General features: G+C 38.7%; 45 protein-coding genes (2 of these 45 running past the window's edge). 26 read left to right on the top strand and 19 right to left on the bottom strand.

Translation table 11 applies throughout. From position 1 onward, the window contains the following. The 4 genes from CH377_RS02750 to rsx all read left to right on the top strand — a co-directional run. Window positions 1–280: the 3' portion of a hypothetical protein gene (locus CH377_RS02750; protein WP_100722292.1), read on the top strand. The gene continues 122 nt to the left of window position 1, outside the view; only the last 280 of its 402 coding nucleotides appear in the window; its start codon lies beyond the left edge, outside the window; it ends in the stop codon at window positions 278–280. Window positions 281–599: 319 nt separating this feature from the next. Then, complete coding sequence (locus tag CH377_RS02745; RefSeq protein ID WP_100722794.1) at window positions 600–2,288, top strand: RICIN domain-containing protein; 1,689 nt, start codon at window positions 600–602, stop codon at window positions 2,286–2,288. A 142-nt stretch (window positions 2,289–2,430) separates the two neighbouring features. Further along, window positions 2,431–2,961, top strand: a complete 531-nt coding sequence (locus CH377_RS02740; RefSeq protein ID WP_100722793.1) for an RNA polymerase sigma factor — start codon at window positions 2,431–2,433, stop codon at window positions 2,959–2,961. Window position 2,962: 1 nt separating this feature from the next. Then, window positions 2,963–4,324: an LIMLP_03685 family anti-sigma factor gene (rsx, locus tag CH377_RS02735; protein ID WP_100722291.1), complete on the top strand. Its 1,362-nt coding sequence runs from the start codon at window positions 2,963–2,965 to the stop codon at window positions 4,322–4,324. On the opposite strand, the gene CH377_RS02730 is transcribed toward rsx, so the two are convergent. Both CH377_RS02730 and CH377_RS02725 read right to left on the bottom strand, forming a co-directional pair. Then, on the bottom strand, window positions 4,325–5,008 hold the full coding sequence (locus CH377_RS02730) for a YwaF family protein (protein ID WP_100722290.1): 684 nt from the start codon (window positions 5,006–5,008) through the stop codon (window positions 4,325–4,327). Between the two features lie 45 nt (window positions 5,009–5,053). Beyond that, window positions 5,054–5,878: an acyl-CoA thioesterase gene (locus CH377_RS02725; RefSeq protein WP_100722289.1), complete on the bottom strand. Its 825-nt coding sequence runs from the start codon at window positions 5,876–5,878 to the stop codon at window positions 5,054–5,056. A gap of 99 nt (window positions 5,879–5,977) precedes the next feature. Here CH377_RS02725 and CH377_RS02720 point away from each other — a divergent pair, with 99 nt between their 5' ends. Beyond that, the gene (locus CH377_RS02720) at window positions 5,978–6,574 is read left to right on the top strand and encodes a TetR/AcrR family transcriptional regulator (protein ID WP_100722288.1); all 597 of its coding nucleotides are present in this window, start codon (window positions 5,978–5,980) and stop codon (window positions 6,572–6,574) included. A gap of 16 nt (window positions 6,575–6,590) precedes the next feature. On the opposite strand, the gene CH377_RS02715 is transcribed toward CH377_RS02720, so the two are convergent. From CH377_RS02715 to CH377_RS02695, 5 genes are all read right to left on the bottom strand, one after another. Next, a complete protein-coding gene (locus CH377_RS02715) occupies window positions 6,591–7,187 on the bottom strand; it encodes a hypothetical protein (RefSeq protein WP_100722792.1) in 597 nt (198 codons plus the stop codon). A gap of 76 nt (window positions 7,188–7,263) precedes the next feature. After that, complete coding sequence (locus CH377_RS02710) at window positions 7,264–7,920, bottom strand: SAP domain-containing protein (RefSeq protein WP_100722287.1); 657 nt, start codon at window positions 7,918–7,920, stop codon at window positions 7,264–7,266. 14 nt (window positions 7,921–7,934) lie between these two features. Further along, on the bottom strand, window positions 7,935–8,504 hold the full coding sequence (locus CH377_RS02705; RefSeq protein WP_100722286.1) for a DNA-3-methyladenine glycosylase I: 570 nt from the start codon (window positions 8,502–8,504) through the stop codon (window positions 7,935–7,937). Window positions 8,505–8,617: 113 nt separating this feature from the next. Beyond that, window positions 8,618–9,367: a glucose 1-dehydrogenase gene (locus tag CH377_RS02700; RefSeq protein ID WP_100722285.1), complete on the bottom strand. Its 750-nt coding sequence runs from the start codon at window positions 9,365–9,367 to the stop codon at window positions 8,618–8,620. A 53-nt stretch (window positions 9,368–9,420) separates the two neighbouring features. Next, the gene (locus CH377_RS02695; protein ID WP_100722284.1) at window positions 9,421–9,849 is read right to left on the bottom strand and encodes a MarR family winged helix-turn-helix transcriptional regulator; all 429 of its coding nucleotides are present in this window, start codon (window positions 9,847–9,849) and stop codon (window positions 9,421–9,423) included. Between the two features lie 239 nt (window positions 9,850–10,088). Between CH377_RS02695 and CH377_RS02690 the strand changes: the two genes are divergently transcribed. Then, complete coding sequence (locus CH377_RS02690; protein WP_100722283.1) at window positions 10,089–10,592, top strand: hypothetical protein; 504 nt, start codon at window positions 10,089–10,091, stop codon at window positions 10,590–10,592. Here the strand turns inward: CH377_RS02690 and lsa26 are convergent. Continuing rightward, the gene (gene lsa26 / locus CH377_RS02685) at window positions 10,582–11,373 is read right to left on the bottom strand and encodes a surface adhesion protein Lsa26 (protein WP_100722282.1); all 792 of its coding nucleotides are present in this window, start codon (window positions 11,371–11,373) and stop codon (window positions 10,582–10,584) included. The genes CH377_RS02690 and lsa26 overlap by 11 nt on opposite strands. 530 nt (window positions 11,374–11,903) lie before the next feature. On the opposite strand from lsa26, the gene CH377_RS02680 reads away from it, so the two are divergent. From CH377_RS02680 to CH377_RS02660, 5 genes are all read left to right on the top strand, one after another. Next, the gene (locus CH377_RS02680) at window positions 11,904–14,792 is read left to right on the top strand and encodes a choice-of-anchor D domain-containing protein (RefSeq protein ID WP_100722281.1); all 2,889 of its coding nucleotides are present in this window, start codon (window positions 11,904–11,906) and stop codon (window positions 14,790–14,792) included. Window positions 14,793–14,803: 11 nt separating this feature from the next. Next, window positions 14,804–15,346: a hypothetical protein gene (locus CH377_RS02675; RefSeq protein WP_100722280.1), complete on the top strand. Its 543-nt coding sequence runs from the start codon at window positions 14,804–14,806 to the stop codon at window positions 15,344–15,346. Window positions 15,347–15,717: 371 nt separating this feature from the next. Next, entirely contained in the window at window positions 15,718–17,142 is a 1,425-nt protein-coding gene (locus CH377_RS02670) for a choice-of-anchor D domain-containing protein (protein ID WP_243401938.1), read from the top strand. A gap of 9 nt (window positions 17,143–17,151) precedes the next feature. Next, a complete protein-coding gene (locus CH377_RS02665; protein ID WP_100722278.1) occupies window positions 17,152–19,077 on the top strand; it encodes a S8 family serine peptidase in 1,926 nt (641 codons plus the stop codon). Continuing rightward, window positions 19,067–19,423, top strand: a complete 357-nt coding sequence (locus CH377_RS02660) for a hypothetical protein (RefSeq protein ID WP_100722277.1) — start codon at window positions 19,067–19,069, stop codon at window positions 19,421–19,423. The genes CH377_RS02665 and CH377_RS02660 overlap by 11 nt, the downstream gene beginning before the upstream one ends. Before the next feature lie 34 nt (window positions 19,424–19,457). Here the strand turns inward: CH377_RS02660 and CH377_RS02655 are convergent, their stop codons facing one another. Together CH377_RS02655 and CH377_RS02650 are read right to left on the bottom strand one after the other, a co-directional pair. Beyond that, window positions 19,458–20,489 (bottom strand): alpha/beta hydrolase, encoded by a 1,032-nt coding sequence (locus tag CH377_RS02655; protein WP_100722276.1) that lies wholly within the window; start codon window positions 20,487–20,489, stop codon window positions 19,458–19,460. Continuing rightward, on the bottom strand, window positions 20,470–21,906 hold the full coding sequence (locus CH377_RS02650) for a flavin-containing monooxygenase (RefSeq protein WP_100722275.1): 1,437 nt from the start codon (window positions 21,904–21,906) through the stop codon (window positions 20,470–20,472). Before CH377_RS02650 ends, CH377_RS02655 begins: the two co-directional genes overlap by 20 nt. 119 nt (window positions 21,907–22,025) lie before the next feature. Here CH377_RS02650 and CH377_RS02645 point away from each other — a divergent pair, with 119 nt between their 5' ends. Then, on the top strand, window positions 22,026–23,729 hold the full coding sequence (locus tag CH377_RS02645; protein WP_100722274.1) for a GMC family oxidoreductase: 1,704 nt from the start codon (window positions 22,026–22,028) through the stop codon (window positions 23,727–23,729). A 75-nt stretch (window positions 23,730–23,804) separates the two neighbouring features. Next, window positions 23,805–24,743: a CPBP family intramembrane glutamic endopeptidase gene (locus tag CH377_RS02640; protein ID WP_100722273.1), complete on the top strand. Its 939-nt coding sequence runs from the start codon at window positions 23,805–23,807 to the stop codon at window positions 24,741–24,743. A 38-nt stretch (window positions 24,744–24,781) separates the two neighbouring features. Here the strand turns inward: CH377_RS02640 and CH377_RS02635 are convergent, their stop codons facing one another. Further along, window positions 24,782–26,086, bottom strand: coding sequence for a hypothetical protein (locus tag CH377_RS02635; protein ID WP_100722791.1), 1,305 nt, complete (start codon window positions 26,084–26,086; stop codon window positions 24,782–24,784). A 247-nt stretch (window positions 26,087–26,333) separates the two neighbouring features. Between CH377_RS02635 and CH377_RS02630 the strand changes: the two genes are divergently transcribed. The 7 genes from CH377_RS02630 to CH377_RS02600 all read left to right on the top strand — a co-directional run bounded on the left by CH377_RS02630 (window position 26,334) and on the right by CH377_RS02600 (window position 40,434). Then, window positions 26,334–27,785: an NAD-dependent succinate-semialdehyde dehydrogenase gene (locus tag CH377_RS02630; protein ID WP_207797581.1), complete on the top strand. Its 1,452-nt coding sequence runs from the start codon at window positions 26,334–26,336 to the stop codon at window positions 27,783–27,785. Between the two features lie 126 nt (window positions 27,786–27,911). Beyond that, the gene (locus CH377_RS02625) at window positions 27,912–31,058 is read left to right on the top strand and encodes a SpoIIE family protein phosphatase (RefSeq protein ID WP_100722271.1); all 3,147 of its coding nucleotides are present in this window, start codon (window positions 27,912–27,914) and stop codon (window positions 31,056–31,058) included. A 165-nt stretch (window positions 31,059–31,223) separates the two neighbouring features. Next, a complete protein-coding gene (locus CH377_RS02620; protein ID WP_100722270.1) occupies window positions 31,224–32,792 on the top strand; it encodes a methyl-accepting chemotaxis protein in 1,569 nt (522 codons plus the stop codon). 174 nt (window positions 32,793–32,966) lie between these two features. After that, entirely contained in the window at window positions 32,967–34,535 is a 1,569-nt protein-coding gene (locus CH377_RS02615; RefSeq protein ID WP_100722269.1) for a methyl-accepting chemotaxis protein, read from the top strand. Window positions 34,536–34,617: 82 nt separating this feature from the next. After that, on the top strand, window positions 34,618–37,389 hold the full coding sequence (locus CH377_RS02610; protein WP_100722268.1) for a SpoIIE family protein phosphatase: 2,772 nt from the start codon (window positions 34,618–34,620) through the stop codon (window positions 37,387–37,389). Between the two features lie 92 nt (window positions 37,390–37,481). After that, window positions 37,482–38,483 (top strand): ketol-acid reductoisomerase, encoded by a 1,002-nt coding sequence (gene ilvC, locus CH377_RS02605; RefSeq protein ID WP_100704979.1) that lies wholly within the window; start codon window positions 37,482–37,484, stop codon window positions 38,481–38,483. A gap of 328 nt (window positions 38,484–38,811) precedes the next feature. Then, complete coding sequence (locus tag CH377_RS02600; RefSeq protein WP_100722267.1) at window positions 38,812–40,434, top strand: caspase family protein; 1,623 nt, start codon at window positions 38,812–38,814, stop codon at window positions 40,432–40,434. Between the two features lie 71 nt (window positions 40,435–40,505). Here CH377_RS02600 and CH377_RS02595 read toward each other — a convergent pair whose 3' ends face one another. Next, entirely contained in the window at window positions 40,506–40,712 is a 207-nt protein-coding gene (locus CH377_RS02595; protein ID WP_100722266.1) for a hypothetical protein, read from the bottom strand. Window positions 40,713–40,876: 164 nt separating this feature from the next. On the opposite strand from CH377_RS02595, the gene CH377_RS02590 reads away from it, so the two are divergent. The 3 genes from CH377_RS02590 (at window position 40,877) to CH377_RS02580 (ending at window position 45,070) form a co-directional block, all read left to right on the top strand. Next, complete coding sequence (locus CH377_RS02590; RefSeq protein ID WP_100722790.1) at window positions 40,877–41,110, top strand: hypothetical protein; 234 nt, start codon at window positions 40,877–40,879, stop codon at window positions 41,108–41,110. Next, window positions 41,107–43,017 carry a MutS family DNA mismatch repair protein gene (locus CH377_RS02585; RefSeq protein WP_100722265.1) on the top strand — a complete coding sequence of 637 codons (1,911 nt, stop codon included), beginning with the start codon at window positions 41,107–41,109 and terminating at the stop codon, window positions 43,015–43,017. Before CH377_RS02590 ends, CH377_RS02585 begins: the two co-directional genes overlap by 4 nt. Before the next feature lie 82 nt (window positions 43,018–43,099). Beyond that, entirely contained in the window at window positions 43,100–45,070 is a 1,971-nt protein-coding gene (locus CH377_RS02580) for an LTA synthase family protein (protein ID WP_100722264.1), read from the top strand. Here the strand turns inward: CH377_RS02580 and CH377_RS02575 are convergent, their stop codons facing one another. From CH377_RS02575 to CH377_RS02550, 6 genes are all read right to left on the bottom strand, one after another. Then, on the bottom strand, window positions 45,071–47,131 hold the full coding sequence (locus CH377_RS02575; protein ID WP_100722263.1) for an AsmA family protein: 2,061 nt from the start codon (window positions 47,129–47,131) through the stop codon (window positions 45,071–45,073). A 1-nt stretch (window position 47,132) separates the two neighbouring features. Next, complete coding sequence (locus CH377_RS02570) at window positions 47,133–48,095, bottom strand: ABC transporter ATP-binding protein (protein WP_100722262.1); 963 nt, start codon at window positions 48,093–48,095, stop codon at window positions 47,133–47,135. Next, window positions 48,092–49,084, bottom strand: a complete 993-nt coding sequence (locus tag CH377_RS02565) for an ABC transporter ATP-binding protein (RefSeq protein ID WP_100722261.1) — start codon at window positions 49,082–49,084, stop codon at window positions 48,092–48,094. The genes CH377_RS02570 and CH377_RS02565 overlap by 4 nt, the downstream gene beginning before the upstream one ends. Then, window positions 49,081–50,121, bottom strand: coding sequence for an ABC transporter permease subunit (locus CH377_RS02560; RefSeq protein WP_100722260.1), 1,041 nt, complete (start codon window positions 50,119–50,121; stop codon window positions 49,081–49,083). Before CH377_RS02560 ends, CH377_RS02565 begins: the two co-directional genes overlap by 4 nt. Then, window positions 50,118–51,131, bottom strand: coding sequence for an ABC transporter permease subunit (locus tag CH377_RS02555; RefSeq protein WP_100722259.1), 1,014 nt, complete (start codon window positions 51,129–51,131; stop codon window positions 50,118–50,120). Before CH377_RS02555 ends, CH377_RS02560 begins: the two co-directional genes overlap by 4 nt. A 103-nt stretch (window positions 51,132–51,234) precedes the next feature. Continuing rightward, complete coding sequence (locus CH377_RS02550; protein ID WP_100722258.1) at window positions 51,235–52,344, bottom strand: lipocalin-like domain-containing protein; 1,110 nt, start codon at window positions 52,342–52,344, stop codon at window positions 51,235–51,237. Window positions 52,345–52,523: 179 nt separating this feature from the next. Here CH377_RS02550 and CH377_RS02545 point away from each other — a divergent pair, with 179 nt between their 5' ends. Continuing rightward, complete coding sequence (locus CH377_RS02545; protein ID WP_100722257.1) at window positions 52,524–53,507, top strand: lysophospholipid acyltransferase family protein; 984 nt, start codon at window positions 52,524–52,526, stop codon at window positions 53,505–53,507. Here CH377_RS02545 and CH377_RS02540 read toward each other — a convergent pair whose 3' ends face one another. Next, a complete protein-coding gene (locus CH377_RS02540; RefSeq protein WP_100722256.1) occupies window positions 53,508–55,475 on the bottom strand; it encodes a phosphoethanolamine transferase in 1,968 nt (655 codons plus the stop codon). A gap of 602 nt (window positions 55,476–56,077) precedes the next feature. Between CH377_RS02540 and CH377_RS02535 the strand changes: the two genes are divergently transcribed. Both CH377_RS02535 and cysD read left to right on the top strand, forming a co-directional pair. Continuing rightward, window positions 56,078–56,809 (top strand): phosphoadenylyl-sulfate reductase, encoded by a 732-nt coding sequence (locus CH377_RS02535; protein ID WP_100722255.1) that lies wholly within the window; start codon window positions 56,078–56,080, stop codon window positions 56,807–56,809. Beyond that, window positions 56,806–57,671: the 5' portion of a sulfate adenylyltransferase subunit CysD gene (gene cysD / locus CH377_RS02530; RefSeq protein WP_100704992.1), read on the top strand. Its footprint extends 43 nt past the window's final position; only the first 866 of its 909 coding nucleotides appear in the window; its start codon is at window positions 56,806–56,808; its stop codon lies off the right edge, out of view. Before CH377_RS02535 ends, cysD begins: the two co-directional genes overlap by 4 nt.

The following is a 57,671-nucleotide window of genomic DNA, read 5'->3' as shown; positions in this document are numbered from 1 at the left end:
TTTTATCAATCTTTGTTTATTCTTTCGTTTGGAACTAAAAGCATTTCTCGACAAAGATAAGAAGAATATTCATGAAACTGCACTTGGTGATCTAACGGAAGATCCTGCAATTCGTAGGATATTGATATTCTTAAGCGAGAACAGAGGTTCTAAAGGATTCGTTACCTTCTTAGAAGAATTCCTAAAATTTATGGGACCTCAATTGATCCGGATGAGCAAAGAAACGGATCCTAAAAATTTAAAAGCTGCTTCTCCAAAAAAGAAGGGCCGCAAGCCTTAATCATCCCTTTAGTAATCTCTTCTTTCTTTTCCATAAAATATAGAACAAACTTTACTCGTTGAATTCGAACGAACCTTATAAATAAAAATTTTATTTATTTCAGAAATTATATTATCTCGTTTCGAAAATAAGTGAGAATTAAGACGCTTATATTACCTTGTCGTTTAAATACATAAAACCTCCACATTAAAACTAAAGAGGGATCATAATGAAGAGAATCATCATCCGGGGTGTATATACTCTGGTTATCATAGGACTTCTCGGCGGGTCATTCATGGCTTGTAACGATAAGTCTTCGTCGAACGGAGCAGAGTTAGGAGTGCTATCTAGCCTTCTTCCTTCTAAAAGCGGAAATGGATCTAAGTTATTTGCAGCCAGCACTTATTTTCATAACGAGATTTTTCCACCACATTGGTTGAATTGGACCACTGATGGTGCAAACCCAATTGAAACAGGACCTACTTTCTTAACTCGCGGTTTGAAATGTAGCGGTCGTTATTGCGATGATGTAAACCTTCTCGCAAGCGAATCCGGATACACTCAAACCAATAGCTGGTGGACAGATTGGTTTTCTGAAGAAGGTACCAACTACCGTGTTTGCGATAATAATGCATTCGTAACTGGTATTAAATGTTCAGGAAGTTATTGTGATAACGTTTCCTTAAAATGTTCTCAATTGAACAATAATGGTGTAAGAACAGGATGTTATTGGACTTCCGGTATTTCTGAAGAAGACGGTGGAAAATTCGTAGCTCCTGAATCTATGTATATCGCTGGTGCAAGCTGTAATGGTCGCTATTGCGATAACATGAGCTTATATCTTTGCCAAGCTGATAACGGTGGACCAAACGTTGATCAAGATGCTCTTGCACAACAATTCGCACCTCGTTTGAGATTCGATCAAGAGACTACTACAGGTTCCGGAGATTCTGGAAAATGTTTCACTAGCGATCCTCAAACTTATTATACTCAAAGAGCTGCAGGAGTTGCTCCTCAAGATCTTTGTAATAAAGATTATTCTACGATTTCAAATAACCAAGTTCCTATTTTCTATGAAACTTCCCTTGTTGGAACGAATGCAGTTCTTATTAGATACTGGTTCTTCTACGCTTGGCAAAGTACTTGTTTCTTAAGCTTTGGAAGCCACGCTGCTGACTGGGAAGGAATGAGCGTCCTAGTAGTAAACGGACAAATGAAACGAGTTGCTTGGTCTCAACACTCTGGATGGTATTCCAAAGAACCTGGTAGCTTTGAAGTAGCTAACGGAACTCACCCGGTTGCATATGTTGGAAAAAATGCGCATGGATCATTCCATGATAGCGGTGGATCCGGCGGATGTTTATATTTCGAAGATTTCAGAAATCCTGGTGGCAATGATTATCACCAAGACACTTGGAACAATCTAGTTCGATTGAGAAGAGGTGGAGACGCTCCTAGCTGGATGAATTGCCAAGGAAGCGGATGTTTTGACGGAATCGGTCACCCAATGGAAAGAGGGGACTGGCGTTCCAACGCAGGTTGCGGATCTGACGGTTGTGGAAAATCTTCTGTAGGAGGAAACATTCCTTTCGTGAACGATCCTACAGGTTTGGAGTATTCAGCGATCTCGGCGAAACATAGTGGAAAGGTACTAGATGTTTCCGGTGTGAGCACTAGCGACAATGTCAATATCTGGCAATGGACGAATGTAGGCCAAGACAACCAAAAATGGGCACTAGAGTCTACAGGTGATGGATATTTCAGATTTATTGCAAAACATAGTGGCAAATGTATGAATGTGAAGGGTGGATCTACTGCAGCAGGAATGAATGTAATCCAATATTCTTGCGGCGGAGGAAACAATGAAAGATTCCAATTACTCTCCTATGGAGACGGATTCTTTGCTCTTCAAGCAAAACATAGCAGCCAGTGTTTGGATATTGCAGGCGGTGCGACCGGAGACGGTGGTCTCTTGATCCAATGGCCTTGTGCTTGGACTGATAACGAAAAGTTCCAGTTTTTGCGCTAAAATTTACGGGGCGGGAAAACCGCCGCGTTATCTAGAAGGTAAGGCTCTCGATTTCCGGGGGCCTTATTTTTTCTGCTTCCGCAGAATCGGAATATCCCAAAAATTAGCAGAAATCCTTTTTTTCGGTCCAATTGAACTAAAAATGCAAGGTCTTTCTCAACCGGAATTTATCAATCTATACGAATCTTGCAAGAATACAGTGTATCATTTCCTGCTCAAACTCTCAGGAAATCCCGAAATTGCCGAAGATTTGACCCAAGAGACATTTTTAAAAGCCTTTGAAGTCATGGATCGTTTTGATCCAGAGAGGGGAAGTTTCTCCTCTTGGTCTTGTACGATCGCTAAAAATCTTTATTTTAAACATTTCAATCGTACAAAGAAGGAAACGGGGAACGTCTCAATTAATGTAGAGAACTTTCCTGAACTTTCAGGCGGGAATCACGAAGATCCTCTGGAACTAGAAAAAAATTCTCTCAATTTAGCTTTAAAAGATGGGGTTTCCCGTCTTCCTGAGCCTGAAAAGAGTATAATACTACTGAAGGAAATCCAAAAGAAAACTCTCAAAGAGACTGCGGACGCTCTCGGGATATCTGAGAGAACCGTTAGTCGTCGCTTGCTTAGCGCGTTCAGAATATTGAGAACGCATCTTGAAGCGGAAGGGATCGGACTATAAGATGGCATTACATATCCAACAGTCAAATAGTTTCGAAGACCTACTAGAGTCATATCTTTCTGGCAAACTTGATGGCGCCGGGAAGAAACAACTTTTAGAGATCGTATTAAACGACTCTGAAAAAGCAGCCGAATACCGAAAGATCACTCAAATCCAATCTCAACTAAGAACTCCTAGTGCATCCCAAGAGTTAGGGGAGCTTTCTCCACAGGCTTCTTCTAAAAAAATCCTACCTTTTCCTAAACCTGTGATCTATTTCGCAGCTGCAGCTTTGGTATTTGTATCCTTTGGAATATACTTCTATCAAAATTCTTCGATTAAAAAAGGAGAAGCCACTTTAGATAAGTTCACTTATTCTTATGGTGATTGTTCTATCGAAGGTAAAACTTCCCAAGCGGGAGAAGATGTTGCAGGTAAAAGGATCGTTTCCGGAAAATCTTCTATATGTGATGTTCAGTTAGAAGGAGAAAAGAGTGTAGCTGTTAGAGCTCTCCCTGACACAGACTTCACTGCTGAACGTAAAGAAAATGCGATCCATGTTTCGCTTGGATACGGAACAATTCTTTTGGATAGCCAAGGCCCTAAAGATGCGGAGAATATCTCTATTGGATCAAATGATTTCAGATTGATCTTAGAAGGTACTAAGGTTTCGGTCAACAAAGGACGTACAGATTCTTCTCTTTCCGTAAAAGTATTAGAAGGAAAAGTCAGATTAGAATCTGGAGATACTATCTTCTTGGAATCGGTATCAAGTTGGTTAACCAAAGAAGAAATTGCACTACTTGCAAAAGAATACCCTATCTTATTCGATAAACAGGAACTAACGATAGAATCGGGACAACAGCTTGCATGGAAAGGATTGTCTCCTGCAAGAATGAAAGGTCTTAAAAAGATCGAAGATTCGATCAAAGCTAGTAAAAAATCCCAATCTAGCGCTCAATTGGACGAGACTTTGATTAAGAGTTTAAAACCTCATGTGGATTCTCTACCTAAAGATCCATTCCTGATCTCTCCAAAAGAGCTTAAGAACTCCCTTAAAAAAATACTTCCGGACGAAAAAGCGGACCTGGAAAGAAAGTTTGCGAGTATGGTCCGTTTCCCTCCAAAAGATCTGAAAGAAAGGGAACGATTAATGGAGATGGTCAAGAAAGTGGACAAGGCATCCATTACGGATATCTTAAATAGCAAAGTTCCAGGGACTCCACCTCAGGCAATCTCTCAAGAAGTTCGCATTATTTATCTGAAAGACGGATCTACGGAAAGAGGGATTGTTTACCAACAAGATAGCTTCTATGTGGTATTAAGACCTGACGGAAACTTGATTATCCCGGTAGACGCCGTAGAAAAAATTGAATCCGAATAATCAGCGATTTAAATTCTTCTTCCAAAATGGAAGATATAATATAGTAAATAGGATCATTCCGAGCGCTTGCATCCAAAAAATGTAAATCGGCCAAGGACCTAAATAATCCATCAAAGAACCTGCAGCGGATTTTTCTCTCATATATCCGTAGTTTGCATCTAGAGCAAAATCTATAACCAAAGCAACAACGACGTAAATTTGACTATAAAGAACGGATCGGATCACAGCTCCCTTTCTAGGAGTCAATTCCAGACCGAATACAACGTAAAGAGCAGAAATCACTAGACCTGAATGTGCAATAAAGAATATGAAAAAGTAAATATGAGGGAATGTAACAGATAGATCAGGAGTGATCACTCCTTGCATAGAACCTGCAATCACCCAAAAATAAGACAGTTCGGCAAGAGTTCTGTTTCGAGTAAATAGGGCCAGAGAAGTTACGATTGCTGACCAATTACAAAACTCCATAGGTAGATCATAACGTATTTGCCAATAACCTGAATCAATTCTGTATATTACATAAACTAAATAGTTTAAAAGAAGAATTACTCCAAGAGTATATCCGATCGTATTTTTGACTCTGGTAGAAGCGAATTTTTTGGCAAAATAAGGTAGGCCGAATCCAAGCAGCGCAGTAAGAGAAAGTATAATAAAATGGAGAGGGCTCCAATGTTCGAATCTCATCGAGAATACCCTCTCCTTACGTTAGTGAAATTTCAAATCATAAATTCAATCAAAGAGTGGCTTATTTTTTACACTAAAGATCATTTTCATTTCTTCTTCAGTGAACTGATGAGGTCTTTTCCTTTTTAGATCCATAAATAAACCGTGCACTGTGGAAGTCAGGATTAACTTTTTGGTCTTTTTAGAGAATACATCATGTCGGAAAGCTAATCTATTCTTCTCCGCTTTTTGATAAACCGTAACGATCACAAAATCATCCGGAAAACCCATAGAGCCGAAATATTTCAACTCAGCCTTGTAAACCACCGGGCCGATCCCTTTTGCCTGCAATGAATGCAAATCCAGTCCACACTGGTAAGAAGAGCGGATCCTCGCATCATCCAAATAGTATTGGATTGTTTCTAGATTTACTTTACCTTCCGGATCCATCTCGGCCCAGCCTACGCTGATTGGATGATAGAATGCATAGGGATAATCATCTTCGGAGTAAAAGACTTCTTCCGTATCATCAAAAAGACTTAATACAAATCTTGCTTTACATACTAATACAGAATCGGAGGCACGAAAAATTTCCTGCATGATCTCAGTCGATTCCGGATCGGAGTGAAGGATGTCCGTAGTAATGACAGCATCTTCCGGATATTTTAGCTCTGCTTTGTATTCTATTTCGCATTGGCGGACTACTAAGCGGTCTGAACTTAGGATTGTTTCCCCTTCTTCTTTTAAAAGTTGAAAGGTTTTGATCCTTGCTTCTTCAAAATAACTTTGGTAGGTCCCGTTGTTTACATGTCCGTTTACATCTATATCCGATTTACGGACAGGAACAGCGAAGGATGTAATAATCTTATCCGTTTTTTCCATGAGCCTCATAAAAGCCTCCGGTAGACAAAGTGTTCTACTTGATAAAGTCCAGAATAAATTGTGGTAGACAGATCAGTCTACCACAATTATAATCAAAGTTGAAAAAAGATGAGAATCCAAAAGGACTTAATTCGGGCGGAAGACGCTGCAAAGGACAGGATCTTAAAGGCAGCTTTCAAATTGTTCTATTCCAAGGGTTATCCCAATACAGGAATAAATGAAATTTTGGAAGAAGCGGGAGCCTTTAAGAAGAGCTTGTATATCCATTTTCCTTCAAAAAAGGATCTGGGTAAGGCTTATCTTTTGGAACAAGAAGAAGCAATATTAGGTTTTGTTAAAAGGATTGCTAAAAAGGAAAAAAAATATTCCGACTTCATTAAATCTTGGATGAGGATGTTGAGAAGGGGACTGAAAAATACTTATATTTATGGTTGTCCTTACGCGAATTTGTCCAACCAAACTCATGATGAACCCGAGATATCGGATTTTGTAAAAGTTGCATTAAACCGTTGGGTCCAAGATTTCGAAATTTGTTTAAATGATATTACTTGGAGTTCTAAAAAGACTAAAACCGAATCTGAGCTAAAAGAAATCTCGGAAAGTATTCTTTTTTATTACCAAGGTGCTTTACAGTTATATGGGATGTCCGGAGATTTCAAACATATACATCGATTGGAAAAAGCACTTTTGTCTTTAGATAAATAATTTTTTTTAGAATATACTAATCCCAAATAGAGTTAGCGCATTCAACCAGATCACCCGCGAAATAATGAGGGAAAGAATATGCTAATTTTCCCGTGATCGGACTCAAATCTTTATAAGAAACGGAATCTATTCTTAAGGTGTCTGATTCGTCCCTGTAAATTTTGAATTTCAAATGAAGTTTGAATTTATCCTTTCCAAATTTGAAACTTGTATTGTCTCTACACGATTTAAAACAACTATCGTAAACTTCTTCAGTGTTTCGGTTTGAACGGAGACTGAGTGATTGTTCTTTACAATTGAAAGAGCATTCGTCCGGATCGGAAGGTTCATATGGAAATTCGACAAGTACTTCTTTATTTCCTTCTGTTTTGTAAGATCCATGTATGATCGGCACTAATTCTCCTGGCCTTCTGCTTCTCATTATAGCAGTTGAAGGAGGACTAAGGATCAATTCTAAGCCGCTGATTTCTAAATATAGTTTGGAATCAATTTTGGGAAAATTTTTTTCCCAGTTTAAACATATTTTCTTACTTTCCGGCTGAGCTCCCAGGAAAAAAGGAAAACTGATAGCGAAACAAAGTAAAATGGAGAATGAGAACAACTTAACTTTCATTTGTCTGAAAGATATTTTATAATGGGTTAGGATAGTCTGCCAGCAGAAAAACCTGCCTTTCATTACGGATTTAGCATTACTTATTGCTCTTTGTTTCCAATTTTTGGATGTCTTTTGCAAATTCTTTCAAAAGAGAAGGGTTGAATTTTTTACTACCTGCTCTATCTCGAACCTTCCCCCATAGGAATGCAGCTATATTCAGTTTATTTTTGAGCGGAGAAGTTTTCGGATCAGAATGAAAATCTTTTACGAAACGATTCCATCTTAGAACGCGATCGTCTGGCCTTTCTTCCTTAGGTGGATTTTCATATACTTTCAAAAGATCTTGGACGGAGAGTTTTAGATTCCCGATTTTCTCCGCATCTCGAACTGCTTCCGCCATAGCTTTGGTAAAACTGAATTTTTTGAGATCATAATACTCTCTACAAAATTCTCTAAATTTGGAATCAAATCGAATTCCTTCGGGAATAATTTTGGATTTGAGAGTGATCTCTTTTTCACTTTTAGTTTTTCTAGGAACGGATACAGGACCTTTAGTGGAGTTTTCCTTTTTGAGAAACTTCTCTCTGCCTAATGTAATAAAGGATTTTAATCTTTCTTCGAGTTCTGCTTTAGCACCTTTAGAAGAGATCTTTAAGTTCACACAAATATCTTGTAATTCTTCTCTATACCAATAATGAGATTCGAATTCGGATGCAGTTTTGATTTTTTCGAAAGAAGGGCGAGATTTCATTTTTATATAAAGTTCTATTTTTTCTTTTTAGAATTCCAAGCAGGTTTGGACTTTAACGCTTTTTTATAAATTGGACAACCAGGTCCGTGAGCACCTTCTAAATAACCTGTGCTCATCAAAAATTCATTCACTATCTCTCCGCCTACGAATACAAAAGTTTTTTTGAATAGTTTGGTCCATTCTTCCAATGATTTGGGATGATGAAAATGTAGCCAATCTTGGAAACTTCCGAATTCTTTTTGAAGACTGGTAATCACATTCGCATTATGAATGGCAGCATTTATCTTAAGTCTGTTACGAATAATCCCAGCATCGTTCATAAGCCGATCAAAATCTTTTTCAGAAAATTTTGAGATCTTTTTGATAGAGAAATCTTTGTAAGCTTTGCGGAAGTTTTCCTTTTTTCTTAAGATCGTGGTCCAGGAAAGGCCGGCTTGGTTGATCTCTAAGATAAGCCTGCCGAATAGTTCATCGTCCGATTTTAAGGTGAAACCATACTCAGTGTCATGATAGATTTTATTTTCAGGATCTTGGTCCTTCTCTAAAGAAAGAACGTAATGACAATATTTTGTAAGTGAATTCATATGATAAGAAGAAGGTAATCTTAAGAATTAAGTGCTTCTTACAAAAGAACAGGCAAGAAATTTTTGGGATTCTTCTCTTACCTGTTCGTAAAACTTATAATTAAGTATTCGGTCTAAAAACCGATCAGCATTCCCCCATCCACTCTAAGAGTTGCTCCTGTTATCCAATCTGCTTCCTCGGAAGAAAGAAAAGTAACGGCAGAAGCAACTGCTTCTTCCGGATTTCTTTTAATCTTTAATGGAATAGAATCCAAGATAGAATTTCTGATTTCTTCCGGAACATGCTCGGCAAATCGATTATTTATAAAACCGGAAGCAACACAGTTCACTGTGATATTTCTGGATGCAAGTTCCCTAGCCGCAGATTTAGTAAGAGCAAATAGTCCTGCCTTTGCAGAAGAATAGTTTGCCTGTCCTGCATTGCCATAAAATCCGGAAACTGATCCAATGTTAACGATTCTGCCTGAACTTTTCTTTAGCATGAACTTTGCGGCGGTCTGGATACCGAAGAAGGCAGCTTTCAAATTTACAGAGTGTACCTTCTCCCATTTTTCCTCGGACATTCTTAATAGAAGATCGTCTTGGACTACTCCAGCATTATTGATCCAAATATCCAAGGTTCCAGTCTTCTCAATTGCAAACTCTGCTAATTCCTTATTCTGATTTTTGAAAGTTACATCGCAAGTTTTCCAAAAAACTCCTTCCGGATTGTATTTTGCTAACTCTTCGGCTGTTTCCTTACAATTGGAATTTTCTAGATCAGAAAGGATAACTTTTGAACCTCTTTCTAAAAACATTTTTGCGATCTCTTTACCGATTCCCCTTGCTGATCCTGTGATTACCGCGGTTTTACCTTCTAACATAGATGTTCTCCTATTTATTTCGATATCGAAATATTAATGCAAAAAAATTTACGTTATATATCGAAATTCGAATGGATTTTAGTTAAAATTCGCATGAACTCTTCTTTTTCTCCCTGTTCTAAATTCTGACTGAGTTTTGTAAGTGTAGCCTTGGAAGCTCTTTGCACTTTCTCTAAGGTTTGTTTTCCCTTATCCGTTAATTCTGCGGAAGTTACTCTTTCGTCTTCGTAAGGTTTGGATCTTTTAACATAACCGAATTCTTCCATTTTGTCCAGAAGAGCGGTCACAGTAGAGTTGGTCCTATCTAATAACTTTGCTAATTCACTCATTATAAGCGGGCCTTCTTTACCTAGTATAAAAAGTACACCTCCGTGAGCTGGAACCAAATCTTGAATACCTTGCTTCAGGAATTCTTCGGACAAATGTTTTTGGATCCGATCTCTGGTTCTGGACAATAAATGAATTACATACTCTGGCTTCATTTATTTAGACATCGAAATAGTTTGGAAGTTTTGTCAAGTCGAAAAATAGGCAGGGGGTTTTAATACTTATGCTGTATTATTTTTGTGCAGGAGAAAAAAATTTCCAAATAGCTAAACGAGTGTATATAAATCTTTATTATTAGCCGGCGTATTTATTTGTCAGAAATTTCTTTCCAAAATGAGTTTTCTTCGAAAATTCTGAAAAAAACTTCGTCCTTTCATGTTAAGATTATTTAGATATGGGACTTTCGTTTAGACATTTCTTTTACGCCCTATTGTTCGTGCTCTCTTTTATAGTGAGTTCGAATTGTGAGGGCGATCTATACGAAGTTCTAGATCCTTCCTTAGGAATGGTGAAAGACGCCGCCTATTATGTAGAATCTCACAAGTTGGAAGATACTCGGAATTTGAGAATTTTTGCCGAGCCTTCAGATCAAAATGTATATGTTCATTTTAATTTGAAAGTTTCTCCGGAACTTTTTTTGAAAGAAGGTTGGAAGAAGGGCAATTCAGTCGACGAAAGTTTTTGGAAAGAAGAATTGGTATGGGACATTCTTCATTTCGGATTGGAAGCTCCGATAGAACTTGGGGATGCTCAAGTTTATATTAGAGAAGATTTGTCCGGAAATTTTTCAGGTAATCTAGAAGTGCTTGTTCTAACTGGAAACGGAAGTGAAGGTTATTTAGTTTGCAGACAATTTACTTCGGATTCTAAATCTTATTTAAGCAATTTTAGTTTTTAGGTCTTTCTTGAGCGCCCGCAGGTTCTCTAAAATTAATCTCGAATATATCGTAATGCGATTCTCTGACGCCGGTTACGTAAGCCACTGAGACACCTAGATAATATCGACCGGTATACTTCATAGCCTTCCAGGCAAATTCCGCCATTTCTTCTGAGGTAATGGAGAATGGATGTATCCTTCCCCTAGACTCATCCATATAAAGACCTTCATAAGTTCCTAGAATCGTACCTTTGTATTCTAAACTTACGATCCTTCCCGTTACGGAGAAGTTCCTTTTTCCACCTGTCTTGCTAGTTGCCATCTTTTCGATTGGGTGAGAAGTATCATGGGCCTGGACCCATACGGTAATCCTTCCGCTTGGATCTTTTACGGGAGTACTATGAGGTATTACATTTTCTTGATATTGTGCATTGATGACCTCTATACTGCTAGAAAGTGCAATAGGTTGGATCCTGTGGATATTGAATTGGATCAATATCGTTTGATTCAGATTTTTCATCAGGAAATTCACTACATCTGCATTTTCCGGACGAACGCTCACGTTCGCTTTTTTACGCACAGGGGTATAACATTCGTCCCTGGTTTCCTCACATTCTTCTGCCGGATCGAAAGTTAGGACTTCTATCACACCTTCATAGGATTCGTATACGATCCCTCGGCTCTCAAATTGGGTCAATTTAGCGACCGTCCACCCCTCAGAATAGGTTCCCAAGGCAAACATGGGGGTCTGGGAGAATAAAACCGAAATATAGAAGAAGACCGAGTACTTTCTAAGGATCATAAATCTCTATTGGACGAGGTTTTTAGGCTCTTACTACCTATCGGCATTCTCAATCCTGGGGTATAAGTATTTTCAAGTTATAAGCCGATTCAAAGCAAAATATTGAAATTTTTTCTTTCCAAATTATCACAATCTGGTTTCAAAATTCCTTCCATTTGTGGTTTTCGGGGAGAAGTTTCCTCGGTTGAAAATGGACTTTCGCTATCTCAAAAATCCGAAGGTGTTTAATTCGTTTCCTGGGTGACTACTATTCTGGCAGTAACGTTATCCGACACGCAACAAGTTCGTATCCAATTTGAGGTATGGCCGCTTGAAAAAGATCACTCAATTATAGGATAACTTTTCGTATACTGTGCGGTTTTTAGAAAAAAAACAGGTTAAACAAGTGCATAGACACATTTTTGATAATTTTTTGGGAACCTTTGTCTGAGTTGTATACAATTTTGGCTAACGTAGGAAGAAGGCATTCCAACCCATTTGGGAGTTGGTGCTTAATAAAATTGGAAACAGAGAGGTCGAAAAGTTCCGATATGAAACGGTCTACGACATTTTTTTTCAAGAGTGTTTTAGCTCTTGTTATTCTTTTCTCCTTCGTAAATTGCCCGAAGGGTGGAGGAAAGGGGCCTTTACTTTTACCGCCTGGTGAAACTGCAGAAACTCCTAATCCTGATCCTACCATTCGAGTTTATAGAGGAAGTGGTATAGTAACTTCTGTACCAGATAGTTCTACGGAAAATTTGGGAAGTGTAAAAATTACTCAAAGCAGCACTGCTAGAGTTTTCACGATCCAAAATAATGGTGAGCAAACTTTAAATCTGACTAGCACTCCTATCATTGCAAAAACAGGAGCGGAGGCAGCACAATTTACTGTGGATCAATCAGGTACCGATAATGTTTTGGATCCCGGAGAAACTACTGAGTTCACAGTGACTTTCTCTCCATCTGGATCAACCGGTACTAAATCGGCTCAGTTGCAAATAGCATCCAATGATCCGAACACTCCTTCATTCATTTTGAATTTGAGTGGAACTGCAAATCCAGCTCCTGCTCCAGATATTCAAGTAAAAAGAGGATCTACTACTTTCACTAGCGGATCTAGCGTTCATACTTTTACAAGTGTTCAGGAGAATACGAGTGGAACTGCAGTATCTTTTACGATCAATAATATCGGAGATGCTACTTTAAATTTAAGTACAATCACTCTGACTGGAACGAATGCGAACCAATATACTTTGGATACAACTGGGACAAGCAACACCGTTGCGGTTTCCGGTTCTACAACATTCTCAGTTACATTCTCTCCTACTTCTACCGGGGTTAAGACCGCTACGATTACTATCCCAAGTGATGATGCAGGAACTCCGAATTATACTTTCGGTCTTTCCGGGACTGGAAATCCAACACCTGTTCCTGAGATAAATGTACAAAAAGTTTCAGGTTCCGTAAATATCGCGGATGGAAGTGGTTCTTCTGATTTCGGAAGCCAAGTGGAGAACGTAGCGGGTTCTGCTGTCCAATTTAGGATCCAGAACTTAGGAACTGCTTCGCTAAGTTTAACCGGAACTCCGATTGTTGATATTACTGGAACGAATGCGAATCAATTCGAAGTTACCGTTCAACCTAGCACCACGAGCGTAGCTAGTGCTGGAAATACAACTTTCTCAGTTCGATTTGTTCCTACTTCTACAGGTGCAAAAACAGCATCTATCTCAATCGCAAATAACGACTCGGACGAGAATCCTTATGATTTCACGATCACAGGCACTGGAACTCCAACACCTGCTCCTGAAATTAATTTGAAACAAGCTTCTACAAGTATCGCAAGTTCCGGAACATATTCAGGTATTGCGGATACGAGAATCGGTACTACTAGTGCAACTACAACATTTACTGTAGAAAACACTGGAACCGCAACTCTGAACTTAAGTGGAACCCCTCGTGTGGTTGTGGGAGGAACTGATTCGTCACTGTTTACTGTTGCTTCTCAACCTTCCGCTACTGTGTCAGCGAGTGGAACATCTACTTTCACGGTTACATTCTCTCCTACTTCTACAGGGACTAAGACTGCGACCTTAACCATCGCAAATAATGACTCGGATGAAAGTAGTTATGTGATCAACTTGTCAGCCAATGGTGTTGAACCAAGTGCTCCTTGTTTCGATATTAGCACCCAATCGGTTACGTCAAACCTTGGTACTATTGCGAATTACGGAGGTAGCGGGCAGACACTGTATTATTCAAGCACGAAGCCGATAACCATCGGACCGTCTTTCCCTGCGGCGATTTATTATATTAATCAACCGCATAGCTTGACTTCTACATTGTTCGGAATGTTCAGCGGTATCTACAATTCAACTCAATCTGCTCTTTATGAGACGAGAGATGGAGTGGGACTCACGAATTTCTCCGGGTTGTTACCTTATGGAACAACTTCTTCACAATTCTTAAATCTGCTGGGAGGCTCTGGCGCGATCACAATCACTCCGAATGTATCTCAAACGATTTATTTCGACATGAACTCTCCTGTTAGCTTTAGCGCGACTAATGCAAGCTACTCTATCATCAGAGGATGTAATGCAAGATTGAATGAAGAAAGAACATTTACTACTACATCTGGTACTACCAACACCAGTGGTTTGTCTAAGGTTTGGACTTACAGAAAGAAACTGAATATTCGGTTTATATTCGTCCAAGACTCTTACCCGACTTATACTGTTGCAGGTTTACAAGATGCGGTTGATAGAATTACTAGCATCTATGCTCAGGATTCTGTGAAAATAGATGTCCAATTCTCTGCCACAAGCGTATCTGCTTCCGAATTTTTAGATCTGACTGATTTCGAAGATGAGACCGGAACTCTTGCAAGTTCATTAACTAAGTTGTACACTACAACTGGTTCTGCGCAAAATGCAAATTCCTTGAATATCTTCCTAACATCGGATACATCCAATTCGAATTATGCAGGATTACTTGGAATGGCTGCCGGTATCCCGGGAGTTCCTGGAATAGTAGCAACGAAGAAGGCGGGAATGATCGTGTTGATCGAACCTCATAGGACTTCTGGATCTGCTGCAACTGCTCTGAGTGCAGGTGATCAACAGTTCTTGGGAGATACTATCGCTCACGAAGCAGGCCACTTCTTAGGGCTTTTCCATACGAACGAAAGAGGGGGAGCAAGCTCTACATTGAGTATGTTCGGTCTAAATGCAAGAGACGCATTGATTGAAACTCCTTACTGCTTGAGTTCTCAGGATACTAATACAGACGGATTTGTATCTATCTCAGAATGTTCCGGAAGCTTATTCACCAATTCAGGCGCATTAAACCTGATGTTCTGGGCCGGAGATGGTGTAACATCTCAGACTCAACTTACTGGAGAACAAGGTTGGATTCTGAGAAGCAACCCGTTAGCATATTAATGGAGTCGAAAATGTATATTAAGAAAATATTACTTATTCTTTTACTGGCAGCGTTTGCGCTGCCGGTAACTGCTCAATCGATTGATCCTTCTGTTTACTCTAAGGTAAAATCGGATCTAACGATTAGCAGGCATAAATCTAAGGCGGAGTTTAAAACTTCTTTGGATAGGATTGTTTCTGATCCGGTTCCTTACTTGAAAGCGATTACAGAAGATTCTTCTATTAGGATCTATGTGAAAGAAAAAGCGATCGCTCTTCTGGAGTATTATCCTACGGAAGAATCCGAATCAGTTTTAAAGAGTAAGATCGAAGATGGAAATCAGCATAAATCTTTGCGTAATCTATCGGTAAAAAGTTACTCTTCTGCCTTTTACGGAAAGGATCCTCAGAAGGCCGAAATTTTCTTGGGAACTTTCAAAAATGATAAATCTATCGGTAAAACCGTAGATTCTACTTTGCAAGAAGCCAGATATTCCGCTTTTAAAAAGAAAACTCTTCCGTCCAAAGAGGATTTCGAAAAATATAGAAGGAATAAAACTCTGGAAAAGAAATAAACTTATCTACTAGCTAAGTTTGAAAAGCCGCTGGGTGTAAATCCTGCGGCTTTTTTTATTTAAGGGAGAGACCATGCTAATTTTTCACTTATAAGTTCCCTTTTTTCACCGTTTTTTAGAATTATTCTGCCAATTCTTCCTGATCTTAAGGTCGTATTTTTCTGGACGTACCTTTCCAAACATTCGGCAATAGAATGGGAGAAACGTAGTCTCCAGTTGTTTATAATATCATACCGATATTGGGTTCCACGTAGGAATTCCAACATATTAAGGATTAGAGATTGGGCTCAGGTTATTATCGTTTTATTTTTATCTTAAGTGTTTTAGCGGGATTCCTTCCTCAACTGAATTGTGGAGGAGGGGGCGGAGGAATGAAATTATTTCCAATTTTTCCTTCTTCCGGTATTACGGGGCTGCATGTTTCAGATTCGGCAGGTAATCGATATTCTTCCGGTTCTACACTTTCCTTAGGTTCCGTGCTAATTAGTTCTTCCTCTTCTAATACTTTGAAGATCGAGAATAATGGGAACTTCACTGTTACTCTTACTGGAAATCCGGATGCGGTCTCTAAAGGTGGGATCCATTCTTCTCAATATGTGATCAATTCCCAACCTTCGAGTACTAGTTTGGCGGATGGAGATTCCAGCTCTTTTCAGATCAGTTTTCAACCGAGTTCGGCCGGTGTAAAAGCCGCATATCTGATTATTAATTCGGATGATCCGAATATAGGCACATATATTCTATATTTAAAAGGAACAGGTACGGAGGCTCCAGCCCCTGCTATCCAGGTTTCGGAAGATAGTTTTAATTTTATTCCGAATTCACAGACTAACTTTTACGCGGCGTCTGGAGGAACTTCTTCTAAAACGATTACCGTTAAAAATAGCGGAGAGCAAGATTTAGTAATTTCTAATATTTCGTTAAGTGGACCGGATGCAAGTTCGTTCAGCGAAAACGGTATTCCTGTTACAATTTCCCCTAAAAAGACTTATACATTTACGATTTCGTTTAACCCGTCTTCTGCTTCTACATTCTCCGCTTCGATTTCAATCGATAGTAATGATCCGAATACAGCAAGTTATGTTATTGGTCTTTCCGGAGTAGGGACTTCTGGAAATGCCCCTCAAATTTCGGTGTTTTACTCTGATAATAATAATATTTCGAGAGATATTACAAGTAGCACAGGATTCTCTTATTCTTTTGGGAGTGTTTTCCCTGGAGAAATATCTTCGAGTAAAACAATTACGATCCGTAATTTAGGAAGTTCTAATTTAGATCTTACTACTCCAGTGTCCTTAAGTGGAACAGATCCGGGAGAGTTTACGATTACCCAACCTACTTCTACGAGCCTTGCTCCAAATGCTTCTGCTACCTTCTTGGTCAAGTTCAGTCCTACAAGTGTTGGTTCCAAATCTGCTACTGTTACCTTGAGTACTAGCAATGGAAAGGGAGGAAATTCTTCCAGTTCCGTTCTGGCTGTTTCCGGTGCGGGGGGAAGAAGGGATGTTATAGTAACTTGGGCACATTCTAAAGAGCATGCAGTTCATATGGCTTCGGGTGCTTACAGAGTTTGTTATAAAAAAGGTTCGGACTTTAGTGCACAAGGAGATTCGGGCGTAGTCTGCGATGCTGACGTAATGTATGCGGGAGATCCATATACTCCGAATTATAAAACGATTACAGTAAGTTCTGCTGGAACTTGGTATATTCGAGTGAAATCATTTTCTCAATTTAATGCAACAGGATCGGCATTTTCGAAATCGATCCAAGCTACAGTAAGTTCTCCAGGATATTAAATAAATCTTATGAAGAATAAATTCACCTTATTTACTTTTATTTTTTCGATTTTATCTATCGGTTATCTTTTTGCCGAAAAACAAACGAATGTTGCTCCGACCTTGTCCAAACTTTTGGATCCGTCGGGAAATACTGATAATAAAAAGTATTATAAAAGAAACTCCAAAATAAAATTCAAATCTTCCGAAGTTTTGGTTAAGTTCAAAGATAAAGCAGGCGACTCGATAAAATCGTATGCAGTCAGTTCTTTTAATGGAAAAGTTTTAAACGATTTAGGTGAGACAGGAATTTCTCAAGTAGAATTGAGAGAAGGCCAAACTGTAGAAGAGGCAATTACTGAATATTCTACTCATCCCGATGTGGAATATGTGCAGCCGAATTACATCTACCATGCAAACACTTCCCCGAACGATCCGATTTACAATCAATTATGGGGAATGAATAATACTGGTCAGAGCGTTATAACTTATACTTATCCCACAAATAATCCTGGAACAAGCAACAGTGATATGAGAATGGAAAGTGCTTGGGATGTGAATACAGATTGTGCGAATACTATTGTAGCTGTTGTGGATTCCGGTGTGAATTATAATCACCAAGACCTAAGCGCGAATATGTGGAGTTCAGGCTCTTGTGTTTCTGATAAAGGAGTTTCTTTAGGTTCCTGCTCTAACGGTTGGAATTATGTGAATAATAATTCTGATCCTATGGATTTGAATGGCCATGGAACTCATGTGGCGGGTACAATTGGAGCCAAAGGAAATAATGCAACTGGGGTTGCAGGAGTTTGTTGGACTGCTAAAATTATGGCGGTCCGAGTTTTAGATCAATCAGGTTCTGGAGATACCGCTACTATTATTAAAGGGATTAACTTTGCAGTACGAAATGGTGCAAAGGTCTTGAACTTAAGCTTAGGCGGTCCGGATTATGATTCTGCTATGCGTTCTGCAATCGCAAGTGCAGGGAGCAACTACGACGCGTTATTTGTAGTTGCTGCTGGAAACGATGGGAGTGATCTAAATTCTGATAACTCTTACCCTTGCGAATATGATGAGGCTAATATTCTTTGTGTGGCTGCTTTGGATCAAAAATTTCAGTTAGCGAGTTTTTCTAATTATGATTCTTCTAAAAGAAATGTTGATATAGGTGCCCCAGGCACAAATATACGAAGTACTTGGGCGGGGGCAGAGGGTACTTATAACCTTCCATTTACTAGTTGGATAACGGATAATATACTGGGAACTGGCTGGAATACGGCGGGTTGTTCTATTTATTCGCTGGTCCTGTATCTATCCAATAGTTGTTCTACTGCAATCAATGGAATTTCAAATTCAGGTTATTTATCGAACTCCTATGCTCTGGCTTACGCTCCGATTACAATTACTTCAGGTGCGGAAGCTGTCACGGCTAGAATGAACATATTTATGGATACAGAAGCGGGTTACGATGGAATTAATATGTACGCATCTAGTTCAACATCCGAATCGATAGTGTTCAATTCGACTAATCTGGTAGGAAGCCTTTCAGGAGAACGCGATGGGCTGATAATTTCTAACTTCGAAGTTGCTGCGCCGAATTGTGCCCACTCTTCTAATTGTACTTTCGGCTTCGAATTTGTTTCGGATTCCACTATTAATAAGGCGGGTATTGCAATTACCGTTTTTAATTTAATAACATTAGATGTTGATAATATAGCTCAATACAATACGATCAACGGAACTTCTATGGCAACTCCCCATGTGGCGGGCCTTGCTACTTTATTGAGATCATTTAATCCAAAATTTACGTATGCAGACACGATTAACGCAATTGTCGCAGGTGGTACCGCCACTAGCTCGATCCAAAATATTACTAAATATGGTAAAGTTGCTAATGGAAATGGAGCGATCCGAAATTTAGAAGCTCCTATTAATTTGAGTGTAGATGTTCCTTAAGAATTTTTTAAAAACAATTTCGGTCTTTATTTTTATATCGATATCTGCGTTTTCTATATTCGCACAAGGATTTCCTAAGGATCTTCCTCATGGAAAAGGTAAATATGTGAAGCCTGGGCGAGTTGTCCCGAACGAGTATATTTTTATATTGGTTCCCGGAACTAATTCGGAGAGGATAAAAGAATTAGCTCCTAATTTTTCTATTCTAGATATAGAACTGATTATGGAAAATACTTATAAGGTTAAATATAAATCTGATCCAGGTTTGGATATTCTTAAGAGCGCTTCTTCCAAATCTGGTTTTGTGGAATCAGTCCAACATAATTTGGTATACAGGGCTTTTTAAAAAAACCCTGTAGGAAATTTATAAAAAATTAATATTATTTTCCCGAAAATCCTGTCTGGATCCATTTTGCGATTTGGTTTAGTGCATTTTTAGCTTCCGGAACACTTCTTCCTAAATTAAAAAAACCATGGATCAAAGTGTCGTAGGTTTTGACCTCCAGCTTTACTTTCGCTTTCTGAAGAAGGTCCGCATATGCGAGTCCTTCGTCCTGCAACGGATCAAACCCTGCAATTAACAGGTAGGTTTTAGGCGTATGAGAAAAGTTCGTTTGTTGGAAAGGAGTGACTCTTGGGTCCTTCCAATCTTTTGAATTTGGAACGCTATGATATTTGAAATAGCGAATTAGATCTCGAGTGAGTGCGTATCCATTTGCAAATTCTTCTACACTTTTTCTTTCCTGGATTAGATCGATCCAAGGATAGATTAATATTTGGAATTGTGGAAGAGTGAATTTTTCTTTTTTAGCGCGAGTAGAGATGGAAATCGCTAAATTTCCTCCCGCAGAGTCGCCGGCCACTGCAATCTTTTTCGGATCAATGCCAAGCGACTTTCCATTCTCTTTTACCCATTTATAAGCAGAATATGCATCATCCCAAGAAGAAGGATAAATATGTTCGGGGCCTAGTCTATAATCGACTGCGAGTATTGCTCTACCTGAAGTTTTTGCTAAATATCTAAGCGGCGCATCATGGGATTCCAGATCCCCGATCACAAACCCTCCTCCATGGAAATAAAGTAAACAAGGTTCCAGATCTTTATTTATATTAGAAGAATATAATCTGACCTTGATCCTCGGGCCGGTTCCGGGTATGGAAAAGTTCTCCACCCTGGGGATTTCTTCTTTTTCTAAATCGAAAAAGCCCATTATATTTTTGAAAAGTTCTCTCGCTTTAGGTGGAGGAAGATTTTCCGGTTTCGGTTTAATTTTAGCTAAAAGTAATGCGGTTCGGACCTTGGGATCCAAGGTCCTTGTTCTTTTGATATCCTTTCCGAAAATTTTAAGTACAGAATTTGGGAGGGAAAGTAGGGCTCTGGCCGCTAGGGTCTCAAACTTTTGCCAGAGCACTTTTTTTCCTTGGTTCCGTTTTTCCGTTAGAAGGACTTTGTTTTCCGGATTGTTTATACTTTGCTTTTGATGGAACAGGTAATGTTTGTAAACTTTTAGAAGCTCTTTTCTTACCTGCTTTTAGCTCCTTCTGCATATAATACAAAAAGTCTTCGTAATCCACCTGCATCGTATGCCTTACAGAATTTACGTATCTCTTCTTCATCTTCTGTTCATAATCTTGGATCTGCTTTTGCATTTCTGGTACTGTTGGCAGGCTATAATTTCCGGTTAGATATTCTGCCAGCCATTTTCCTTGGAACTCGGCAAGAGGCATGATTGCACCTAAAGGTTGGTATAACCCTACAAAGAATAAATTATTCAGATCAGGTTTAAAAGTCCTATGGAACAAAGGTAGATGATTATCAGGAGCTGAAATAAATTCAGGTTTGAAAAACGGAAACTTAACGTTATATCCTGTGCAATAGATGATCGCATCGATCTCTTCTTCGGAGCCGTCTGCAAACTTTACCTTGTTTCCATTATATTCTTGGATCACAGGTTTGTATTTGATATCTCCTCTTCCAAGTCTTACTAAAATATCTTGGGAGATCGTTGGATGTGCTTCTCCAGGTTTATGATCCGGCTTAGGGAGACCAAAATCTTCCATCTTACCGACACCAATTTTTAGCATGGTTCCAAATAGGAATTGTTTTAACCAAAAAGGTGTTCCAGGTGGCAGTAATTCTGTTTGTTTGTCTAAAGGTTTTCCAAAAAGATAATTCGGAATTACCCAAGCGCCTCTTCGAGAGCTTAAGAAAACTTTTTTAGCAACTCCAGGACGGCTTAACTCTACGGAAATATCCATGGCACTGTTTCCCATACCAAGTACTATCACCCTTTTGCCTGTTAATTGGATAGGATGTTCAGGATCCACATAGTCGTGAGAATGTATTATCTTTCCATTAAATTTACCGGGGAAGTCGGGTTCAGGCCAACGTGGAGACCAATGATGGCCATTAGCAACGATGACTGCATCATAAAATATTTTTTCTCCCTTCTCGCTAGTAACTAGATAAGTTCCGTCGTCTTGGGGTTCTATTTTTGCGACACCGTTCTTGAATTTAATATGTTTGCGAAGTCCGAAATGCTCCACGTAATCCATAAAATATTTTTGGATAGGTTCATGATTAGGATAATCCGCATACCAATCCGGCATCGGATAATCTCTATACTCCATTCTATCTCTATGAGTATTAATATGTAACGACTTATAAATATTACTCAGACCGTTGTCGTTTTTATATCTCCAGTTACCTCCTACATCGCTTCCTTTTTCGTAACAGTCATAGGGGATTCCTTTGTCCTGCAATGATTTACAAACAGTGATTCCACTAGAGCCTGCGCCAATAACGCAGACTTTCGGCAACTCTTGCATATAGTTCTCCGATCTTTTTATGAGGTTGATAAAACGAATTAGTAGTAGAAGTTTTTCGAACGCATAGTCAAGTCCGAAAATGGATTGAGTTAATAAATCGATATGTTTAGGTCGGACTTATGAAGACAGAAGAGAAAACAAACGTTCATTTTGATTACGACTACATTATAGTAGGCTCTGGCTTTGGCGGAAGTGTTTCCGCTATGAGATTAAGCCAAAAAGGGTATTCTGTCTTGGTAATCGAGTCCGGTAAAAGATGGACTGCAAAAGAATTTCCTAAAACGAATTGGTCCGTTCACAAATATTTGTGGATGCCTAGATTAGGTTTTTACGGGATCCAAAGGCTTAATCTTCTAAAAGATTTTTTTCTAGTTAGTGGTGCAGGAGTGGGCGGAGGTTCTTTAGTATATGCAAACACACTTTATGTTCCTTCCGATAAAACGTTAAATCATCCTACATATAAAAAGATTGGCGGTAAGGATGGAATGCTTCCTTTCTATAAGGTTGCTTCCAGAATGTTGGGAGTCGTTCAAAATCCACACTTGGATAGATCTGATGAGATCTTGAAAGAGATCGCGCAAGAAATGGGAAGAGGAGAAACTTTTTCAGCAACCCCTGTAGGAGTATTCTTCGGAGAAAAACAAGGACAAACAGTAAAAGATCCCTTCTTTCTAGGCGATGGTCCGGAGAGAACCACTTGCAATCTTTGTGGAGGTTGTATGGTAGGATGTCGTTTTAATTCCAAAAACACATTAGATAAAAATTATTTATTTTTTGCGGAGAAATTAGGAGCGAAAGTACTTCCTGAAACAAAAGTAACTGATCTAGTTCCTTTAAACGAATATGGAGAACCCGATCCGAATGCGAGTGGGGAATTCGGCTATCAACTTTCTACAAGATCCACAACCGGTTGGTTCGGTTCTCCAAAACGAAAATTTAAAGCTAAGTCTGTTGTACTTTCCGCAGCAGTGATGGGAACTGTCGGTTTACTCTTGCGTTCTCGGGAAGCGGGGCATATGAAACGTCTTTCTATTCGTTTAGGAGATGATGTTCGTACAAATAGCGAAACGGTTTTAGGAGTTACTAAATTCGGAAAGGATATAGATTTTTCTAGAGGAGTTGCAATTACTTCTTCTATTCATCCGGATGAACATACACATATAGAACCGGTTCGCTATTCTAAAGGCTCTGACTTTTTTGGAACTCTTGCGAGTGTACTGACTGACGGTGGAGGCTTTTTCCCTAGGCCTCTTAAATATTTTTTTACAATGTTTACTCAGCCTATTTATTTTTTGAAAGCATCTTGGCCTTTCGGCTTTGCTAAAAATTCCCTTATTCTTCTAGTCATGCAGACTCTGGATAATAAGGTAAAGTTAGTGAGAAATAGAAGGATGTCCTGGCCTTTCGAAAAGTCTATGACCTCTGCTATCAGTTCAGGAGAGAAGGTACCTTCTTATATTCCGATTGCAAACCAAACAGCTAGAAAGGTTGCCAAGAAGATCGGAGGTATTCCCAGAAGTTCATTGAATGATGTTCTTTTGAATGCACCGATTACTGGGCATATCATGGGCGGTTGTGTAATGGGTTCCGATCCGGAAGAAGGTGTGATCGATTTTGAAAATAAGGTCTATGGTTATAAAAACCTAAGAGTTTGTGATAGCTCTATGATCCCCGTGAATCTTGGAGTAAATCCTTCTCTGTCCATCACTGCAATGACAGAAAGAGCGATGTCCATGATCCCTCCTAAAGAGAATAATTCGGTCTCTAGTTTCGAATTCGAAAAACAATTCGGGATCACGTCTGTAGTCTTTCCTAAAATCTGATCCGAAAACGATAGACCTAGACTCAGCTAAAAGAAATTCTTTCCGTATCGGATATCTTCGATTCGGAGAAGGATTTTGGCCTTATTAAAAGAAAGTTTAAAGGACTTTTTTCAAACGAAAAAGGATTGGATCTCTTTCGGGGGAGTGTTCCTTTTATTTTTAATTTTTTGGTCTTATAACTATTCGTTTCGATTTGCGCCACTTTTTACGCAGGCTTTAAAGGATAACCAGATCGGTTTAAGCCTATTTTACTTTTTATTTTTTGCTGCAGGCGCATTGGTTATCTATCCGATTGTCCTTGCATTTTATGGAAAACTAAACGAATTCAAATCTTCTATTCCTTTGATCTTAGGTTATGTAGTTGTTCTTGCGATTGTTTGTTCTGCAAGGATCAGGGACTCAGAGTTATTCCATTGGGCTGGTTCTTCTTCCGTGGAAATTGCGATGCTTACAGTGAACTATGTAGGAACAATTCTTGCGTATGTTGCTTTACCTCTGGCTTGGATCATTCTACGCAAAAATTCTCCAGATAGATTTTTAGGTTTAAGTAAATCTCCCAAATTCGGTGAGGTATTATTCTTATTAGGATTAATGCTTCCTTTAATAGCGATTGCTTCCTTCTCCCTTTCTTTTCTTTCAGTATACCCTAGATTTGCAGGAAGAATGTCCGATGGATATTTGATCTATCCACCTGCTATATGGATCATCCTATTCGAAATTTCTTATGCTGCGGACTTTGCAGTTTTGGAAACTTTCTTTAGAGGATTTATGGTTTTTCCTCTCGCTTCCAGAGCGGGAAGTAAACCTGCAGTTTTAGGCATGGCATTCATGTATGGCTTATTACATTTTACAAAACCTCAATTCGAAGCATTGGGTTCCTTTTTCGGTGGGTTTATCTTGGGAATGATCTCCTATAGAACCAAATCAGTATATGCAGGAATTTTGATACATATAGGGGTTGCTTTGGCAATGGAACTTGCCGCTACTTTACAATTTTTATATTTTATGGAGTAAATATATCTCCGGTTCAGGTAGAACCGGAGACAGGGATTTCAAATACGGATCGTGTATCCGATATTATAGAAAAAGATCACATGAACTATATGCTGTTGCTGGTAATGATCTACCAAGGCTCTCTTTACTGCCGGATCATCCGATAAGGAAGAAAGATAGTTTACGATCAGTTCGTTCTTATATCCGTAAGCTTTAGCAGGATCGATAGTCAGCCCATCATTTGCATTGCTGTCGGGATAGGCACCAATATTCGGTGTATAAGTCGCATTATCTACTAATGCAGGCGTTGCCCTATACATCATATTTGCAGCAAAGAAAAACTTTCCGTAATCGAATTGGAGTCTAGGACTGATATCGCTAATTCCTTTTTTTCGATCTGTGTTATCGTTTACTTCCGCGTAACCTACTACCAAACTTGGAGTGACCCTGAAAGTTTCACCTTTAAAAAATTCATGAGAAAGAGTGAGACGATAGTTATGAGTTCCTTGGAAAGTCCCACCGTAATCGTTTAACATTTTATTATTAATCGAGAACTGAGGATTGAGCCATTCCCAGAAAGGAGCCTTCCATCCGATCACCCAATATCCTCTCATTACGTAGCTAGGATCGTTTTGATTGATGAATAAAAATCCGGCGGAGAATGTACCAAGTCTAGTCTCATGATCATACATTGCTCTAGTGAAAACATAATCAAAGAGTCCATTTTTTTCTTTTCTGGTCTTTACTTCATTCGGATCGAATTGTAAAGTTCCTGTAGCAAGCGACTTATCTAAAAGATAAGTTTGATCAGGACCTCCAGGTGTGGATTGCAATCTTAGGTCAGAGTCTGTATTACTTCTGTCCACCAAAGGGTTCATAACGGTAAGCCCAAGTTTAAATTGTTTAGGCAAACCTAATATTTCCACGCTAGTAGTTAAGAAATATGCTTCGTAAAAATCTTTGTAAGAAGTACCATTACGTCTCGCCTGTCTTTCTCCGAATAGGTCGGAACCTTGGAAAGCACCGTCATTGGACAAAGATTGAGAAAGTAAGATAGAATGTTCCGGAAGTGAATCCTTGGGAGAAGGTGTCTTGACCGCTCCAGTTGGAACACTTTCGTCGGAAGCAAATTCCGGAATACTATCCGGAGCATCTTCTGTGATTTGTTTTATTTTATCCTTTCGGATTCTATATATGACTCCGTCTGGATCGACCACCTCTATCTCGGTTTCCGATTCTTTTTGAATGGAAACTTTTTTGAAAATACGACCCGCATTCATTTGGATCGTTACTGCTAGAATTGTTTCGAGAGGAAAAGTGAGGATCAGTAGGAGGATTGAGGAAATACCTAAAATTCTTCCCATATAACCATTATTCAAAATTGGGGGAGTTTCTTCAATACACATACATTTGTAATCATTTATTTGCTTATCCCCTTACTGATGTATAACATTCTTTATTTTCAGAAATGCCATGAACCTTTTCTATTCTTAAGAGTCCCACGAAGATTTGACCCTTAAACTATTTTGTATTTCCGGCCTATAGAAATTCGGTTTTCAGTATCATAACAAAGATGTATCTTTGGAGAAAGAGCTTCTTTCAGGCAAAAATATGATCCAACTCAATCGACCTTCTTTATTCAAAAATTCTAATTTTTATTCAGGAGAATGGAGAACCTTCTCTAAAACTATTCCGGTATTTGATCCTGCAACAGGTGATAAAATAGGTGAAGTTCCCGATCTTCCTCGAGAAGAAATAAGAAAAGCCTTAGAGTTTGCTGAGAAGTCCCAAAAGGATTGGGCTAAGACTATCGCAAAACAAAGAGCCAGATTTCTTAGAAACTGGGCGGATCTAATGATCCAAAACAAAGAAGATTTAGCAAAAATTATGACCTGGGAACAGGGAAAACCTTTGGCAGAATCCAGAGCAGAGATTGATTACGCTGCTTCATATTTGGAATGGTTTTCAGAAGAAGCAAAACGTGCGTATGGGGATTTGATCCCCACTCATAGAAAAGAACTTAGATTGATGGCTTGGAAAGAACCGGTGGGTGTTACTGGAATACTAACTCCTTGGAATTTTCCTTCTTCCATGATCACTCGAAAGATAGGACCTGCACTCGCAGCAGGATGTGTCGTGATCTCTAAACCTTCCGAACTTACTCCTTATTCAGCAATTGCGTTAGCGGTACTTGCAGAAGAAGCCGGGATTCCTTCTGGAGTTTTCCAAGTAGTAACCGGACAACCTGAACCGATCGCTAATGAATTTTTAGAAAATAAAATTGTTCGTAAGATAAGTTTTACAGGTTCTACAAGAGTAGGAAAAATACTTTTAGAAAAATCAGCGAACCAAGTGAAAAGAATTTCTTTGGAATTAGGAGGGAATGCTCCTTTTATAGTTTTCGCGGACGCAAATATTAAAGAAGCAATTCGAGGAGGAATTGTTTCAAAATTTCGTAATGCAGGACAAACCTGCGTTTGTACAAACAGATTTTTGGTAGAGGAAAAAATCGCAGAGGAATTCGCTCATGGTCTAGCAGAAGAAGTTTCTAAGTTTAAAGTTGGGAACGGTTTTGAAGAAGGAGTGAATATTGGCCCATTGATTCATTCTGCCGCAGTCAAAAAAGTGGATTCACATCTGAAAGACGCCATTGAAAGAGGAGGAAAACTTTTGATAGGAGGTAAGCCTCATTCTTTGGGAGGAAACTTCTACGAACCGAGCGTTCTCTCGGGAATTTCCGAAAAATCATTATGTTTCCAAGAAGAAACATTCGGTCCTCTTGCACCTATCAAAAGTTTCAAAACGGAAGAAGAGGCATTACGAATTGCAAACTCAAGCGACGTTGGTTTGGCATCTTACGTGTATACAAACGATCCTGCTAGGATCTGGAGAATTTCAGAAGCCTTAGAAGCTGGAATGGTTTCCGTAAATGAAGGCATTTTATCCACTGAACAGGTTCCATTTGGAGGAGTAAAAGAGTCAGGCATGGGCAGAGAAGGCTCCAAATACGGAATAGAAGAATATCAGGAAATAAAATATATCTGTTGGGGCGGACAAGGTTAATCGTAAAAACTTCGAATTCTCATCGTTAGTTTTGTAAAAAAATTTTCGTCTTTAGAGTTCGGACTTCTTTTCGCATTTTTCTTGACGAAGTGGTCCTTCGGATCAATTTCTTAGGCTGCCCTTTTTATGGACCCTTTTTATTTTAACTTTTACTTCTTCGGATCCTTACTTGCTTCCTTATTTTCTTTGTACGTATCTTTTTTCTTTCTGACAATCAAGGAAAGAAGTAAGGCAGCATTTCACTTAGGTCTTTCTAGTTTATCAACTACCATTTTTCATTTCGGGTACTTGGTAGCATTCTGTTCGCCTGATGACTGGACGATCTTTCATAGATGGATCGTGATCCCATTCCCGATGGTGGGTTATACTCAACTTTTTATATTCTTTTTTTATTTCCCAACACCAAAAAGAGAAAAGTTAGGACTGGCTCTGTATGCGATCTTGTATGCAGGCGTTATAACTTTGGCGATTTTTTATATTATTCTTTCTTTAAAGTCCACTCGAACTTTCGTGATGGGAAGCCATTATTGGGATTTCGAAACTCATTTATTTTATAAAATTTTTTCTCTAATAGTTTTCCTTTATAATTTTATTTTTTTGATCGCAGCGATTTGGAGAGCGATCGTAGAAAAAGGGGGAGAGAGAAGGTCCGTAATTTATATTACTCTCGCTTATCTTACCATTACACTTTTACCGGGTATTACTAATGCGTTAAGTAGAGAAGGTACGGTATCTAGGGCAGTCTATCAGCAAACGGCGGATATCCTGCTTGTTGCCGGATTATTTCTAATACTGATCGTTTATGTAAATGCAACTAAGGAAAGGACAACGATCTTAAGTAGGATCGTGGGCGTAAGTATGGCGACCTTCCTTCTCGCGTTCCAGTTGGTGGGATTTGCGATATTAAACGGATATGATTCTTCTTTCGACCTAATTAAAAAAGAAGAAGCTAAGCTAGTCGTTTTACAGGGAGAAACCCCTGGTGGATTTGCATATTTAACTTCGTATGATCCGAGCGAAAATCGTTTTCAAACCGAAAAAGGTTTTAAAGATCCAAGATTCGATTCTGAAGACAGATTAGAAATACGGTTCTTTTATATTTCTAAAAATCTTACAAATTTGGGAAGTCTTCCTGCTAATACTAGATGGGAAAGATCCAAAACAATTTTAGAAAATTCTCCTAAAGAGTTTTATGCTTACCAAGAGGGACTGAAACAATTTTTAGAATCTAAGGGAAGTGATCCGGTTTCAGACGAAGATATACGTGAATTTTTCAGACATCTGAATAAACGGCTAAAAGTAGTACGAAGCAAATATTCTCACCTGCCTTCAAAATCAGACGCTCCTGCAATTTATAAACTTTTAAAATCAGAAGAAGTTGGCCTTTCGGAAATTTTAGAAAAGGTGAAGATAAAAGCAGAAGCTGATCTTAAGGCAGATATATCGGAATCAGACTTGGATAAAACGGTCCTTCTGCCCTTAACCCCGATTAGAGAAGTTGGTGAAAGGATCTATAGAGGGACGAAATATTATAAGGTAGGAGATGAGAAACCTCAGTACTATGTTTCATACCTGGTCGTACATCCTACAAATGGAAATGTGTACGAAGTAGGTTTCACATATAGATCATTCAGAACATTCATACATGAACCTGCATTGATCTTAGTGGTATGTTTGCTCGCCATTATGCTGGTGATCAGTTTAGGATTCAGATTTTTCTTTCAAAATGCACTTATCAAACCTATGGACGAAGTAGTTGTAGGTTTAACGGAGGTAAATTCAGGAAATTTGGATTATCGCCTCGAACCAAGAGTAGAAGATGAGATTGGATTTATCGCTAGATCGTTTAATAGAATGGCAAGGTCCATCCAATCGGCTAGAAAAAGATTAGAACAATACGCTAACGAATTAGAAGAAAAAGTAAAAGAACGTACCAAAGAATTAGAACAAACCTTAGGAGAAGTACAGGAGCTTAAACAGCAACAAGATGGAGACTATTTCTTAACTTCTCTTTTGATCAAACCTTTAGGTGCGAACAAAGCAGTTCATGAAAATGTAAAGGTAGATTTTTTACTAGAACAGAAGAAAAAATTTACCTTCAGAAGATATCATGATGAGATCGGTGGGGACTTAAACATCTCCAATCATATAGACTTAATTGGTAGATCTTATACAGTATTCTTAAATGCGGATGCAATGGGAAAATCTATGCAAGGTGCAGGCGGTGCTCTGGTTTTAGGATCTGTTTTCGAATCGATTATAGAAAGAACTAGACTAGCTGATAATATGAAAAATCAGTCTCCGGAACGATGGCTGAAGAACGCATTTACAGAACTTCATAAAGTTTTTGAGAGTTTTGACGGGTCTATGCTGGTTTCTTCCGTAATGGGACTCGTGGACGATGAGGTTGGTATTTTATATTTTATTAATGCTGAACATCCTTGGACAGTATTGTATAGAGATGGGATTGCAAGTTTTATTGAAGACGAGTTGATGTTCCGTAAACTGGGAACTACCGGAATGGAAGGTCGTATTTATATCAAAACATTCCAATTAGAACCTGGAGATGTGATCATTGCGGGCTCTGACGGTAGGGACGATATTTTGATCGGAACGGACGCAGATGGGGGAAGGATCATCAATGATGACGAAAAACTTTTCCTCAGGATCGTGGAAGAAGGTAGAGGTGACCTGGGCGGAATTTATAATTGTATTACCGGAAAAGGTCCGTTAACGGATGACCTTTCTCTTATCAGGTTATCGTTTAAAGAAGATGATTCCGATCAGAAACTTCATGATGAGCAGAAACAAAAGATAAAAGAATTATTAAATAGAGCTAAGGAAACTTCTCAAAATAAAGATGTGGCAGAAGCCATTACTTACTTAGAAGAAGCGGAGAATCTAGACAGTCGCATTCCTGAGGTGAAGAAAAATTTTGTAAAATTATTCTTAAAACTCAAAGACTATTCCAAAGCAGCACATTATGCAGAAGACTATCTGAATATTAAACCTGTTGATAAGGAAATTTTATATGTCGCTTCCTTTGCTGCAAGAAAGGCGGGACAATTGAAAAAAGCTTTGGACTTTGGGGAAAGGTTAAGACTGAGGGAGCCGGATCATTTTAAAAACCTAATGAACCTAGCCCAAGTATATATCGCTTTAAAAAATTATGAAAGAGCAATGTATATGGTCCAATCTGCTCTACATATAGAGCCTGAAAATGAAGCAGTACTTAGGATCAGGGACGTTCTAAGGAAAAATTGGCGTCAGTAGATTTAGACTTCTGACTAATATCAACTTTTGAAGATATAGTCCCTATAGTATGTAATTAAAATGTGAGTTTTTACTCACTTTATAAAAAATAAGATCGATTCTGTGCGCCTTCGGTTTGAATTTAGAATATTCTTCGAAGAAAATGAGACATTATTGGAGGCGCCAATGAATGACGAACGAACTACGGAAAAGATCGCTGCTTTAGGTCCTTTGACTATCAATCGGATCCGTATCGGCCTAGTTTTTTTGATCCTAGCTTCCCTCGGTGCCTCTTGGGAACAAAGTTCCTTTGCGCAAAATATGGCTTACCTAGGTGGAACGATCTCTATGGCGATCGTTTCCTTGGTGAATTTGTTTTTTTCTTATCGAAACGGACGGATCCCCAAATCTCTCGGGATGATTTCAGTTCTTTTAGATGTAATAATACTTGCGAGCGTTATGTTTTTCGCTGCATCTACCGAAAAAAACATGTCTTCGGGGATCATTAGACAGATCATATTATATGCAATTAATGTAATATTAATAGTATATTCTGGATTGCTCCTGATACCAAAATTTGTAGTTATTACCGGGATTGTATCTGCGATCGCACAAGGTGCGGTAATATTAAATTGTTATCTCCACGGAGTGGTATTTTCTGAGGAACCGTTAGAAGTCCTTTCTCCGGGATTCGCTTCTATTTCCGAACAAATTTTAAAATTAATTTTTCTAATCGTGATAGCTTTCATAGTAAGAAGTGTGATCAACATATTCGGGCTTATGCGCGACGCAGAAGAGGAAAAGTTAAACACTATCATCGTTTCCGGAAACGAATTGAAAAAAAGTAAGGAAAGGATGGATTCTGCCGCAGTTTCATTAAAGGAAAAATCTAGATCTTTAAGGAACTTTTCTAATGAATTTTTTGATGTGATCAATAATCACGCTGCTTCTTTCGATGAAATAGGAAGTACTTTAACCGAATTTCTGTCCCAAATTGAAAGTGCTGCCTCTAGCGTTAAGGATCAATTTGGAAGGATAGAATTACTCGTAAAGGAAAGCCAAAATTTAAGATCTTTGATCGATAAAATTTCAGGTTATTCTTCCGAGTTGAACGGACGTATTCATTCCGTTTTGAATACGGGTAAAGAAGTGACTGAATTTGTTTCAGGTCTTTCCGAATCATTGGAATCTCTAGGGGAGTCTTTCCGTTCAGTGGGAGAGGTGACTGTAATCATGGCTGATGTTGCAGATCGTACCAATCTACTTTCTTTAAATGCTTCTATAGAAGCTGCAAGAGCGGGAGTTGCAGGAAGAGGTTTCGCAGTGGTTGCTACCGAAGTTTCTAAACTTGCAGAAAGCAGCGGACAAAATGCTGCAAGGATCTCTAAAATTATCGGTGAATCCAATGACTATGTCGACAAGGGCAGAAATAGAGCCTCAGTAACATCGGAGAAGGTCAGGAATCAAGAGGATCAATTTGCTACGTTCTTAGGTAGATTTAATGAATTGAATGGGCTTCTTGAGGACCAGATGAAAATAAACGATCAATTCTTGGCTAGCTTATCGGAATTACGTAAACTTTCGGCAGGAATCGAGACTTCTTCGAACGAACAAAATACTGGAGCTTCTATGATCATGGGAGCTATATCCGAATTACAAGGCTCGATGGATTCTTTATTGAGAAAGAGCGAACTTTTATCAGACACAATAAAGGTACTTGAGGAAGAAGCAGAACTCCTCGGAAAAGAATATTGATCTATATCAGCTAAATGATCAGATATATTAGGGACTTATTAAATAAAGGGCAACGTTAACTTTCTTTTGCAATAAATTTTCCACGAATAAAACCTGAAAAAAGATCGATTTATTCGCTACTTTCCCGTCTTGGATATTAGTTAATAAAAATGTTCCAAAGGCGGGTTTTCTTATATGGTAGCACGTTCCGAAACGGAAAAAATTCTCGCTCAAGGTCCGATTACGATCAATCGAATCAGATTCGGACTAACATTACTCTATTTTGCCTCCATTGCGATGGGTTACAAAAGAAGTACACTATTTCAAAACTCGCTCTATATTCTAGGGACCTCTGTGATGGTGATGTATGTCACATACTCCTTCCTGAAAACCAGATTTGGAAGTGGAGTATCTCCATTTTTAGGGAAAGTTTTTATAGCAACTGATGTAATCGTTCTTTGTTTGGTGATGATTGGCGCGACCACCGAAGACGCAAAGCTTGCTTCGAACGTAATCAAACAAGTTGTACTCTACACGATTAACGTTATATACATCGTATATGCCGGCCTTTTGCTTTCTCCTAGATTCGTATACTTAACCGGTTTTTTAACAATCCTATGCCAAAGTTTAGTAACCGTGAATGCAGCTCATACTGGAGTCATTTTTACAGAAGATAGTATCGTTTCTATAACTCCCGGTTATGCTGCAATGTCTGAACAGATTACAAAGATGTTATTCTTAATGACCACTGCATTCATTGTAGTAGCGGTGATTCGGATCTTTCTACAGTTAAAGAGTGTAGAAGAGGAAAAATCCCAGGCTATTGAAAAGTCTAAAGAAGATCTGGAACACGGTAGGATTAGAATGACTGAATCCGCTGTTTCTTTAAGAGAGAATTCCAAAAAGTTAAAAGACTTCTCGGACGATTTTTCAGAAGTAATAAGCAATCATGCAGCTTCTTTCGAAGAGATCAGTTCTACAATGGAAGAATTTTTAGCTCAGACAGAACAATCTGCAGAAACAGTAAAAGACCAATTTTCAAAGATCGAAGGTTTATTGGGAGAAAGTAGAAATCTAAATACTTTGATTGATCGTATCTCCGGACATTCAAGTGACTTAAATAGGAATATGGATGTAGTCTTGGAGGCCGGAAAAGCAGTAAGTGAATTCGTAGATGGTCTTAGAACTTCTTTGGAGTCATTAGGAAGTTCGTTCCGTTCCGTGGGAGAAGTGAATCAAATCATGTCTGATGTTGCGGATAGAACCAACCTTCTATCTTTGAACGCATCTATTGAAGCAGCAAGAGCGGGGGTCGCAGGAAGAGGGTTTGCAGTGGTTGCAACCGAAGTTTCCAAACTTGCAGAAAGTAGTTCTGAGAACGCAGATCGTATTTCTAAAATTATAAACGAAAGTACAAAGTATGTCCAAGACGGACAAAAATCCGCTCATACCGCGAATGAAAAAGTGAAAGAACAGGATACTTTGTTCACAAACTTTTTAGATAGTTTTAAACAGTTGAATCAATTATTGAGCGAGCAGAAAACAGTGAACGAACGTTTTCTGAACAGTCTTTCAGTTTTAAGGAATTTATCATCTGATATTGAAACTGGTTCAAAAGAACAGTCACTTGGAGCAAATGCGATCATGACTTCTGTATCTTCTTTACAAAGTTCTATGGATTCTTTGTTAAGAAAGAGTGAAATGTTAGCGGAAACCATTAAAATTCTGGAAACTGAAGCCCAAACATTGGCTTCGAAAGGTTAGTTATCGTTCTGTTAAAATTTCCGAACTAGTTCGTATAGAAAAATCTTGAATTCTAAACACTAGGGATTAGAAAAGTCGCTCCATGGTTTATTTTAACTCATGGGCGATCTCTTCGCTCATCTGTTCCATCTTTACCTTTATCATTTTTGCTTTCTTAGCCGCGCTAAAGAAGAAGGCGAATTATACGAGCGCGTTCTCTTATCTATTTCTTTTCGTTTTCTTGATTAACTTCGGATTTTTCTTCTCGGCGATTCTTCCGTTTCCGGAGGCATCTTATCACAGGCTAGTTACTGGTCCGGCAGCTGTATTCGGCACGATCTTCCTCTGTATATTCGCTTACTTATATCCTAGAAATGATCATCCAAAAGAAGCAAAGTATGTGATCGGATCGCTACTTGGGATTTCCTTAATTACGATCTCTTATTCATATTATCAAATATTTACGAATAAGCCGCTATTTGATTTTACGGGGCAGATATACAATTACCATCAAAAAGTGGGCAACCTGCTCGCGGTTTCCTTACTTGCTTTCCTTTTGGTTATGATACTTATCCAGGTCCGAAAAATTATCAGAGCGGAAAAAGAAGAAAGAAAAGCCTTAATACAAATGTCCCTGGGAATGGATGTCACCTATTTAGTCCCAGTAGTTTCAAATCTTTTGTTTAGATCTGGAGTAATCACTTTTAACGCATTCCAGCAGTTGTACGTTGGTTTTATGATCTTAGGATATTTTACCCTCACTATATTATTTATTAATAATACTGTAGATAAAACTTCTTTTATGACAAAGATTATCGGGATTACCGTAGCTACTTGTTTGGTTTTTGCTCAGGCATTTTCTACGGTAGTAAATCTTAAAAATGAATCCTTATTTGACGAGATCAGTATTAAGGAAGCCCAGACATTTTTGAATACTGGTAAATCAGAAGGTTCTTCCATCGCATATGCTGTTTCTTTGGGAGATTCTTCTACTAAACCCAAGGTTTTAATAAAATCAGATGGTATTGAGCCAAATTTAAACTTAGCCCAAAAGGAAATTTTAGAAAATAGAAAATCAGGGAATTTCTTAAAAAGAACTCCAACTACTAATCTGCCTAAAACAAGTTCGGATGATTATGTACCTTCTCCTAATAATCTGTTTTATTCTTATTATCTGAGGGATGAAGTTGGAGAAAGAACTCTTCTAGTCGCGTTTCCTTATCTACATTACAGAAAATTTTTGGATGAAACGAATAGTTGGTTAGTGTTCTTAACTCTTTCTCTTGTGTTTGTGATCTTAGTTCTGTTCCCATTTTTCTTTAATCGAAGTTTGGTACGACCTTTGAACACTTTGATCCGAGGAGTAGGAGAAGTAAATTTAGGAAATCTTACGATCCGAATTCCGGTGCTTGTTCAAGATGAGATAGGTTATCTTTCCGAATCTTTCAACAAGATGGTGGGAAGTATTCTAGAAGGAAGAACTAAGTTAGAAGAATATGCAGATACTTTGGAAGAGAAAGTAGATGCTCGCACAAAAGAAGTTACCGAAAAAATGGAAGAGATCCATTCGCTCAAGGTGCAGCAGGATGGAGATTATTTTTTAACTTCTCTTTTAAGTAAGCCATTGATGACGAACTGGAATAGAGCTAGTTCGGTTACGACTAACTTCTATATTGAACAAAAGAAAAAATTCGTTTTTAAGAATAAAGAATCGGAGATTGGCGGAGATATTTGTATCAGCGGAAATCTTCTATTCGGTTCTGAAAAGGAAAGATGGTCCGTGTTTTTAAATGGAGACGCGATGGGAAAATCCATGCAAGGAGCAGGAGGAGCTATCGTACTCGGAACAGCTATGAACAATATCATGGCTAGATCTGCAAGCCAAGGAAAGGTCTTAAATATCTCTCCGGAGGATTGGGTGAAGGAATCTTACCGAGAGTTGGATGATATTTTCAGAACATTCGACGGAGTGATGATGGCCTCGGCTATCCTTGGTCTTATCAATGAAAAGACCGGAAAAATGTACTACTTTAACGCGGAACATCCTTGGGCAGTACTTCTACGAGATGGAAAGGCATCTTTCTTAGAAAGAGAATTAACCTTACGTAAACTAGGTTCTCCTTCCGAGATGAGCTTTAGGATTTTGGAATTCGATCTGAAACCCGGAGATATTCTTTATGTAGGCTCCGACGGACGAGATGATATCAATTTAACTGAAGATGGTGTGAATTGGATCATGAACTCTGACGAGAATATGTTCCTTAAAACGGTAGAGGAATCCAAAGGAGATCTTGATAATTTAGTGGATCGTATCCATAGTTTAGGTGCATTATCTGATGACCTTTCTTTGATCCGCATTGGATTTCATGAAAAACTTTCTCCAAATATAACAGAGTCTAAAACTAGTATCCCTGAATCCGTACTCAGAAAATATACGGAAGCAAAGGCTCTATTACAACAAAGAGAGATTGGTACTGCCGTTGTGTTATTGGAAGAAGCATTACATTCTGTCCCTTCTTTTAAAGCGGCTGCAAGATTATTGGGACAAGTTTATTATGATCGAAAGGAATATGATCCTTCTTCTCGTTGGTTTGAAAAGTATCTAGAGTTTGATTCAGATTCTCCTAATATCTGGTTCTTACTTTCAGTATGTTATAAACATTTAAAAGAATACTCAAAGTCTAGCCAAGCTGCTGAGAAGGTCCGTATCTCCCAACCTCATCGTCTTGCGAACCTGATCAACCTTACGGACAATTATAGATTATTAGGTCGCTTTAACGAGGCGCGTTCAATCTTAGAAGCAGCAGAGTCTATAGATGGAGAAAGCCCTGGAGTCCGAAAGTTGGACGAACTATTGAAATCGAAGGGCTACTAAAACAAATTTAGATTGTGGAATCGGCCATTTCACAATGTTTTGTAAAAAAGACGCCTTTTTAGAACTCCAAAGGTGGAACTCGAGGTGCCACAATGGCTAATTTATACTATGATAAAGATACGGACCTTTCCGTATTAAAAGGAAAGACCATCGCCGTAATCGGATACGGAAGCCAAGGTCACGCACAAGCTCAGAACATGAAAGATTCCGGACTGAAAGTTATCATCGGTCTAAAAGAGGGATCCAAATCCAAGAAAGAAGCTGAAGAAGCAGGTTTCGAAGTATTCTCCGTTTCTGAAGCGGCTAAAAAAGCAGACATTATCCAAATCCTTGCTCCGGACGAGATCCAAGGTGATATCTACAAAGCGGATATCGAGCCTAACCTGAAAGATGGAGATGCATTAGTTTTCTCTCATGGATTTAATATCCATTTCGAATTCATCCAACCTCCTAAAACTGTAGACGTTTACATGGTAGCTCCAAAAGGACCAGGACACTTGGTTCGTAGAGTATACGTAGAAGGTGGTGGAGTTCCTTGTTTGATCGCTGTAAACCAAGATGCAACTGGAACAGCAAAACAAAGAGCACTTGCTCACGCGGCTGGAGTAGGTGGGGGAAGAGCAGGGATCCTCGAAACTACTTTCAGAGAAGAGACTGAAACAGATCTTTTTGGAGAGCAAGTAGTTCTTTGCGGTGGTCTTTCTAACTTGATCATGGCAGGATTTGAAACTCTTACTGAAGCTGGTTACGATCCTGAGATCGCTTACTTCGAATGTCTACACGAAGTTAAACTTATTACTGACTTGATCTACGAAGGTGGATTAGCTCGTATGCGTTATTCTATCTCCGGAACTGCAGAATACGGAGACTATGTTTCCGGACCTCGTATCATCGACGCTGGTGTTAAGGCTCGTATGAAAGATGTTCTTGCTGATATCCAAAAGGCAAACGGTTCCAAGTTTGCAAAAGCTTGGATCGCAGAAACCAAAGCTGGTTATCCTGAGTTCAATAAGATGAGAGAGAAAAACGCAGGACATCCGATCGAAGAAGTGGGTAAAAAATTACGCAGCATGATGAAATGGCTGAGTAAATAATAAAACCCTAATACTTGGATGTTAAAAGGCCGGAATTTTCCGGCCTTTTTTATTTGGCAGCCTCAGTACCTTTTTCTCGTCCTTTACGTAACTAAAAAGATCCCTAAAATCCTGTAAACGTTCTAAAACCCCGGGGACTGCTCGGAACATAAGTTGGAAATTTCTTGCCTCGAACCCTAAAATCGTTCTAAGTTTGGAAAAAAAATCGGAAAATCGTAGGTCCTAAGTCTGGTACTTGCTCTTAGAAGGTATCTATCCTTAGGGCAAAAAAATAATGACAAAGCCTAGCTTTTTGCTATTTTGAGACACCCAAGCCAGGAGGCTCTGATTGAAATCCTTAATTTCCATAATCGGAATTTCCCTCTTTTTGTTTTCTACTGATGTGTTCGCACAGAAAAGGTTAGGCCTTATCTTCGGATCCAACTATAAAGGAAACAAAGCCGGAATCCCAGAATTAAATCTTTGTGAGGCGGATGCCAAGTATCTACACGATGAGATCAAACGTGTAGGAAAATTCGATGAGATCAAAATTGTTTTGGGTAAAGATGTAACCAAAGACAATATACAGAAAGAAATTAAGGCTCTTGCTTCCAAAGCAAAAGCGGACGATACTGTATTTCTTTATTTCTCAGGCCACGGTGCTTTTCAAAGAGATGAAAAAGCAAAGAACGGAATGAGAAACCTGATCATTTGTTATGATAGACCTCACCTTTCCGACGATGAGTTGAACGATTATTTAGAAGGAATCAAATCTCCTAAGACTGTTTTCGTTTTTGACTGCTGCTTCTCCGGAGGTATTGCTAAAAAAGGAAAGGCGACCAGGGGTTCTGCTAATGTTCCAATTCCGGAAGGAAGTGATGGAACGGTAAAACAAGATTCTCAGGACTTCTTCTTCCAAGACAAGGCGATCATTTCGAGTGCGGATGATAACCAAACCGCGATCGAAGTCGGCGGAACAATCAATCACGGGATTTTTACGTATAATTTTGGCAAGGCTCTTTCTAGCGGGGACTTAAATCAGGATAACGTAATCACTGCACTCGAAGCATTCTTCGCTTCTAAAGACGAAACAGTGAATATGGCTAAAAAGTACGATCACGAACAAGTGCCTCAGATTTCGGGTAACGCGTCCGGTATCTTTTTAGCGGGAGAAAAAAAACCAGATCCACCAAAACCTATTGAGCCGGTTAAACCTCCTGTAAATCCTACTCCAGTTCCGGATGTTCAACCTCCTAAGCCTGAGCCTGAAACTCCAGTGGTTACTAACGAAGAACCTCCGGTTGTTCCGACAAACTTGAAAGGCGATTTGGTAATCAAAACCACTATTATCCAAGATAGAGCTTATGCAGTTTCTGATCTTCCTCCAGAGATTCGTATAACTTCTGGTAAGAAAAGAGTGGGAAATCGTTCTATCAGAGTACTCATAGACGATAAGGAAGTTGATAAAACAATCACAACCGAATCTTCCAATTATTGGGGAGCGGTCAAAAGAATGGGTAAACTCACTCCAGGTGCGACTTATACTTTAACAGTTAAGGGTGTTCCAGCTGGAGTTCATAAGGTAACCATCCAGGCGGATGATTATCCTGAAGTTCAAAAAACCCAGGCAGTTCTTCCTAATAAGAGAAACGATCTGGAAGTTGTAACTTCTATGACAGGCTACGGAGCGATACGAGGAAAAGTGTTCTATAGAACCTTGGATAACCCAGTGATCAATCAGCCGATCTTCATGCCTACGGTTACAAGCGTAACCGGTATCAATAAATTAAATACTGACCAAAATGGTAACTTCTGGTTTACGAACCTAAAACCTGGAGAGTATGAGATAAAGGCTACCTTCGCAGAAGATCTGAACTTGAATAATGCTGATATTAAGGTGAGGGAGGGAGAAGTAACTGAAGTGGATATTATCCTGAATGTGAAGCTTCCTTCTACCAAGACCAAATATTAAGAACAGAATATTTAGTTTTCAAGAAGAGCCTCTCGAGAGATCGAGGGGCTTTTTTGTTCCTGGTTTGGGTTTTAATCTTTTTGGAAACTATTCCATTGTTTGGAATTGATCCTTCTTTTTCGAATTTCGATTAAGATCTTCATTTGTTTTCTATCTAGCAAATTCCCAGCTTTTAGACCGTATTCCGGTAAAGCAGTGTCGTTTGTAAGATTGGCAAAGGTTTTTCCGATTTTTGCGAAGGAACTCCGTAGATCCGGATCCATTTCGGGATATATCATAAATCGCCTCCGTGCGACCCCATTCGGGAAAAAAGGGAGAAAGTTCCGGGTTTTCCATCCTTGGAAAGGAAGCTTTCTCCCAAACTGTACTTCGGGACTTTGCGAAAATACTTGAGATATTTTTTTTCTTGTACGAAAAGAAAGTGCGGAGTAAATTCGGTAAAATGCAGATTCGTCTGGAAAATAAAACTGGGAAAAGATCGGGAAGATTCGTCGTGTACGAATACGGAACCGACCTATTTGGCTACGTTTACGTAGACAAAATCCTGGGCCGCGAAAGAGGCAAAATGGTTTCCAGATGGTTGATGCAAGACGTCGGTTCCTTGGTTCGTCTTTTGGACCATGAAATATACAAAAGAGAGACCGAAAACTACGAGAACGTTACTCTAGTGGTATGAACGCCCTAAACAGGGTCCGTCGACTTGGATCCGAAATTTCCCGCTTAAACAGGATCATCCAAAAGGAAGAATCCACTCTTTCTTTATTATCCACTTTCAGAATACTTTCCTTTTTATTTTTTATCGGATGGATCGTTGGAGTTTATCTTCTTCGAACTGTTTCTGATCTATATTATCTGCCTTCGATTGTCATCTTGGCTGTTTTCTATCATTTATTGTCTGCGTACCAAAAGAGAAGGGAAAAGATCAGAAGGTTACATGTCTGGTCCGATTTTTTGACGGCTCAGATTTCAAGGATCCAATTGGATGGAAAACATTATCCAAAGTCCAAAAGAGAATATTATAAAAATCTTGTATTAGAGGCGGGGCTTCCTCCTTGGACCAAAGATTTGGATTTTTTGGGGGAGAAGGGTATCTTTTCCAGAATAGACACCACTGTTATCCAAAAAGGAACTTCCAGATTTTTAGAATATTTTTTAGAAACTCCTGAAGAAGCAAAAGTAGTAGCGAGACAAACCGCAGTCATGGGTCTTTCTAAAAAAGCGAAAGTATTCCAAAAGCTACTCAGACAATTTAGATTATACGAAGCTTCTTTTCCGGCAAGAAGAGAAGGAGAAGATGAAAAACTTCCTTCTTATATTCCTAAGATCGGTAATTTCCAACCCGAACGTTCCGAAAAAAATAAGATAGATTTTCCATTTAATCTATTTGAAGAAGAGCCGAATGATTTTTGGAAATCTTCTTTTGGAAAAGTTTCAGGTGTGCTTAGAGTTTTATTTCCAGTTTGGATCGCTCTTGTTTGGCTTTTAGTATTAGGAAGTTTCCTATTCGGGCAGACCTGGGGATTCGGGATCTTTATTCTTCACTCCGCTTTTTTCGGATCTTATAGAAATAGATCCTTAAAGATGTTACAACCAATCGCAGAAGATTCGGAAACATTGGAGGAATTAGGAAAACTTCTACTCTATATTCGTTCTTCTAATCTTTCGGGAACAAAAGGAGAAGTCTTTCTTTCCAATTGGAATAAGAAGGAACTCAAAAACTCTTGGAAACAATTTCTTAAAATTTCCAATCTAGCTGCTTATACCCAATCTCCTCTAGCTCATGCATTATTGAATATTTTGTTTTTCTTCGATCTTTGGATTTGGAGAAGGTATACTTCTTGGTGGAATAAAGATGGTGCTTCTCTAAAGGCATCCATGTCGGATCTTGCCGAGCTGGATTCTTTACTTCCACTTGCGAACTTGAGCTGGATAGAACCAGAATTTACTTTTCCTATATTAGAAAAATCAAATGCAACTATCCATGCAAAAAATTTGATACATCCGTTAATACCCGCGGAGAAAAGAGTGGCGAACGATCTGGAGCCTATGCAACCAGGGAAACTTCTTCTTTTAACCGGATCGAATATGTCCGGAAAAACCACTTATCTGAGAGCATTAGGAATTTCGGGAATATTTGCAATGGCAGGGGGGCCTGTACCTGCTTCTGAATTTATAACTCCTATCTTAGACGTCCATTCCAGTATCCGAAATGAAGACTCCGTGGAGGAAGGGATCTCTTTCTTTTATGCGGAAGTCAGACGTTTAGGAAGAATATTACAAGATATTAAAAATTCGCAAAAGGGTAGATTAGTACTGTTAGATGAAATCCTAAAAGGTACGAATTCAAGAGAAAGGACAATCGCCTGTAAAGGGATCTTAAAAAAGTTAAGACAGTATGGTGTGTTCGGAATTATTACAACCCATGATTTGGAATTAGCGGATTTACCTGAACTTTCTTTATTTCATTTTAGAGAAGAAATTGAGAACGGTAAAATGACTTTCGATTATAAGATTAGATCGGGAATTGTCCAGTCCAGCAATGCTTTGGAAGTTCTAAGATTGGAAGGTTTAGATCTGGACTAAAATCAGACTTTGGTTGGTAGCCGGTATATCTCTTTTTTGTCTTGCCCGACAGGCTCTCTAAAATTCTAATCAATTGGAAAAGATGAAACGTTTACCAAGCAATCTTAAATTGATCGGCGGATATGCCATCTACTTTGTTCTCATTCTAATTCTTTATAAAGCAGCTTTTCTTTGGGTGTATTCCTATAGATTAGAAGGTGCAGAAACCAAGGATGTTTTATGGGCGATCTTGGTAGGACTTAGGTTCGATATCTCTGTGATCGGAATGATCTTAGGACCATTCGCTTTTCTTTCTTGCCTTCCATATATAAATCGGTTTAAGTTTTTCAATTTTTTCTGGGGTTACTTTCCTATCTTGATCAGCGTTTGGATGCTTTCACATTTGATCGCCGATATAGTTTATTTCGAAAATGCGAACAAACATATAGGTTACGAAGGATTCGTATTTATAGGAAAAGACATGGGTGTGATCTTAAAGTCCGCCTTTGAACAGAATCCTTTCTTAGCGGTGGTCGCTTCTCTTTTAGTTTTGGTATTCTTACCTTTATCCACATATCTTTTCTTAAAATTTAATCCATACAAACACGAACCTGAGTCATGGAAAAGAGACTCTATTATTTCCTTTGTTGTTTTAGTGATTGTTGTCTTTGCGATCCGAGGAGGAGTTCAGGAAACTCCTTTAAGAGCTAGTAATGCGATTGTTTCGGGACATTCTTTTGTGAATAATATTGCATTAAATGGTGTATTCACTTCTATCATGGATTTGAAAAGCCAATCCATTCCGAATTACCTAAAGTTAGAAACAAAAGAATCAGTTCGTATCGTTAGAGAGGAGATCTCTTATGAAGGCGCTGATTTTATCGGAAAAAAATATCCCTTATTAAGAAAACAGAAACAAACTAATAACGGAAAACCTCCTAATATAGTTTTAATCCTTCTGGAAAACTGGACCGGAAAATTTATAGATCCGATAAGCGATGGAAAAGTTTTCGGAAAAGAACTCACTCCCAACTTTAATAAACTTTTAAGAAAAGGAAGATTTTATACCAGGTTTTTTGCCTCAGGTGGAAGAACTACTAATGGTATGATGTCTATTCTTACCGGATTGCCGGATAGACCTGGACTAACGGTTGTTAGAACTCACCAAGTACTAGGAAATTTTTCCGGAATAGGGAATATTTTTAAAGGTTTAGGATATGATACATTTTTCGTAACCGGTGGAGATTTAAGTTTTGATAATAAAGCAACTTTAATGCCTCATTGGGGATTTGATTCCGTTCTGGGTGAAAAAGAGATCGCTAAGTTGAATCGATTCAAGATCGGAGCCTGGGGTTATGATGATGCAGACGTACTTCAGGTACTTCACGAAAAAATTTCCGAATCTAAAAAACCTTTCTTGGGAGTTTCTCTTACATTATCTACACATTATCCGTACCGCGCTCCAGATCCTAAATTCAGGATCTTTACGGAAGATGAGAGAGATTTTGAATATCTAAATGTGTATCATTATGCGGATTGGGCTCTTAAGGATTTTATGGATCGAGCGGAAAAATCCAAGTACTTTGATAATACGATCTTTGTATTTGTAGCAGATCATACTCACCATCGTTATTTGGATTACTACGAAGATAGAAATATTCCGTTTTTGATATATTCTCCGGGAAAAATTTTGCCTGCAATAGATGATAAAGACGCCTCTCAATTAGATGTGATCCCTACTATTTTGGGCCTTGTAGGTAAAGAAGCATACTTTTCCGCTATGGGAAGGAATCTGCTTGCCCCTAAAAAGACGGAGTCTGCATATTTTGCTTATGGAAATTTAATCGGTTGGATAGAGTCGAATCTATTCTATATCCACTTCGTGGACGGAAATCGTAATTTGAAATATTCTGCAAAAGGTCAAAGAGAAGAAGTAAGTCTTTGCGACACTCAACCGAAGATCTGTGATTCTCATTTTAATAAGGCGAGAGCATTCTTGAATCTTAGCCATGAATTGATGAATCAGAATTTAGTATTTCCAACTAAGGAAGAGTTGGAAAGAAAAGAGTATTAATTATTTCTCTTTTTGTTTTTTATCAGACTCGGAACTACTTCCGCCGAATAGGCCGGTAACACCATCCCAAAGGTCTCGGACATATTCTCCGATCACGGACCCTGCGACTCCACCTGCGTAAGGTCCGCCTAAAGGAATAAGATAAGGCCCTAATAAAGTCATACCCGTATATACACTTCCAAGCCATATAGGATCTACATAAGGTATACTTTTCCCGAAGGTTCCTGCATAGATAATTGGGATCTGCAAACCTTTGCCGATATACTTTCCACCAAGGCGAAGATGTAATCTCATATCTATCTTTTGGTCAAAACCCACGGTCCCTTTTCCATCCACATCCATTCCACTGTTCTCAATTTCCAGTTTCATGTTAGGGAAATACATCTCATTCCCTCCAACTTTAACATCGGATCTAAGGGCCTCGAATTTTAACTGTCTCCCATCCACTCCTTTGAATGTGATAATTTTACCAACCGTATTCAAGACCGGGACCATGAAGTTTGCGTAACCTACTAACTCTCCATTTTTAATCGTGATATTTCCGATCCCTTTCATGTTTGCGAAAAGTTCCGTAACAGAATCCCTAGAATGATTTCGGATCTGTGTTTCGAAAGAGAACCAACTGGAAAGTTCACCTTCCATAATTTTTTCGGATACATAAGGGAGAAGGACCTTATCTACTTGGAGTCTATGTGCATCTCCTTCCACTTCTATCTTAGGAATATCAGGATATATTTTAGCTTTTCCTAATATTTCTCCGTTATAGATATATGCATGGAAATTCGGAATAGAAAGAAGTGGATCTACATACTTCGCTTCCATTTTGATATGAGCGAATCTATGTTTGAACGCGAAAATATTATTCAATTCTCCGGTAAAATAGAAGATACCTGGAGGAGAATTCGGATCGAAAAGATCTTCTCTTACTTTGAATAGTTTTCCTAACTTTAAAAGATTATGATAGTCTCCATAATCCGCTTTGATATCGAACTGGCCTAAACTTCTGTTCTTCCAGTTTACACTTCCCTTTGCGGTCGCTTTTGCCACCCCTTCCCAGATAGCTTCTATAAAAGGAAAGGCGACCTTTTTATTGATCAGGTCCAGATCGAAGTCTACATTCAGTCTGATATTTCCGAAAGGTAATCCTCCTTTATATGCAAGATCCTTAATTTGGTTTCGGACCTTGAATTTGAAGATTGTACCTTCTTCCTTTATGACTTCAGTTCTCCCTGAAATTTTCGTTTTGGAGAAGTCGCTTGCAGGAAAAATATTAAATATTTCTCTGAGCAATGAAAGAGAAAGTTCTTCCGTCTTTAGAACTGCACTGAATTGTAATTTTTCCCAATCCACTGGAAAACTTTGCAGGCCGCCTGTCATTTCCAGATCTATAGGTTGATCGTCTATTCTTCCTTGAAATAATAGATCTACATCCTTTCCGTAAAAAGAAACGGAGACCTGAGACTTTTTAAAATATACTACGTATTTTTTATCGTGATTTTGTTCGTTATATACTAATGTGAAATTATCTATTTCGATATTCTTTAAACTGACTGCAAAAAAGTCCTCGGTAGAAAACCCGATCCGAGAGTTTACATCATCTAGAAGTTCTTTTACGTTGCTCTTCTTTTCTATATCCTTCTTCTTTCCATTTAAATATTCTACTATATCGAAAGATCCATCCTTTCTTCTCTCCAGATGAAGGGATCCTCCGTTAATGGAAATATCTCGTATCTCTATCATTCTTTTGATGAGACCAAACCAAGAAATATCTATATCTACTTTATCGCTGACTGCAATGAGAACATTGTCTTTTCGGATCTCAATTTGATTTAGTTCGATACCTGGAAAAGGAAGAAGGTATAGATCCGAATCCGCAACCCTGATATCTAAATCAGTCGAACTTCTGAGACGATCTAATATAAATTCTTTATATACATCTTTCTTTTGAACGAAAGGGATATAAACGATCAGTACGAATAATAATACGAAGAACCCGAGAATAGAGATGTAGCGGATCTTGTTCTCTTCTAAATACCGATTGAGCACATCCCATGAGCGCATTTTATTTTCCGTCCGGAAAATGGCAATAGGACTTGTGGCCTTCGCCCAGATCTTTCCATTCTGGAGTTTTTTCGGAACAAATCTCTTTAGCGATAGGACAACGAGTATGGAAATGACAACCTTTCGGTTTTTTTAATATACTTGGCACCTCTCCTTGTAGAGGGGTTTTTCGGATTTTTCGATTTTCTACTTCGAATATTGCTCCGAATAAAGCCTTTGTATACGGATGAGAAGGTTTTTCTGCAATCTGGGATTTAGTACCGAACTCTACGATTTTCCCTAAATACATGACAGCGATCTTATCGGAGATAGATTTTACGATTCCCAAATCATGAGAGATGAATAAATAAGAAAGTCCGAAATCAGTTTTCAATTTTTGTAATAGAAGAAGTACCTGAGCCTGATTAGATACATCTAAAGCGGAAACTGCTTCGTCAAAAAGTATAAATTCGGGCTTTAGGATAAGCGCTCTTGCGATTGCGATCCTTTGTCTTTGTCCTCCGGAAAACTCATGAGGATATCTGTTTAGAATTTCTGGGGACAGTCCTACTTTTTCTAAAATATCGGCAGCTTCCTTCTCCGCTTGCTCATCGGTATAATTTGCATGGATAAACAATCCTTCCGTTAAGATATCTTTAATATTTCTTCTAGGGTTTAAGGAAGAGTATGGATCTTGAAATACGATCTGGATCTGTTTCCTGAGAGGCAAAAACTCTTTTTCTTTTAGGTTTAAGATCTCTTTTCCTTTGAAAAATATAGAACCTGAATCCGATTTAAGAAGTCTGAGTATGGCCCTGCCTAACGTGGATTTTCCGCATCCGGATTCTCCAACTAGGCTAAAGGTTTCTCCTTCTTCCATTTCTAAATTTACATTTTCTACGGCTTTGATTACTGATTTTCTAACGCCAAAAAAGCCTTCTTTTCCGTAGCTTACATTCAGATCTTTAATCTCTAAAAGTTTCATCCAGCAAGCTCCTTCTTCTCATTTAAGAAGCAGGCAGATAGATGCCCAGACTCATTCGTATTTTTTAATATAGGTTTCACCGTATTACAGTGAGAAAATACAAAATCACATCTGTCCGAATAATGACAACCTTTAGGGTAATTTCCTGGAGAAGGTAGTCTTCCTTCTATCGGTTTAAAAATACCGGTCTGAGAAAAATGAGAAGGTAAAGAATCCAGAAGATCTTTTGTATAAGGATGATTCGGTTCATCCAATACTTGGTCTACGGTTCCAAGTTCGGCAATTCGCCCTGCATACAGTACGCAGATACGATCTGCTATATGACTGACCAAACCAAAATCATGAGAGATGAATAATACGGATAAGTTCATCTTTTCTTTGAGCCTTAGTAGGAGTTCCACCAATTGGGCCTGGACTGTAACATCCAAAGCGGAGGTAGGCTCGTCTGCGATTAAAAGTTCAGGATCACACATCAATGCCATCCCTATCCCGACCCTTTGTAAGATTCCACCACTCAACTGATGAGGATAACAATTCATCCTTAATTTTATGTCGGTAATTCCTACTGCTCCAAGAAGATATTCGGCCTTATCTTCTGCTTCTTTACGGGTCCCGAGCCCATGTTCTAAAAATCCTTCCGTCATTTGGTCTTTTATTTTACTTAAGGGATTCAAGGCGGAGAAGGGTTCCTGGAATACGTATGAGATTTTTTTTCCTCTGATCTTCCTTAAAGTTTCAGAGTCGGTTTGAAGAAGGTCTGTTCCTTCGAATAGTGCCTTTCCATTCGAGTATCTAAAAGATTCATGAGGAAGTAATTTTGTGATCGCGGCGGAGCATACTGATTTTCCACAACCTGATTCTCCTACAAGAGCAAGAACTTCTCCTTTACGGATCTCGAAATTTATATCTTCCAATAATGGCACGAACCTTCCTTCTTTTGAAAGTTCTAGATTTAAGTTGGACACTTGGAGGATGGCTTCCGAATTCATTCGTACGTTACCTTCTCCTTAGAATCAAAAGAATCACGTATCCCTTCTCCTATAAAAGAAGAAAGAAGAATGGTCGCAGCCAAAGACAGAGAAGGAAAAGCAATCAACCACCAAGCCCTTAGATTATCTCTTCCTTGGCTGATCATTTCTCCCCAAGAAGGATTTGGTGCTGGAATTCCGTAACCTAAAAAGTCGAGAGCGCTTAGAATGGAGATCGAGCTAATGAGTGCAAAAGGTAAGAAGGTTACAAGCGGGGTAATCGCATTCGGGAGAATATGATTTTTCATAATACTCCAAGAGCTAGCGCCTAACGCTTTTGCTGCATCTACATAAGTGAGAGCCTTAGATCTATAAAATTCTCCCCTCATATACATGCTGATCCCTATCCAACTTAATGTGGAGTAAGTGATCCCCAATACAATAAACCCTCTGCCAAAAAAGGAACCCATGATCAGTATCAAATATAAGAAAGGAATGGCGGATAAAATTTCAATAATCCTTTGTAGGATAATATCAGTCCTCTTTCCGTAATATCCTTGGATCCCACCTATAATAGTTCCAAAAAGGAATTCTATAATTACTAATATGAGTCCGAAACTCATAGAATTTCTATACGCGTAAAAGATCCGAGTGAATACATCTCTTCCCCTATCATCAGTTCCAAGCCAATGTTTTAGGCTCGGAGAAGAAGGAGGATTTTCGTTATCGTCGATTGTTTCTAAATTGTCTTCGTTGTATCCGTATGGAACCGGAGGAAATAAAATCCAGTTATCATCGTCATCTTCGAAATCTTCTCTCAATTTCAATTTTTTATAATTTATAGGAGAATATTCGGACCCGCCGAAATCCTTATCAGTATAGCGGAAGAAGATAGGGAATTTCCAAGAATCATCATAAGAAACGATCCAGGGTTGATTATTTGCAAGTATAGGTGCAAATAGAGAAATAATATAAGAAGTCCCTAAGATCCAAAGAGAGATCCAAGCTTTTGTATTGGATCTAAATTTTTCGAATCTTCTTTTGGCTAAAGAGTTCATGCTTCGAAATTGATCCTAGGGTCGATGATAACATAACAAAGATCTGAGAGAATATTTCCGATCAGTGAAAGAAAACTTTGGACCAATAATAATCCCATCATCAGGTTTGTATCTCTTTCAGTAACTGCTTGGAAACCAAGCAGTCCGATCCCATCGATACTGAATACCAACTCAATGATTAAAGATCCTGCTAAGACCAAACTAAGATTAGAACCAAAACCGGTCGCTATCGGAATCAGACTGTTCCTAAAAGCGTGTTTATAAATCGCATCTTTAAAAGATAAACCTTTGGAGATCGCAGTTCTAACATACTCCTTAGAGATCTGATCTAATAAAGAATTTTTCATTAAAAGAGTAAGCATCGCAAAAGATCCGGAAACGTAACAAAGCACCGGCAAGAACATATGCTCGGCTCTATCTATGATCTTTTCGAAAAAATCCAGGTCGTCGTAGTTATCAGAATATTCATGACCTAGAGGAAATACCGAAAATACTTCGCCAGAAGAAAACAAATATAATAGCAACATAGAAAGTGCGAATACAGGAATCGAGTAAGCAATCAGAATGATGATACTTGTTCCACTATCGAATGCCTGCCCACTTTGGATTGCTTTACGAATTCCTAATGGGATACAAATTAGATAAGAAAGTAAAAATCCGGAAAGTCCGAATGTAAGGGAGACCGGTATCTTTTCGAAAATGAGTTCGTTTACGGGGCGAGAATGTAATCTAGATTCTCCCAGATCTAAACTAGCAACATCCCATAACCAGTATAGATAAGCGACTGGGAGGGGTTTATCCAAACGTAGTTTTTGTTTTAGGATCTCTATCTCTTCGTTGTTGATCAAAGAAGATCTTGCCCCATCCTCGTTGCCGTATCCTCTTAATTTTGCGATCTCCCTTTCCAAGGGCCCACCTGGGGCCAGGTGAGATAAAATAAATACTAGGAAAGTGATTCCGAGGATTGTAGGAATGATCAGAAAGATCCTTTTTAAAAAATAATTTCTCATTCTGATTAAAGTCCGCTAAAAATCATAACCCGCTTCGGACATCGAACAATTTTCCAAACCGTTTGCAAGGGATAAAGGTTTTTTCTCAGGCCTAAATCGGCAATTAACGGAAAGGTTTTAGTTCCAGATAACCTTTTCCTTTTACGGATTTTCCTTCGACTTCTCCGCCGACTTTAATCGCACCTTCCCAATAAATTAGTCCAGTGCTAGATCTTGCGTCGAATTCTTGCTCTTCGAATTTGGGCGAGATATTCAAATTAAATCTTTCGGAAATTAATTTCCATCGTAATTTATAGGTATTTCCTGTTTGGTCACTTTTCCAGGTTTTATCTTCAGGAACAAATTTCAGATCGTTTTCATTTTCTAAAGAGATTACCTTTCCGTCGGGAGAACGGTAAGTCCCGAAAGTTTCCACATCTCCGGCTTTGTTCTTAAAATTGAATGCCATGATATCGGAGCCGTCTTCCATTTGTATACAGATCCAATCCCAGGAAATATCCTTGGAAGAAAGGTCGAATGCAGCCTCGGTTCCTTCCGGACTACTCCACTCATGATCCATCCAGCTTGTGCCCGATTTGACATGATACTCTTTCCCTTCTAAATAAAGAGAGCCCTTAGTCTCCAAACGAGGGATGCTATAATAATAAGAGAAAAATTTGGGATTCTTTCTGCTCTTGAGAGACTTCCCGTTTTTGCCATGGATAAGAATATTTTTTTGTTTGGTGCTTAGCTCCAGTTCTAAACCGAAGCCAGAGTCTGTTCTTGGAAAAGCAGAGATCCGGAAGTCTGCAGGGCCAGTAACTTCCATACGGTAGTCTCCGCTCCATAAGTTGCTCTTATCTTGCCCGGCGACCCCACCTAATTCTCTTTCGATTGTTTGAGAGATCTTATGTTTTTCATCTTCCAGATCAGAGATTGCAAAGTGAACAGGATATAACGCAACTTTTGGTCCAAGGTAAGCTCGGAAGAAGCTTAACTCATACCCCAATTCTTTACCTTCTTCCGTATCCAAGATACCGATAAAATAACACCATTCTACTCTGTATCCTTTATGGAAAAAATGGTCTTGGGGAAATTTAAAGCCGTCGGTTTTCGGGGCAGCGAATCCGTTTCCGCTCGATAGGAAGAACAAAGATGAGAACAGAACTGAAGTTAGGATCCCGGAGGTTCTATTTGGTCTTACGACTCTATTTGTTAAAAATTGGAAGGGCATATATCGTCCTTATTATTCTGGGGGACAAAGTCCTGAGAAATTAGACCCGACCATGGTTTCTTTTTCTTTTTAAGTATTCAATCGATTCGTTTTTTTTATTTTTAGATTTGGAGAAGGTCCTAAAATTTAAGAATAATTCGTGTGGTCCTGGATCTGTTTTTAAACTCGGGATTGATATTATGGCGAATCCTAAACCCAGAAGTGAAAGACAAAAAGTCAAAAAATTCCTGCAGTACGTATTTGCGAGGATACTGGTAGGAACTCTTTCCATTTTCCCATATATTCTTAGAGGAAAGATCCTATTCCATATCATTCGGTTCTTGGCAAAAACGACAGGGGCCACTAAAAAAAGGATCGAAAGGCATATACGAACCGCTTTTCCTCAAACATCTGAATCTGAGATACAAAAGTATATTCTTCATAATCTTAGAAATTTATCTCATATGGCTAATGAGTTCTGTGAAGAACCCAGAATGAATAAAAAGTTTATAGATAAATGGGTGACCTTCTTACCGGATAAAGAAACTCATACTCGTTTATTTGGGAAGGGCGGGATCTTGGTTTTAGGCCATTTGGGGAACTGGGAAACTATGGGAGTTTCAATTTGTTACACTGCTCCTAAAAATGATCTATATGTATTCGCTAAAAGACAATCCAATCCTTGGTCCAACGCTTGGATCGAAAAGAACAGAGCTTCCCAAAGAATTAAATTAGTCTACACGGATGAAAGTCCAAGAAAGGCGCTGACTTTATTGAAACAAGGAAAGTTAGTCGCCTTTATATCGGATCAGGATGCAGGTACTACAGGCTCCTTCTTTCCTTTTTTAGGAAATATGGCTTCTACATTTTTAGGACCTGCAACATTTTCTAGAATGACTGATGTTCCCATCTTATTCTGCAGCAGTTGGTACGATGAAACCGGAAAATTATATTTTCATGTAGAAGAATTCGAAAGACCTGATCTGGACCCTCGAAAGGACCCGGAACTATGGGAGAGAGAATTCACTTACAAATGGGTAAAACGTTTAGAAGAAGAAGTGTATAAACATCCAGGTGATTATTTCTGGTTGCATAGACGTTGGCATACCAAACCTGAAAATAGAGAAGAACTAGACAAGTTCTGGAAAGAATTTAAATCTTCTTCCGAAAAATCTAAGGTTTGATCAGAAAGCTGTCGGCTTCAGAGAATTTCTTTTTAGTTCTGCAGTTTCCAGATTTTCTTTCGATGTTTGGTAAGGTAGACCTTGGGACGTAAATAATTCCACACAGACACCGCAATCTTTTACTAATTCTCTAAAATGGATCTTATTCTCTTCACTTACATCTGTCCAAAGATCTTTTAACTCTTTCGGATCTTTAGAAAGGTCAAATAGGCGTTCTTTAGAAGGATTAGAATTTAGATTCATTATATAATGATAATTTCCCTTAATATAGCTGATCCCAACCTTATACAAAGAGATTTCATTATTATTGGTGATGATGATTCTACGGTCTCCGTAAATATCTCTGAGTAAGGATTTACCTTCCAGATTTGTAGAATACCTTTTGATTGCAGGATTGTTCTCTAGATTTAAAATATCTATGAACGTTGGGATTAGATCTGTATTTGCAACAGGTCTATCCGTGTTTCTTCTGATCGCTTGTAGATTCACGGATTCTTTAAGAGAATTCGGAATATAAACCAACATAGGGATAGCAATTGTTTCCACATAGTTGCTGTCAATATGCCCTAGGTAATCATGCTCAAAAAGAGATTCCCCATGATCGGAAGTGAAAATCACCACAGTATTCTCTAAGAATCCTTCTTTTTTCAGGTAAGTGTAAACTTCTTCCAAAAGACTGTCCATGTGACGAACAGAATTATCGTACTGATCTGGAACTGAATCCACTGCGAAAAATTTGGATTCTTCCGGTACTATATAAGGGAAATGATTCGTATTGAAGTGTAAAACTCCCGCGAATCTTTTGCCTGAGGTCTTAAATCCAGTAAGATAACTTTTGAATTCTTTTACGGTTTCTCTATCATCGATCCCGATATCATTGAATACTTTTAGACCGCTTTTTTCTTTATCCCAAAGAAAATCAATCCCTGAGTTTTTGAAAAATCCTTCGAAGTTATTCCACTGCAAATTATGGCTAGTGATATAGAATGTAGAAAGTCCTGCAGATTTTCCATACTCCCAGAATAACGGATAAGTATGAGTCATCGGAACAGGTTGAGAAGGAGAAACACCGGTTAGTATACTCGGAAAAGAAAGAAGAGTAGAACTTGAATTTGAATACGCTTTTTTGAATAAGAAATACTGACTGCGATCCGCTGTTTGAGCAAATTTAGACATGAAAGGGGTAGTGTTTCTTTCGTAACCGTATACTCCTAAACTTCCTTTTCTCAAACTTTCCGTTATTACAAATAGAACATTGAATCCAGGATTGGAATTAATCTGAGGAAGCCTAGGTTTGTTCCTGGATTGTAATCCTGCGGAACCTAAACTATCTCCTGTTAGATGATTATATAGGTTTCTCCAAACGAATGCGATCGTGTTGGTATCTGAAACATATACTTGGTCATTAAATCTAGTATTATTATGTAAGAACCCGCTGATCGCTAAAAATACGATCACTACTCCGATTCTTACCGGAGTTTGGAATCTGTATTTTATAGGTTCTTTGATTGTAGTGAACCAGAGAGATATTCCTAATATACTAAAGGAAAGAAGTCCGAAAACTAAAGAGGATTTAGTAAATCCGCCTTCTACGATTGTCCAACTATTCAAAGGTTCATGAAATATAAAAGAGAACACGAAGAAGTTGGGCATGATCCCGGTATACGCATAGTATCCATAAGAACCTAGTAATGTTCCTGTATAAAAAGATAAGATCAGAAAGAATACGATATAGTATGCTATCTTAGATTTTTGCAGGTATAATATTCTCAGTAGAATGATCACTGCAGAATATAAAATCAGTGAATAAATGAATGAGAGAAAATAAAACATCCATTGTAAGGGTTTGAATGTTGGTAATATTTCATCTCTGACAATGATGTCTGAAATTAGTATTACTGCTGGCAGAACCCAAACGGAATAACGGGAGAATGTCTCTAGTATATTTTTTTTATTTATAGTTCCCATCTTTATCCAAAATTCCTAAGGATATGTAATCCGTCAATTACACCAAATATGTTATACTTTCTCAACGACTAAACAGAAAGTTATAAAAAATGAATATTAGACCGATGTTCAGTCGTGATTAAGATTGATTCTAATTCATTCTTCTAAGTTTTAAATTGAACAAATCCTATAAAAAGACAAGCGACTCAGTCTCAATCGAATACGAGGAGTTAGACGTGCTTTGTAAATCGATCGTTAAGTTTTTTGAAAGAGTATACAATGTCCGATTATAAGTTTTTGAATTTTGGAAATAAATTATTTCAAGATGCGATTGTAGCTGAATTGAATTCGTTAGGGATGGTCATAGTTTTTGCGACATAACTGAAAGTTGGATCCTCTATCATTTAAAATAGGCAGTAAATTCGGCAGAGATATAAGATTCTCGAAGTAAATCGGAGAATTTCTATATTCTTTAAAAATTCTCTATTCTGTACCGGCTTTGGTGGGATCCTTGTAATATAGCATCAACTATACTTTACAAATAGTCCAATATATAAAACTTTGGTACATTATATTGGTCAGCCTTAATTCGGGCACGTCCAATATAAAAAGGTTCGATTTCGATGAGTCCATCCGATCTGGAAGCAAAATTAAAAGGCCTGAGCTTAGAAGATTCTTTGGCGAAAATCTCCCAGGATTTTCCTGATCAGGCGGTGTTCTCCACAAGCTTTGGCTTAGAAGATCAGGTAATCACTCACGCAATCTATTCCCAAAATTTGGACATTCGTATCTTTACATTGGATACTGGCAGATTGTTCACTGAAACTTACGAACTTCATAAACGTACGAATGGAATGTATGGTAAACGAATCCAAACATTCTTCCCGGATGCACAAGCGGTAGAAGATCTGATCAATGAGAAGGGCCCCGATTCCTTCTACGATTCTATAGAAAATAGAAAAGAATGTTGTCATATTCGCAAAGTTATCCCTTTGAACAGAGCTTTAGAGGGAGCTAAAATTTGGATCACCGGAATTCGTAACGATCAATCCGGTTCCAGAGAAAATTTAACCAAAGTGGAGTTGGATACCGGAAGGGATATTTTGAAATTCCATCCTATCCTGGATTGGTCTTGGGAGAAAGTACAACAGTACGTCCAAGATAAACATATTCCGTACAATCCTCTCCATGATAAGGGATATCCCAGCATCGGATGCGCTCCTTGTACAAGAGCGGTCATGGCAGGCGAAGATTTTAGGGCCGGCCGTTGGTGGTGGGAAAATGAATCCACGAAAGAATGCGGATTGCATTGGGTGGATGGAAAACTGGTAAGAAAAAAAGGATCAGAAGTATGACGACTAGAACTCGATTGTCGCATCTCCAACAACTAGAGGCGGAATCCATTTATATACTTAGGGAAGTTGCCGCCCAATTTGAAAGACCTGCGCTTTTATTTTCAGGAGGAAAGGATTCAATCACTTTGGTGCATCTCGCACTAAAAGCTTTCCGTCCGGGAAAATTCCCATTTCCTTTAGTGCATATTGATACGGGCCATAACTTTCCGGAAGCATTACAATTTCGTGATGATCTTGCGAACCGTATCGGGGAAAAACTGATCGTTAGATACGTTCAGGATTCCATCGACCAAGGAAAAGCCGTAGAAGAAAAAGGGAAATTCCCAAGCAGGAATGCAATCCAAACAGTTACACTATTAGATACGATCGAAGAATTCAAATTTGATGCTTGTATAGGCGGAGCAAGAAGGGACGAAGAAAAGGCACGTGCTAAGGAAAGAGTGTTTTCCGTGCGTGACGAATTCGGAAGCTGGGATCCTAAACTGCAAAGACCGGAACTTTGGAATATTTATAACGGAAAGATCCATGTAGGGGAGAACGTAAGAGTCTTTCCTATCAGTAACTGGACCGAGCTGGATGTTTGGGAATATATTAAGTCCGAAAATATCCCGCTTCCTTCATTATATTTTTCTCATAGAAGACAAATCGTCTGGAGAGAGAATGTGGTATTCCCTGTTTCAGAATTCGTGACTTTGGATTCTTCCGACAAGGTAGAAGAGAAAACTGTACGATTTAGGACTGTGGGTGATATGACTTGCACTGCAGCAGTTGAATCTGAAGCAAATTCCTTAGATGATATTATTCGTGAGATCCAAACTTCTAGAACTACGGAAAGAGGATCCAGATTAGATGATAAACGTTC

Origin of the sequence: Leptospira haakeii, from assembly GCF_002812045.1 — a bacterium.
In the GTDB taxonomy this organism is placed as follows: Bacteria; Spirochaetota; Leptospiria; order Leptospirales; family Leptospiraceae; genus Leptospira_B; species Leptospira_B haakeii.
Note: the sequence above shows the minus strand (reverse complement) of the source record. Positions and strands in the feature narration are given on the sequence as shown.

Excerpts from the sequence above, each read along its gene's own strand:
- CH377_RS02670 (WP_243401938.1), top strand. The coding sequence starts at position 15,718 with ATGAAATTATTTCCAATTTTTCCTTCTTCCGGTATTACGGGGCTGCAT.
- CH377_RS02620 (WP_100722270.1), top strand. The coding sequence starts at position 31,224 with ATGAATGACGAACGAACTACGGAAAAGATCGCTGCTTTAGGTCCTTTG.
- CH377_RS02715 (WP_100722792.1), bottom strand. The coding sequence starts at position 7,187 with ATGAAAGTTAAGTTGTTCTCATTCTCCATTTTACTTTGTTTCGCTATC.
- CH377_RS02585 (WP_100722265.1), top strand. The coding sequence starts at position 41,107 with ATGAACGCCCTAAACAGGGTCCGTCGACTTGGATCCGAAATTTCCCGC.
- CH377_RS02690 (WP_100722283.1), top strand. The coding sequence starts at position 10,089 with ATGGGACTTTCGTTTAGACATTTCTTTTACGCCCTATTGTTCGTGCTC.
- CH377_RS02545 (WP_100722257.1), top strand. The coding sequence starts at position 52,524 with ATGGCGAATCCTAAACCCAGAAGTGAAAGACAAAAAGTCAAAAAATTC.
- CH377_RS02650 (WP_100722275.1), bottom strand. The coding sequence starts at position 21,906 with ATGCAAGAGTTGCCGAAAGTCTGCGTTATTGGCGCAGGCTCTAGTGGA.
- CH377_RS02660 (WP_100722277.1), top strand. The coding sequence starts at position 19,067 with ATGTTCCTTAAGAATTTTTTAAAAACAATTTCGGTCTTTATTTTTATA.
- lsa26 (WP_100722282.1), bottom strand. The coding sequence starts at position 11,373 with ATGATCCTTAGAAAGTACTCGGTCTTCTTCTATATTTCGGTTTTATTC.
- CH377_RS02695 (WP_100722284.1), bottom strand. The coding sequence starts at position 9,849 with ATGAAGCCAGAGTATGTAATTCATTTATTGTCCAGAACCAGAGATCGG.
- CH377_RS02555 (WP_100722259.1), bottom strand. The coding sequence starts at position 51,131 with ATGAGAAATTATTTTTTAAAAAGGATCTTTCTGATCATTCCTACAATC.
- CH377_RS02575 (WP_100722263.1), bottom strand. The coding sequence starts at position 47,131 with ATGCGCTCATGGGATGTGCTCAATCGGTATTTAGAAGAGAACAAGATC.
- CH377_RS02645 (WP_100722274.1), top strand. The coding sequence starts at position 22,026 with ATGAAGACAGAAGAGAAAACAAACGTTCATTTTGATTACGACTACATT.
- CH377_RS02700 (WP_100722285.1), bottom strand. The coding sequence starts at position 9,367 with ATGTTAGAAGGTAAAACCGCGGTAATCACAGGATCAGCAAGGGGAATC.
- CH377_RS02680 (WP_100722281.1), top strand. The coding sequence starts at position 11,904 with ATGAAACGGTCTACGACATTTTTTTTCAAGAGTGTTTTAGCTCTTGTT.
- CH377_RS02590 (WP_100722790.1), top strand. The coding sequence starts at position 40,877 with ATGCAGATTCGTCTGGAAAATAAAACTGGGAAAAGATCGGGAAGATTC.
- rsx (WP_100722291.1), top strand. The coding sequence starts at position 2,963 with ATGGCATTACATATCCAACAGTCAAATAGTTTCGAAGACCTACTAGAG.
- CH377_RS02675 (WP_100722280.1), top strand. The coding sequence starts at position 14,804 with ATGTATATTAAGAAAATATTACTTATTCTTTTACTGGCAGCGTTTGCG.
- CH377_RS02570 (WP_100722262.1), bottom strand. The coding sequence starts at position 48,095 with ATGAAACTTTTAGAGATTAAAGATCTGAATGTAAGCTACGGAAAAGAA.
- CH377_RS02595 (WP_100722266.1), bottom strand. The coding sequence starts at position 40,712 with ATGATATATCCCGAAATGGATCCGGATCTACGGAGTTCCTTCGCAAAA.
- CH377_RS02535 (WP_100722255.1), top strand. The coding sequence starts at position 56,078 with ATGAGTCCATCCGATCTGGAAGCAAAATTAAAAGGCCTGAGCTTAGAA.
- CH377_RS02725 (WP_100722289.1), bottom strand. The coding sequence starts at position 5,878 with ATGAGGCTCATGGAAAAAACGGATAAGATTATTACATCCTTCGCTGTT.
- CH377_RS02580 (WP_100722264.1), top strand. The coding sequence starts at position 43,100 with ATGAAACGTTTACCAAGCAATCTTAAATTGATCGGCGGATATGCCATC.
- CH377_RS02635 (WP_100722791.1), bottom strand. The coding sequence starts at position 26,086 with ATGGGAAGAATTTTAGGTATTTCCTCAATCCTCCTACTGATCCTCACT.
- CH377_RS02610 (WP_100722268.1), top strand. The coding sequence starts at position 34,618 with ATGGTTTATTTTAACTCATGGGCGATCTCTTCGCTCATCTGTTCCATC.
- CH377_RS02720 (WP_100722288.1), top strand. The coding sequence starts at position 5,978 with ATGAGAATCCAAAAGGACTTAATTCGGGCGGAAGACGCTGCAAAGGAC.
- CH377_RS02740 (WP_100722793.1), top strand. The coding sequence starts at position 2,431 with ATGCAAGGTCTTTCTCAACCGGAATTTATCAATCTATACGAATCTTGC.
- ilvC (WP_100704979.1), top strand. The coding sequence starts at position 37,482 with ATGGCTAATTTATACTATGATAAAGATACGGACCTTTCCGTATTAAAA.
- CH377_RS02550 (WP_100722258.1), bottom strand. The coding sequence starts at position 52,344 with ATGCCCTTCCAATTTTTAACAAATAGAGTCGTAAGACCAAATAGAACC.
- CH377_RS02705 (WP_100722286.1), bottom strand. The coding sequence starts at position 8,504 with ATGAATTCACTTACAAAATATTGTCATTACGTTCTTTCTTTAGAGAAG.
- CH377_RS02625 (WP_100722271.1), top strand. The coding sequence starts at position 27,912 with ATGGACCCTTTTTATTTTAACTTTTACTTCTTCGGATCCTTACTTGCT.
- CH377_RS02565 (WP_100722261.1), bottom strand. The coding sequence starts at position 49,084 with ATGAATTCGGAAGCCATCCTCCAAGTGTCCAACTTAAATCTAGAACTT.
- CH377_RS02615 (WP_100722269.1), top strand. The coding sequence starts at position 32,967 with ATGGTAGCACGTTCCGAAACGGAAAAAATTCTCGCTCAAGGTCCGATT.
- CH377_RS02665 (WP_100722278.1), top strand. The coding sequence starts at position 17,152 with ATGAAGAATAAATTCACCTTATTTACTTTTATTTTTTCGATTTTATCT.
- CH377_RS02730 (WP_100722290.1), bottom strand. The coding sequence starts at position 5,008 with ATGAGATTCGAACATTGGAGCCCTCTCCATTTTATTATACTTTCTCTT.
- CH377_RS02710 (WP_100722287.1), bottom strand. The coding sequence starts at position 7,920 with ATGAAATCTCGCCCTTCTTTCGAAAAAATCAAAACTGCATCCGAATTC.
- CH377_RS02540 (WP_100722256.1), bottom strand. The coding sequence starts at position 55,475 with ATGGGAACTATAAATAAAAAAAATATACTAGAGACATTCTCCCGTTAT.
- CH377_RS02630 (WP_207797581.1), top strand. The coding sequence starts at position 26,334 with ATGATCCAACTCAATCGACCTTCTTTATTCAAAAATTCTAATTTTTAT.
- CH377_RS02560 (WP_100722260.1), bottom strand. The coding sequence starts at position 50,121 with ATGAACTCTTTAGCCAAAAGAAGATTCGAAAAATTTAGATCCAATACA.